The sequence below is a fragment of the Bradyrhizobium sp. USDA 3397 genome (assembly GCF_054060965.1).
Window position 1 is genome coordinate 4,850,703 of sequence record NZ_JBSSDS010000001.1, and the last position, 57,671, is coordinate 4,908,373.

Here is a 57,671-nt window from a genome sequence, read left to right on the forward strand (position 1 = left end):
CTGGCGCTGGTGGTCGACGAATATGGCGGCAGCGACGGGCTGGTCTCGATCGAGGACATCGTCGAGCAGATCGTCGGCGAGATCGACGACGAGCACGACAGCGACGAGCCGCCCTCGATCGTGCGCCTGCCCGACAACGCCTTCATTGCCGACGCCCGCGCCAGCCTCGACGACGTCCGCTCGGTGATCGGCGAGGATTTCGTCACCGGCGAGGCAGGCGAGGAGGTGGAGACGCTGGGCGGCTATCTCGTCAGCTTCGTCGGGCGCCTGCCGGTGCGCGGCGAGGTGATCTCGGGCCCCGGCAATTACGAGGTCGAGGTGCTCGATGCCGATCCGCGCCGCGTCAAGCGGCTGCGCATCGCGACGCGGAAGGAACGCCCGGCGCCCCGCACCCAGCGCGAGAGCCGGCGGCGTGAAGCCACGCCGGAGAGCGGACAAACGCCGGCCAGCGACACGCCGACATCGCCGCCGCGCGACGGGGCCGCCTCGCAGTGAGCCCATCGCAGCGCCTCCGGCAAATTGCGCTCGCCATCATCCTCACCTGGGGATGGCAGCGCGCAGTCGTCGCCATGGCGGCCGGAGCCTTGTCGGTGCTGGCGCTGGCGCCGTTCAACCTCTTTCCGGTGCTGTTCGTCACCTTCCCGGTGCTGGTCTGGCTGATCGACGGCGCCGGGGGCGGCCGCTATGGCGGCGTGCCCGCCGCCGCCTTGACCGGCTACTGGTTCGGGCTCGGCTATTTCGTGCCCGGCCTTTACTGGATCGGCTACGCCTTCTTCGTCGAAGCCGACACATTCGCCTGGCTGACGCCGTTCGCGGTGCTGGGCCTGCCGGCCTATCTTTCGATCTTCACGGCGATCGGCTTTGCGCTGGCGCGCCTGCTCTGGAGCAAGAACGCCACGCGCGTGCTGGCGCTCGCAGCGAGCCTCACCATCAGCGAATGGCTGCGCGGCCATGCGCTGACCGGCTTCCCCTGGAACACGTTCGGCTATGCGCTGTCCGAGCCATTGCCGCTGGCGCAGACGGCCTCGCTGATCGGCCTGTGGGGCATGACGTTCCTGACGATTGCGATCTTCGCGAGCCCGGCGACGCTGATCGACCGCACGCCGGATCGGCGCCTGCAACGGCGGGTGCCGGCCGCGGCCGTCGCGCTCCTGCTTGTCATGAGCATCTTTGGCGCAATCCGCCTGTCGCTGCATCCGACCACGATCGTATCCGGCCCCAAGCTGCGCCTGATGCAGCCCAACCTGCAGCAGGACGAGAAATTCAACTATGCCGCCAAGCCGGAGGTGATGAAGAAGTACCTTGCGCTGTCGGACCGCGCCTCCGGCCCGCAATCGACCGGCGTGCGCGATGCCACCATCCTGATCTGGCCGGAATCCGCCTTTCCGTTCTTCCTGACCCGCGAAGCCGACGCGATGGCGCAAATCGCCGATCTGTTGCCGAAGGGCACGGTGCTGATCACGGGATCGGTCCGCGCGCCCGATGTGCCGCGGGGCACGCCGATCACGCGCGCCTACAACTCGATCTACGTGATCGATCACGACGGCAGCGTGCTCGCCGTCTACGACAAGCTGCATCTGGTACCGTTCGGAGAATTTCTTCCGTACCAGTCGTTGATGGAGAAGCTCGGTTTCGAGCAACTGACGCGTGTGCGCGGCGGCTTCATTCCAGGCACCGTGCGGCATGCGCTCCCCGTTGCCGGCGCGCCGCCCGCGTTGCCGCTGATCTGCTACGAGGCGATCTTTCCCGACGAAGTGGCTGTGCGCAACGAACGTCCGGGCTGGATCGTGAACCTGACCAATGACGGCTGGTTCGGCATCTCGACCGGTCCCTACCAGCACCTGGAGCAGTCGCGAATGCGCGCGATCGAGCTCGGATTGCCGCTGGTCCGCTCGGCCAATACCGGCATCTCCGCAGTGATCGATCCGGTCGGCCGCACCGTCGCGAGCCTAGGACTCGGCCTCGAAGGCATTTTGGACGCAAACCTGCCGGCCGCGATCCCACCGACCGTTTATGCACGGGTGGGTGATGTGCCCGCAATCATGCTCGTCGCGGTGGCCGTGCTGCTGGCGGTCCGCCGACGAATAGGCAAACGCCAGCCCTGATCGCACCGCCGCCGCAGCGGCCGGAATCCTTTGACAACCGTAGTCCCACGGTTGACAGACTGCACGCGGGCTCCCCATTCTGCACCGGCTGCGAAAGATGGCGGTGCATTGCTAAATTTCTCCGCAATGTTTCCCAATAACAGGGTTTGATTTTGACGGTGCTGCACCCGAGGCATGCTTGATCATTGCGCCGAAGGTGGTGTTTGGAGGGCTGAGGAAATGTCGAAAGCGCCCAACCCTGTTGACAAATATGTCGGCAGTCGCGTGCGCATGCGCCGCATCATGTTGGGCATGAGCCAGGAGAAGCTCGGTGAAGCTTTGGGCCTGACTTTCCAGCAGATTCAGAAGTACGAGAAGGGCACCAACCGGGTTGGCGCAAGCCGCATCCAGCAGATCGCGGAGATTCTGCAGGTGCCGGTGTCCTTCCTGTTCGAGGGCGGCCCGAGCGGCGTGCCGGGTCCGGATGGCTTCAGCGAAGGCGCCTCGCCCTCTTACGTCTCGGACTTTCTCGCCACCTCCGAAGGGCTCGCTTTGACCAAGGCGTTCACGCGAATCACTGATTCGAAGATGCGCCGCTCGATCGTCGATCTCGTCGAGCAGATTGCGGCCCGCGAAGGTCCGGACAAGCGTTAAAGCTCATGCCCCCCGCGATTTGAGACTGCATCAAATCTGGCCTATGTCGTCATTTACGACCGCGCTTTGATGCGCGTCCGCTTCGATGATGCGATTCAAAGGCACAGATGCGTCCATGACCGGCTCCAATTGGTTCGATTCACAAACTATTCTCGATGGCATCCGCCGCTGGGTGGAGATCGAGACGCCGACGGAAGCACCTGAACAGGTCAACAAGCTGGTCTCCGTGGTCGCGGAGCAATACGGCGACCTGCCCGTCACGCTCGAGCGCATCGCGGGCGTGGACGGCTGCGGCGATCATCTCGTGGCGCGCACGAATTGGGGGCAGGATCGACCGGGCATCCTGGTGCTGAGCCATCTCGATACCGTCCATCCCATCGGCTTCATCGAGCGCCTGCCGTTCAAGGTCGAAGGCGACGTCGCGTTCGGTCCGGGCATCTACGACATGAAGGGCGGCGCCTACATTGCCCACCACGCCTTCCGCGCGCTTTGCGCGACGGGCGATCGCTCGCCGCTCGGCATCACGCATCTGTTCACGTCCGACGAGGAGATCGGCAGCCCGACCTCGCGTGCGCTGATCGAGCAGGAAGGACGCAAGGCCAAATACGTGCTGGTGACCGAGCCGGCGCGCGACGGCGGCAAGATCGTCACCGGGCGCAAGGGCGTCGGACGCTTCCGGGTATTCATCAAGGGCGTGCCCGCGCATGCCGGCTCGCGGCCCGAAGACGGCCGCAGCGCCGTCCGCGAACTCGGCAACGTCATCCTGGCGCTGGAAGGAATGAACGATCTTGCGCGCGGCGTGACCGTCAATGTCGGCGTGGTGCGCGGCGGCACGCGCCCCAACGTCACGCCCGAGGAGGCCTATGCCGAAGTCGATCTGCGCGTCGTGAGCCTGAAGGACGCGGACGAGTTCGTCGGCAAGATTCTCTCTTTGACCTCGAAGACCGATGGCGTCACCGTCACGGTCACCGGCGAGCTCAACCGTCCGCCTTACGAGAAGAGCAATGCAGGCGCCGCGCTGTACGAGCATGCCAGGACGATCGCCGGCGAGATCGGCTTCGAGCTGATCGACACCCACACCGGCGGCGGCTCGGACGGCAATTTCACCGCCCCGCACACCGCAACCCTCGACGGGCTCGGCGTCGACGGCAAGGGCGCACACACCCATTATGAGCAGCTCTATGTCTCCTCGCTCGCACCGCGCGCGCGGCTGCTCCATCGGCTTTATCAGACGCTGCGATGAGCGAACGTAAATCAAGCCCCGACCGCGACGACAGCGAGCGCGCCTTCTTCGGGCGCCGCAAGGGTCACAAGCTGAGGCAACACCAGGCCGGCTTGATCGAGCAACTGCTGCCGCATCTTGCCCTCGATATCGACGGTCAGGCGCCGGCGGACGCGCGCGACATCTTCGATCCCGCAGCCGACGACGTCAGGCTCGAGATCGGCTTCGGCGGCGGCGAGCATCTCGCGGCCGAGGCGCAGAACTTCCCCGCCACCGGCTTCATCGGCTGCGAGCCCTATGTCAACGGCATGGCCAAGATCCTCGCGCAGATCGAGGCGGCCAACATCGGCAACATCCGCCTGTTCGCGGGCGATGCCGCCGAGCTCTTGGCCTGGCTTCCCAAGGAGTCGCTGTCGCGCATCGACCTGATCCATCCCGATCCCTGGCCGAAGCGACGACACTGGAAGCGGCGCTTCGTCCAGGACCGCACCATTGCGGTGATGGCGCGCGTGCTCAAGCCGAACGGCGAATTCCGCTTCGTCTGCGACATCGACGATTACTGCGCCTGGACACTGTCGCATCTTGCGCGCTCGCAGGACTTCGTCTGGCTTGCCGAACGCGCCGACGATTTCCGTCTTCCATGGCCGGGCTACACGATGACGCGCTACGGCCGAAAGGCCGCGCGCGAGGGACGCAAGGCGGCCTATCTGCGGTTCAGGCGGGTGGGTTAGCCGTCATTGCGAGGAGCCCGCGACAAATTGCAAGGCAATTTGCGCTGGCGACGAAGCAATCCAGAGCGTTTTCGCGGAACGAGTTCTGGATTGCTTCGGTTCGCTCGCAATGACGGAGTGGGACGCTAGATCGTCTGCCGGTTGCGCCAGAAATTCACGACGCGTTCGGCGGTCGTCGGCATCAGGCGCGTGAAATTCACGCGGGCGGCCTCGATGTCGGCATCGGCCGGCGTGCGGTTCGAACCGTACCAGAGCAGGATCAGCGCGCGCACCGTGGGCCAGCCGAGGTTCAGCACGCGGCCCAGGATCAGCAGCGGATCGTAGCGGTCGCCCGCGATCAGGCGGTCGAGGACCTGGAGGCGAACGCCCGACATCGCCGATAGCGCGGCGACCGATTCCTCGTATTTGTTCGCCTTGGCGAAACCGAGCAGCGCGCTCTCGCCGAGATGGCCTCCGCGGTGCAAGGTCAGCACGGTGTGCTGTGCCGCGGAGAAATCGCGGCGCGGGCCCGGCGGCAGCGCCGCCTCCTCGATCGCCGCCATCGCGCGCTTGATCTCGGCCTGGCGCGCGGGATTGACCACGGTGGAGAGGCGACGGCGGATGACGTCGAGCGTCCCGTCGAGCAGATGCTTCAGGTGCTCCCCGGAAAGGTCGTTGCGCTGGCCGATCCTCAGCGTCAGCACCCCGTCCTGCGCCGCGCGCTTGATCAGCTCGGAATAGCTCCCGGGCGAGAACACTGCACCGGCATTGGCTGCGGCACGGCGCACCACGTCGCGATCGCCGCGCTCAACCAGCACGTCGGTGACGACGGGCGACAAAGCGGGACGCTCGGTCATCGCCAGCAGATGACCCTGGCCCTTCAAGCGCGCGATCTCGACCAGAGCCGCGTCGTCGAGCACGGGTGAGCGGCGCAGCACGGGGCCGGCGACCGCGATCTCGTTTTCGCGCGCGAGCTGATTGACGAGGTGCGGCGGCGCGTTGTTCAGGCGCGAGAAGCGCTCGGACAGATCGACGCGCGATGCCAGTTCGGCATGGGGCACGAGATCGATCAGGAGATTGTCGAACAGATCGATCAACTCGGGGCGGAGCTTGTCCGCATCCCGGAAGAACAATTGGGAGATGGCACGCGCGATCTCGCCGCGGCGGCGCGGATCGCCGCGCTTGACGATATCGTCCAGTCCAGGAATGAGCGACGTGGCAACGGTCATGAAAACGCTACTCGAACGGGGCACGCCGCGGGTGCGCCCTTGGTCCAAGCCGCCCCACAATCGGGGAATCTAGGCCTGCTTGATGAAGGAAGCGTTGCGCAGGGTCCGACGGGCGCAAAAAGGCCCCGTTCCCGCTGCAATGGGCCTTGTCCGGGGGTTAAGAAAGCGCTATATCAGCGCCAATTCATCTTCTCATACGATCCGCGTAGTGAGAGTGGGCCCGCAAGGACCCGCTCTTTTTTATTACCTGAACGCGGCTCGGCGGGAGATGCGCCCGACGCGTCGTCGGGAAAGTTCCGAAGCGGGCTTTGAAATCGTAACCAAGCCTTAACCATCGAGCGCTCTGACCCTGGACATGACCGAACCGAACCCTGGTTCCACGGATGCCGAATTGCTGGCCGAGCCGCGGCTCGTGGTCGAGCCCGGGGTCGCGGCACGGGTGTCCGCGGTGGCAGCTCCCGTGCTCCAGGGCATGGGCTACCGCCTGGTCCGGATCCGCATTTCCGGCGAGGCCGGCTGCACCGTGCAGATCATGGCCGAGCGGCCGGACGGCTCGATGCAGATCGAGGATTGCGAGGCGATCTCGCGGGCCCTGTCGCCCGTGCTCGACGTCGCCGATCCCATCGACCGCGCCTATCGCCTCGAGATCTCCTCGCCGGGAATCGACCGCCCGCTGGTGCGCCGCTCCGATTTCGAGCGCTATTCCGGGCACCTGGTGAAGATCGAGATGGCGGTCGCGCATGAGGGGCGCAAGCGCTTCCGCGGCACGCTCGGCGCCGTCGAGGGCGACCGCGTGCATCTGCATCGCGACGATGCCAAGGCCGGCGACGATGCCGACGTTCTCCTGACCATGGAGGATATCGGCGATGCCCGGCTGGTGCTGACCGACGAGCTGATCGCCGAATCCATGCGCCGCGGCAAGGCCGAGGCGCGCGAGATGCGGCGCAATCTCGGTCTCGAGCCGCCGCAGGCGCCGCACGCCAGAATCAGCGAGAAGATCACCAAGAACACCAAGCCGAAGAAGAAGCCGGCCCCGACCAACACGAAGAAACATCGCCTTGCCGCCGAACGCGCGCGGCGCGGCGAGATCGAGCCTGACCAAGGAGACTAGCCATGGCAGTCAGCGCCAACCGACTCGAATTGCTTCAGATCGCCGACGCCGTCGCACGCGAGAAGTCGATCGACCGCGGCATCGTCATCGCGGCGATGGAGGACGCCATCGCCAAGGCGGCGCGCGCCCGTTACGGCAGCGAGACTGACGTTCATGCCGAGATCGACCCGAAGAAGGGCGAGCTGCGGCTGTCGCGCCACATGCTGGTGGTCGACAAGGTCGAGAATCATTCCAACCAGATCTCGCTGGTGGACGCGCAGCGCGCCAATCCCGGCGCCCAGGTCGGCGACACCATCGCCGACACCCTGCCGCCGCTGGAATATGGCCGCATCGCCGCGCAATCGGCCAAGCAGGTCATCGTGCAGAAGGTGCGCGAGGCCGAGCGCGACCGGCAGTACCAGGAATTCAAGGACCGCATCGGCGACATCGTCAACGGCGTCGTCAAGCGCGTCGAATATGGCAGCGTGATCGTCGATCTCGGCCGCGGCGAAGCCATCATCCGCCGCGACGAGATGCTGCCGCGCGAAGTATTCCGCAATGGCGACCGCGTTCGTGCCTACATCTTCGACGTCCGCCGCGAGACGAGAGGCCCGCAGATCTTCCTCTCCCGCACCCATCCCCAGTTCATGGCGAAGCTGTTCGCGCAGGAAGTGCCGGAGATCTATGACGGCATCGTCGAGATCAAGGCGGTGGCCCGCGATCCGGGCTCGCGTGCGAAAATCGGCGTGATTTCCCGCGATTCCTCGGTCGATCCGGTCGGCGCCTGCGTCGGCATGCGCGGCTCGCGCGTGCAGGCGGTGGTCAACGAGCTGCAGGGCGAGAAGATCGACATCATTCCATGGTCGCCCGACATCGCGACCTTCGTGGTCAACGCGCTGGCGCCGGCGGAAGTCTCCAAGGTCGTGATCGACGAGGACCGCGAGCGCATCGAGGTCGTGGTGCCCGACACCAACAACCAGCTCTCGCTCGCGATCGGCCGCCGCGGCCAGAACGTGCGCCTGGCCTCGCAGCTCACCGGCTGGGATATCGACATCCTGACCGAGCAGGAGGAATCGGAGCGCCGCCAGGCCGACTTCGAGAACTCGACCCGCGTCTTCATGGAATCGCTCAACGTCGACGAAGTGGTCGGCCAGCTGCTGGCGTCCGAGGGCTTCACCTCGGTCGAGGAGCTCGCGATGGTGGACGTCAAGGAGCTCGCCGGCATCGAGGGCTTCGACGAGGAGACCGCGCAGGAGCTGCAGAATCGCGCCCGCGAATATCTGGAGCAGCAGGAAGCCGAGCTCGAGGCGAGGCGCAAGGAGCTCGGCGTCGAGGACGCGCTCAAGGACGTGCCCGGCGTGACCTCGAAGATGCTGGTGAAGTTCGGCGAGAACGACATCAAGAGCGTCGAGGACCTCGCCGGCTGCGCCACCGACGATCTGGTCGGCTGGACCGAGCGCAAGGAAGGCAGCGAGCCGACCAAGCACGCCGGTGCGCTCGACGGCATCGACATCTCCCGTGACGACGCCGAAGCGATGATCATGCAGGCCCGCGTCAAGGCCGGCTGGATCACCGAAGCCGATCTCGCCAAGCCCACCGAGGAGGCCGAGGCGACCGAAGATCAGCCGGCTTAAGGGCAAAGGAGAATGTCGCCCGGATGCTTGCAGATTCCGACCTCGAACTTGACCATGGGCCGCGGACCGAAAGGTCCGCGACCATGCGCATGTGCGCGGTCAGCCGCGAGGTCCGGCCGATTGACGAGCTGATCCGCTTCGTCGCATCGCCTGACGGACAAATAGTTCCCGATATCAAGCGCAAGCTGCCCGGACGCGGGATGTGGCTCACCGCCTCCCGCAAGACGGTTGCGGAAGCGGTGCGGCGTCACCAATTTAGCAAGGCCTTCAAGCGCGAGCTGCGCATCCCTCAGACGCTTCCCACCGACATCGAGGCGCTCCTGGTCCGGAGCGTGACCGAAGCCCTTGGGATCGCCGCCAAGGCGGGCCAGGTCGTGGCCGGTTTCGGCAAGGTCGAAAGCGCCCTTCGGGAAGGCACGGTCGAGGTCCTGATCCATGCCAGCGACGGGGCCGCGGACGGAATCCGCAAATTGGACATGCTGGCGCGTCAGAATGCCGGGAATCGCGGTGCTAAGGCGCAGATTCCCGTCGTCACCGCTCTGAAATCGGTAGAATTGGATTTGGCACTGACCCGGTCAAATGTGATACATGCTGCCCTGCTCGCGGGCCCGGCGAGCAAGTCATTCCTGTCACGTAGCCAGATCCTGGTCCGATACCGGATGGCGGACGACGACAAGACTGCCGAAAAACCCGGCCAGGATTTCTGAGAGACAACGACGACCCGATTGGATGGTGCGGCAACGCACAACACTGATAAATCAGGATTAGGACTGCTGAATGGTTGATACCAAGACCCCTGGCGACAAGAAGCTGAGCGTTCCGAGCAAGACGCTATCGCTCAAGCCGCGCGTCGAAACGGGCACCGTGCGCCAGAGCTTCAGCCATGGCCGCAGCAAGCAGGTCGTGGTCGAGAAGCGCGGCAAGCGCCGCATTGGCGACGGACCCGAGCCGCACGCGCCCGAGGTGACGGCAAAGCCCGCGCCGGCCGCACCCGCCGCGCCGCCGCGTCCGGCTCCGCCCCCGCCGCGCAACGCCGGTTCCGGCGTGGTGCTTCGCACGCTGACCGAAGATGAGCGTTCGGCCCGTGCCAGCGCGCTGGCCGACGCCAAGCTGCGCGAAGTCGAGGAGCGCCGCCAGGCCGAGGAAGAGGCTCAGCGCCGCGCCGCCCGTGAGGCTGCCGAGCGCGCCGAGCGCGAAGCCGCCGAATCCCGCCGCAAGGCCGAGGAAGAGCGCCACCGTCACGAGGACGAAGCCAAGCGCAAGGCCGAGACCGAGGCCAAGAAGCGTTTCGGCGAGGGTGAGCAGCCGACATCCGCCGCGCGCTCCGCGACCGCAACACCCGCCGCTTCCGCACCGCGCCCCGGTGCGCCTGCGTCCCGGCCTGGAACCACTACCACAGCGCGCCCGGGAACCACGACGGCGCGTCCTGCAACCACGACCGCGCAGCGTCCGGGTGGACCGGCTGGCCGTGGCCCCGCCGTTGCGGCCGAAGCTGACGACGACGAGGCGCCGCGCCAGATCCGTCGCGGTCCCGGCGGCGCCGCGCGTCCCGTGGTAGCCCCCAAGCCCACCCACAAGCCCGGCCCGCAGAAGGAGCGCGGCCGCCTGACCGTCGTCACCGCGCTCAATGCCGATGAGGTGCGCGAGCGCTCGATCGCCTCGTTCCGCCGCCGCACCCAGCGCCTGAAGGGGCACGCCTCGAATGAGCCCAAGGAAAAGCTCATCCGCGAAGTGGTCATTCCGGAAGCGATCACCATCCAGGAACTCGCCAACCGCATGTCCGAGCGCGCGGTCGACGTCATCCGCATGTTGATGAAGCAGGGCGCGATGCACAAGATCACCGACGTGATCGACGCCGACACCGCGCAGCTGATTGCCGAAGAGCTCGGCCACACCGTCAAGCGCGTTGCCGCCTCCGACGTTGAAGAAGGTCTGTTCGACGCTACCGACGATTCGACCGACACCGAGACCCGTTCGCCCGTGGTGACCGTCATGGGCCACGTCGACCACGGCAAGACTTCGCTGCTCGACGCGCTCCGTCACGCCAACGTGGTCTCCGGCGAAGCCGGCGGCATCACCCAGCACATCGGCGCCTATCAGGTGACATCGCCTGAAACCGGCAAGAAGATCACCTTCATCGACACGCCCGGCCACGCCGCGTTCACCGCGATGCGCGCCCGCGGCGCCAAGGTGACTGACATCGTCGTGCTGGTGGTCGCGGCCGATGACGGCGTGATGCCGCAGACGGTCGAAGCCATCAATCACGCCAAGGCGGCCGGCGTGCCGATCATCGTTGCCATCAACAAGATCGACAAGCCCGATGCCAAGCCCGAGCGCGTGCGCACCGAGCTGCTCCAGCACGAGGTGCAGGTGGAATCTTTCGGCGGCGAAGTCGTCGACGTCGAGGTGTCCGCCAAGAACAAGACCAATCTCGACAAGCTGCTCGAGATGATCGCGCTGCAGGCCGAAATCCTCGACCTCAAGACCAATTCGGAGCGTCCGGCCGAAGGCACCGTGATCGAGGCCAAGCTCGATCGCGGCCGTGGTCCGGTCGCGACCGTGCTGGTGCAGCGCGGCACGCTTCGCGTCGGCGACATCATCGTCGCCGGTGCCGAAATGGGCCGCGTCCGCGCGCTGATCTCCGATCAGGGCGAGACCGTGCAGGAGGCCGGCCCCTCGGTGCCGGTCGAGGTGCTCGGCTTCAACGGCCCGCCCGAGGCTGGCGATCGTCTCGCGGTGGTCGAGAACGAAGCCCGCGCCCGCCAGGTCACCAGTTACCGCGCGCACCAGAAGCGCGAGAACGCGGCAGCCTCGATCTCCGGCATGCGCGGCTCGCTCGAGCAGATGATGTCGCAATTGAAGACGGCGGGCCGCAAGGAATTCCCGCTGATCGTCAAGGCCGACGTGCAGGGTTCGCTGGAAGCCATCCTCGGCTCGCTGGAGAAGCTCGGCACCGACGAGGTCGCCGCCCGCATCCTGCATGCCGGCGTTGGCGGCATCTCGGAATCCGACGTGACGCTGGCCGAAGGCTTCAACGCCGCGATCATCGGCTTCTCGGTTCGCGCCAACAAGGAGGCCGCTGCGGCCGCCAAGCGCAATGGCATCGAGATCCGCTACTACAACATCATCTACGACCTCGTGGACGACGTGAAGAAGGCGATGAGCGGTCTGCTCGCGCCGACCTTGCGCGAAACCATGCTGGGCAATGCCGAGATCCTGGAGATCTTCAACATCTCCAAGGTCGGCAAGGTCGCCGGCTGCCGCGTCACCGACGGCACCGTGGAACGCGGCGCCAATGTGCGCCTGATCCGCGACAACGTCGTCGTGCACGAAGGCAAGCTGTCGACGCTGAAGCGCTTCAAGGACGAAGTGAAGGAAGTCCAGTCCGGCCAGGAATGCGGCATGGCCTTCGAGAACTACCACGACATGCGTGCCGGTGACGTGATCGAGTGTTATCGCGTGGAGACGATCCAGCGCTCCCTGTAAGTCCAAATCTTACCGAAGCGTTCGGATCTTTTTGAACTGAGATTGCGGGAGTGCGATGGCCGGATTTTTCCGGCCATCCACCCCTCTTCGTTTCAACAGGACAAATGACAATGCCCGTGTCCCAGATGCGGGCATGACGAGGTGATATTCGAATAATGCCACGGCATCATCAGAAGAAGAGTTCCGCGCCCGGCGGCTCGCAGCGTCAGTTGCGCGTCGGCGAGCAGGTTCGCCACGCGATGGCCGATATTCTGGCGCAAGGCAATGTGCATGATGCCGACCTCGAAGGTCACATCATCACCGTGCCGGAGGTACGGATGTCGCCCGACCTGAAGCTCGCGACGGTCTACGTGATGCCGCTCGGTGGCCGCGACACCGAGATCGTCATCGCTGCGCTCGAGCGCAACAAGAAGTTCTTGCGCGGCGAGGTCGCGCGGCGCGTTAACCTGAAATTTGCACCTGACATTCGCTTCCGCGTCGACGAACGATTCGACGAAGCGGAACGGATCGAGAAGCTTTTGCGAACGCCTGCGGTGCAGAAGGATTTGGAACAGGATCCGGATTCGGATCGGGAAGAAGAGCAATGACCATGGACCCCGCTCACGGCACGATCGGCGGCAACGACACCGATCAGCGCGACGCGCAGACCAACGATTTCGCGGAGATGGGCGGCAATTCGCAGCCGCATCAGGAGCCGCGCCGCGTCAACAACGATCCGCGGGCCAAGCAGCAGAAGGGCAACCAGGTCCGCCGCGACCGCCGCGACGTCCATGGCTGGGTGGTGCTCGACAAGCCGATCGGCATGACCTCGACGCAGGCGGTCGCCGTGCTCAAGCGCCTGTTCAACGCCAAGCGCGCCGGACACGCCGGCACGCTCGATCCGCTCGCCTCGGGCGGCTTGCCGATCGCACTCGGGGAAGCCACCAAGACCGTCCCCTTCGTGATGGACGGCCGCAAGCGCTACCGCTTCACGGTCTGCTGGGGCGAGGAGCGCGACACCGACGACATCGAGGGCCGGGTGACCGCGACCTCGGACCAGCGCCCGAGCCGGGAGGCGATCCTGGCGCTGCTGCCCCGCTTCACCGGGGTGATCGAGCAGATCCCGCCGCGCTATTCGGCGATCAAGGTCCAGGGCGAGCGCGCCTATGATCTCGCCCGCGACGGCGAAGTCGTGGAACTGGCCCCCCGCCCGGTCGAGATTCACCATTTAACCCTTGTCGATCAACCAGATAACGACCGGGCCGTGTTCGAGGCCGAATGCGGCAAGGGCACCTATGTCCGGGCGCTCGCCCGCGATATGGGCCGGATTCTCGGCACTTACGGCCATATTTGCGCGCTGCGGCGGACCCTGGTCGGCCCATTTGGCGAAAACGACATGATTCCGCTGGATCAGTTGGAGGCTTTGTGCGATAGAGCCGCGTCCGGCGAGGGCAGCCTCGCCGACGCGCTTTTGCCCGTTGAGACCGCGCTGGACGACATCCCGGCACTGGCCGTCACTCGGGCTGATGCGGCAAGGCTCCATCGGGGCCAGGCCGTTTTGTTGCGCGGACGGGATGCGCCCACTTGTAGCGGCACAGTCTATGTCACGGTGGCAGGCCGTCTTTTGGCGCTTGCCGAAGTTGGCAATGGCGAAATCATCCCCAAGCGTGTGTTCAACCTGACCGGCCTGACTGCCAGCCCCGGTCGCAACGAGAGAAATTGACGATGTCGATTGCCGCAGAACGCAAAGCGGAAGTCATCAAGACGAATGCCACCAAGGCCGGCGACACCGGCTCGCCCGAGGTTCAGGTCGCGATCCTGTCGGAACGCATCAACAACCTCACCAACCATTTCAAGACCCACGTGAAGGACAACCATTCGCGTCGCGGCCTCTTGAAGCTGGTCTCGACCCGCCGCTCGCTCCTCGACTATCTCAAGAAGAAGGACGAGGCGCGGTACAAGGCGCTGCTCGAGAAGCACAATATTCGTCGTTAAGAGTTCTTTGCGCGCGCCACCGGCGCGCGTTTTCGCGCGTGGTTTCGAACGAAAGCGCTTGTTTTAAGCTTTTTGATCGAGGTTGCGCGCACGTCGGATGCAGGTCGTTGGCGGCCGGCATCCGAGCATGAACGGCGAAGACCGCGGTTCGGTGTTCGCATTCGTGCCGACTGACAGTCCAGCAGCAATCCGGCGGCTGGGCACAACGGGCAAGGCGCCCGTATGACCCGAAAGGATGGACGCCATCCGACATCCAAAAACCATGGCAGGATCGCAGGACGCTGATCATCCGCTCCGATCAGCGTCCCGCAATCTTGCGCATGGTTTTTGTTTTTCGAGAGCCGTCCCTTCTTTCGAGAACCCATGAAAGAAGACCTCTATGTTCAATAAGCATTCAGTCGAAATCGACTGGGGCGGACGCCCACTCAAGCTCGAAACCGGCAAGATCGCCCGCCAGGCCGACGGCGCCGTCGTCGCCACCTATGGCGAGACCGTGGTGCTCGCCACCGTCGTCGCGGCGAAGGCGCCGCGCGAAGGCGTCGACTTCCTGCCGCTGACGGTCGATTACCAGGAAAAGGCCTACGCTGCGGGCCGCATTCCCGGCGGCTATTTCAAGCGCGAGGGCCGTCCGACCGAGAAGGAGACGCTGGTCTCCCGCCTGATCGACCGACCGATACGCCCGCTATTCGTCGACGGTTGGCGCAACGAGACCCAGGTGATCGTCACCGTGCTGTCGCACGACATGGAGAACGATCCCGACGTCGTGGCGATGGTCGCGGCCTCCGCGGCGCTGACGCTGTCCGGCGTGCCGTTCAAGGGCCCGATCGGCGCGGCCCGCGTCGGCTTCGCCAATGACGAGTTCATTCTCAACCCGACGCTCGACGAGATGGTCGACACCCAGCTCGACCTCGTCGTCGCCGGCACTGCCGACGCCGTGCTGATGGTGGAATCGGAAGCCAAGGAACTGAACGAAGACATCATGCTCGGCGCGGTGATGTTCGGTCACCGCCACTTCCAGCCGGTCATCAACGCGATCATCGAGCTCGCCGAGAAGGCCGCCAAGGAGCCGCGCGAAGTCACCGTCATCGACAACGCCGCGCTCGAGAAGGAGATGCTCGGCCTGGTCGAGCAGGAGCTGCGCGCCGCCTACGCGATTCCGATCAAGCAGGAGCGTTATGCCGCCGTCGGTGTCGCCAAGGAAAAGGTGATGGCCCACTACTTCCCGGAGGGCCAGGAGCCGAAATACGACAAGCTCCGTGTCGCCGGCGTGTTCAAGGAGCTCGAGGCCAAGATCGTTCGCTGGAACATCCTCGACACTGGCAAGCGCATCGACGGCCGCGACAGCAAGACGGTGCGCAACATCGTCGCCGAAGTCGGCGTGCTGCCCCGCGCCCACGGCTCGGCGTTGTTCACCCGCGGCGAGACCCAGGCGATGGTCGTGACCACGCTCGGCACCGGCGAGGACGAGCAGTACATCGACGCGCTGTCCGGAACCTACAAGGAAACGTTCCTGCTGCACTACAACTTCCCGCCCTATTCGGTCGGCGAGACCGGCCGCCTCGGCGGCACCAAGCGCCGCGAGATCGGCCACGGCAAGCTGGCCTGGCGCGCGATTCGTCCGGTGCTGCCGCCGCACCATGAATTCCCCTACACCACGCGCGTGGTGTCGGAGATCACCGAGTCCAACGGCTCGTCCTCGATGGCTTCGGTCTGCGGCGCCTCGCTGGCGCTGATGGATGCGGGCGTGCCGCTGAAGCGGCCGACCGCGGGCATCGCGATGGGCCTGATCCTCGAAGACAAGCGCTTTGCGGTTCTCTCGGACATCCTCGGCGACGAGGACCATCTCGGCGACATGGACTTCAAGGTCGCCGGCACGGAAGCGGGCATCACCTCGCTCCAGATGGACATCAAGATCGAGGGCATCACCGAAGAGATCATGAAGGTCGCGCTGGCTCAGGCCAAGGACGGCCGGATCCATATCCTCGGCGAGATGGCAAAGGCCCTCACAGCGGCCCGCGCCGAGCTCGGCGAATACGCGCCGCGCATCGAGACCTTCAAGATCGCCACCGACAAGATCCGCGAAGTGATCGGTACCGGCGGCAAGGTGATCCGCGAGATCGTCGAGAAGACCGGCGCCAAGGTCAACATCGAGGATGACGGCACCGTGAAGGTCGCCTCCAGCGACGGCGAGGCGATGAAGGCGGCGATCAAGTGGATCAAGTCGATCGCGTCCGATCCGGAAGTCGGCCAGATCTATGACGGCACTGTCGTCAAGGTGATGGAGTTCGGCGCCTTCGTGAACTTCTTCGGTTCCAAGGATGGTCTCGTCCACATCAGCCAGCTCGCGGCCAACCGCGTGCAGAAGACCTCCGACGTCGTCAAGGAAGGCGACAAGGTCAAGGTCAAGCTGCTCGGCTTCGACGACCGCGGCAAGACCCGCCTGTCGATGAAGGTGGTCGACCAGACCACGGGCGAAGACCTCGAAGGCAAGGACAAGGGCGGCGAGGGCGAGAAGGCCCCGCGCGAAGCCGCCGGCGAGTAAGGCCTCGCGACAGTCCGGAAACGCGAAGGGCGGCCGAGAGGCCGCCCTTTTTCTTTGCCGTGCCGCCTGCATCATCGCAGGCCATGCGCGCTTCCGCCGCAGCGTCGGAGTGACCGCGTTCGAAACCCGGAATGGCTGGTGTTGCGTAACTATCGTACCGCCGTACGCTTCATCAGCGGATCGTCCCAAGACAGGAGAACCAAATGACGTCCATATCCCGGCGCCGCCTCATGTTCACTGCAACCGGCCTCGTCGCGGCTGCCGCTGCCCCGCGCATGGCGTTTGCGCAAGCCGCCGCGGCGTCCGCAGGGCCGTTCAAGCTCGATCCTTTGGCCTATCCGGCGAATGCGCTGGAACCGCATATCGATGCCCAGACGATGGAGATTCATCACGGCCGCCATCACCAGGCGTTCATTACCAACCTGAACAATTTCGCGAAGGACAATCCCCAGATCGCTGGAAAGCCGGTCGGCGAGGTGCTCGGCAATCTCGGCGCCGTACCCGACGCGATCCGCACCGGCGTCCGCAACAACATGGGAGGCCACGCCAACCACACGATGTTCTGGCAGATCATGGGACCGAACGGCGGCAAGCCGGAAGGCGCCCTGCTCGCCGCGATCGACAGCGATCTCGGTGGCATGGAGAAATTGCAAACCGACTTCAACGCTGCCGGCGGACGGGTCTTCGGCTCGGGCTGGGTGTTCGTGACTGTCAGCAAGGATGGCAAGCTCGCCATCGAAACGCGACCCAACCAGGACAATCCGATGATGGACGGCAAGCGGGCGCTGCTCGGCAATGACGTCTGGGAGCACGCCTACTATCTGAACTACCAGAACCGGCGCGCCGACTATCTCAAGGCATGGTGGAACACGGTGAACTGGAAGGCGGTGGGCGAGCGCTACGCTGCCGCGAAGGCCGGCACACTCGACGTGTGAGCACAATCGGAAACCATAAAAAGGGCGGCCTCTCGGCCGCCCTTTCTCGTGACTACTGCGCTCTCTCTCGCAAGCGGGAGAGGTGTCATCCTCACGCCGCGAGGTCGTAGCGGTCGAGGTTCATCACCTTGGTCCAGGCCTTGGCGAAATCCTTGACGAACTTCTCCTTGGAGTCCGAGGTGGCATAGACCTCGGCGAAGGCGCGAAGCTGGGAGTGTGCGCCGAAGATGAGATCGACGCGGGTGCCGGTCCACTTCACCGCATTGGTCTTGCGATCGCGTGCCTCATAGGTGCCATCGGCAGCGGCCGTCCACTGCGCGCTCATGTCGAGCAGGTTGACGAAGAAGTCGTTGCTCAGCGTTCCCACCTTGGTGGTGAGCACGCCGTGCTTCGAACCGTTCGCGTTGGCGCCGAGCACACGCAGGCCGCCGACCAGAACCGTCATCTCGGGACCTGTGAGTCTGAGCAGCTGCGCGCGATCGACCAGAGCTTCCTCCTGCTGCATGAACTGATGCCGCTTGCCGATGTAGTTGCGGAAGCCATCGGCGCGCGGCTCCAGCGGTGCGAACGAGGCCGCGTCCGTCTGCTCCTGCGAGGCGTCCATGCGGCCCGGCGTGAAGCCGACCTTGACCTCGACGCCGGCGTCCTTGGCGGCCTTCTCGACCGCGGCGGTGCCGCCGAGCACGATCAGGTCGGCGAGCGAGACCTTCTTCGCGCCGGATGACGCGTTGAAGTCCTTCTGGATCGCTTCGAGCTTGCCGAGCACCTTGGCGAGCTGAGCCGGCTCGTTGACCTCCCAATCCTTCTGCGGGGCAAGCCGGATGCGCGCGCCGTTGGCGCCGCCGCGCTTGTCCGAGCCGCGGAACGTCGAGGCCGAGGCCCAGGCCGTTGAGACCAGTTCCGGCACCGTCAGGCCCGAAGCCAGGATCTTGGTCTTCAGCGAGGCGATGTCCTGCTCGCCGACCACCTCGTGGTTCACGGCCGGAATCGGATCCTGCCAGATCAGCGTCTCCTTCGGCACCAGCGGGCCGAGATAGCGCTGGATCGGACCCATGTCGCGATGGGTGAGCTTGAACCAAGCGCGGGCGAAGGCGTCCGCGAACTGATCCGGGTTCTCCAGGAAGCGACGCGAGATCTTCTCGTAGGCGGGATCGAAGCGCAGCGAGAGGTCCGTCGTCAGCATGGTCGGCCGATGCTTCTTCGACTTGTCGAAAGCATCGGGGATGATCGCCTCCGCGTTCTTGGCCACCCACTGGTTGGCGCCGCCCGGGCTCTTGGTCAGCTCCCATTCGAAGTTGAACAGGTTCTCGAAGAAGTTGTTGCTCCACTTCGTCGGCGTCTTCGTCCACGTGACCTCGAGACCGCTGGTGATCGCATCACCCGAGTGGCCCGTGGCGTGCTTGCTCTTCCAGCCGAGGCCCTGATCTTCCAGCGCGCCGGCTTCCGGCTCCGGACCGACCAGCGAGGGATCGCCGGCGCCATGGGTCTTGCCGAAGCTGTGGCCGCCGGCGATCAGCGCGACGGTCTCTTCGTCATTCATCGCCATGCGGGCGAAGGTCTCGCGAATGTCCTTGGCTGCGGCGACCGGGTCCGGCTTGCCGTTCGGACCTTCCGGATTGACGTAGATGAGGCCCATCTGCACGGCGCCGAGCGGCTCGGCGAGCTGGCGTTCGCCGCTGTAGCGCTCATCGCCGAGCCAGGTGCCTTCGGGACCCCAATAGAGTTCTTCCGGCTCCCAGACGTCGACGCGGCCGCCCGCAAAGCCGAACGTCTTGAAGCCCATCGATTCCAGCGCGACGTTGCCGGCGAGCACCATCAGATCGGCCCAGGAAATCTTGCGGCCGTATTTCTGCTTGATCGGCCACAGCAGACGGCGTGCCTTGTCGAGGTTGGCGTTGTCGGGCCAGCTGTTGAGCGGGGCGAAACGCTGCTGACCGGCGCCGGCGCCACCGCGGCCGTCGGTGGTGCGGTAGGTGCCCGCGCTGTGCCAGGCCATGCGGATCATGAGACCGCCATAGTGGCCGAAGTCGGCGGGCCACCATTCCTGCGAGTCCGTCATCAGGGCGGTCAGGTCCTTGATGACCGCATTCAGGTCGAGTGACTTGAACTCCTTGGCATAATCGAAGTCCTTGTCCATCGGATCGGACTTGTCCGAATTCTTGTGCAGCACCTCGATGTTGAGCTGCGTCGGCCACCAATCGCGGTTTGTGCGCGTGGGTTTTCCGCCCGAAAACGGGCACTTCGAAGTGTCGTCCATGAATACCTCCTCTGGCGGCGTCGAACTCGCGCCCTTGACCAGGTAGAACCACTCTAAGCGCAGCGTCCTATCAGGGGAAGTTGACTTTAGTGATCGCTGCGATAGGATTTTCTGATGATAAATCTGACGCTGCGCCAGCTCCGGTATTTCGACGCGCTGGCCCGTCACGGCCATTTCGGCCGCGCGGCCGAGTCCTGCTCGATCTCGCAGCCGGCCCTGTCAATGCAGATCAAGGAGCTGGAGGAGGCGCTGGGCGGCCTGCTGCTGGAGCGCAGCGCCCGCCAGGTCGCGCTGACCCGGTTCGGCGAGGAGCTGGCGCAACGGGTCCGCGACATCCTGCGCTCGGTCGACGAGCTCGGCGATTTTGCGCGCGCTTCGCAAGACCGCTTCGCCGGCCGCCTGCGCATCGGCATGATCCCGACCATCGCACCCTACCTGCTGCCCAAGATCACCAAGAATCTCACGCGCATGCATCCGGAGCTCGACATCCGCGTGCGCGAGACCATGACGCCGCGGCTGATCCAGGAACTGGTGGAAGGACGGCTCGACACCGCCATCGTGGCGCTGCCGGTGTCGGAGCCCTCGCTCACCGAGGTCGCGCTGTTCGAGGAGAAATTTCTGCTGGTGCGGCCGGGCGCCGATGAAGGCACACCGGTGCCGTCACGCGAGATGATGCGCGAGATGCGGCTTCTGCTGCTCGAGGAGGGGCACTGTTTCCGCGACCAGGCGCTGTCGTTCTGCAACATGCAGGCCGCGCCGCCGCGCGAGATGCTGGATGCGAACTCGCTGTCGACGCTGGTGCAGATGGTCAGCGCCGGCATCGGCGTCACCCTGATCCCGGAGATGGCGGTGCCGGTGGAGACGCGGTCCGCCTCGGTCTCGCTGGCGCGCTTCCGCGACCCCGAGCCGTCGCGCACCATCGGCATGGTCTGGCGCAAGACCAGCCCGTTGGCGCGGCAGCTGCTGCAGATTTCCGAGGTGGTGTGCCTGTCGGCCGGCAAGGTGCGCGCGCGGCAATCCCTGCGCAGCCAGAAGGCTTGATCGGCGGATGTCGCATCCGGTCATCCGCCCCGCCCGCGCGGATGAGTACGACGAGATCGGGCGCGTCTGGATGGAGAGCTGGGTCTCGACCGGGCTCGCCGAAGCCAGCGACTTCCTGCTGGCGAACCTGCGGGCGCGCATACGGCGCGAGATCGAGAACGGCTGGAGCCTGTTCGTCGCCGACGATCGCGGCACGATCGCCGCGATGCTGGCGCTGCATCTGCCAAAGCTCTATCTCGACATGCTGTTCGTCGCGCCCGCCTATCAGGGGGCAATCCCTCGGGCGGAAGCTGCTCGCCTTCACGCGCACGCAAATGCCCGACGAGATGTATCTGCGCTGCGTCCGCGAGAACGAAAAGGCCTGGCGCTGGTACGAACGCGAAGGCTTTGTGCTCGAGAAGGAAGAGATCGAGCCGTCGAACGGGTTCGTGATGAAGTGTTACCGGTGGAACCGGCCACGGCCAGGCGGCGGGTAGGACGAGCGGGTCTTCACCTTGCGGTTGCAATCGGCCCGCACTAGTAGATGTCTCTCGTCGACGAGAATATACCGGAAGCCGCAACCCGCATCAGCCGTCCCATGTTTCGCATCTGCTTGACTACGATCTTTCTGTTCGGGCTCATCGCAGGCGCGGCGGCCCAATCCGCTCCATCACCGGCTCGGCCAGCCAAGAGCGCCACGCCGAAAGCCCCCTCGAGCTCCAAACAGCCTGCCGCTGCGGATGCAGGACCGTGCGGGATTGGCCTTATTTCCGTCGTCGGCAACCGGTTCGGTGTTCAGCAGGTTGGCTTCACCATGTTTGGCAACGAGTACGCGCCCGTCGCGATCGATGGTTGGAGACTTGATGACATCGTCATGTCGCGGGTTCGCGCGGCCGCGTCCGGCAAATCCGTCAAGCGCCTCGCTTATTCGCCGAGCGCCTGGGCGCAGGCCGGTGGATCCGGATCGCCGATGCTGAGACGAAACCAGGAGCGACAGGAATTCGTTCAGCAGAGCGCGGCAGGCACCAAATGTCAGCTCTATGTCCTGGTCGAGAGATTCCAGAACGGCTTCAGCAACACGAACCAATCTGTCGAGGGATTTGGCATCGTGAAGTGGGGCAATCCCATCAAGCGACGCACGTTCCTGTTCGCGCTGACCTATATCACCGTGTACGACGGACAGTCGTTCGAGGTCGTCAAGAAAGGCGCGGCGTCAACGGATGCCGAACCCATGATGTCACGCTTGATCGGGATCAACCCGATCAGCGGCCCCAACAAGGAATTGGATGAGACGGCCTTTCCGGCGTCTGCCAACGAGGTGGCGGGCAACCACGCGCTGCGCGATGGTGTCCGCACGCTGCTGACGACGAGTCTCGACAAGACGCTACCTCAGCTGCTCCAGCAATGAAGGTTCCCCGCCATGATCAAGCTCTATTGGTCGCCCCGCTCGCGCTCGTTCACGACGCTCTGGCTGATGGAGGAGAGCGGCCTGCCCTATGAGCGCGTGCTGACCGACATCTCGACCGGCGCGCAGAAGGCGCCGGACTATCTGAAGATCAGCCCGATGGGCAAGGTGCCGGCGCTGACCGACGGCGATGCCGCGCTCGCCGAAGCCGCGGCGATCTGCGCCTACATCGCAGACCGCTATCCCGAGACCAAGCTCGCACCCGCCGTGACCGACCCGCGCCGCGCGCGCTACTTGCAATGGCTGTTCTTCTCTCCGGGCTGCATCGAGCCGGCCATCACCCAGATCTTCACCAAGATCGAGATCCCGACCTCGACGGCGGCCTGGGGCAGCGCCACGCAGGTGTTCGACGTGCTGGAAGCCGCGCTCGAAAAGGGTCCGTGGATTCTCGGCGAGGAATTTTCCGCCGCCGACGTCGTGATCGGCGCCGGCCTGAATTTCGCGATACGCCTGTTCAAGATGGTGCCGTCGCGCCCCGCGTTCGATGCTTACCTCGCGCGCTGCACGGCGCGGCCGGCGTTCCAGCGCGCGGAGAAGATCGCGGCGGGATAGACAAGCTCAGGATTTGTAGGGTGGGCAAAGCGAAGCGTGCCCACCACCTTGCGTCGCGATCCTTGAGAGCTCGTGGGCACGGCGCGAAGGGCGCGCCTTTGCCCACCCTACAAGAGCTACGAAAGCATCCTATTCCGACTTCAAATCATCCGGCCGCGGCATCAGGATGACGTTGTAGCCCGAATCCACATAATGGATCTCGCCGGTCACGCCGCCGGACAGATCCGACAGCAGATACAGCGCCGAGCCGCCGAGCTCGTCGAGCGTGACGCCGCGGCGGAGCGGCGCGTGCTTCTGCATGAAGGCGAACATTGCGCGCGCCTCACCGATACCGGAGCCGGCGAGGGTGCGGATGGGGCCGGCGGAGATCGCATTGACGCGGATGCCGCGCGGTCCGAAATCAGCGGCGAGATAGCGCACGGAAGCCTCCAGCGCCGCCTTGGCCACGCCCATCACGTTGTAGTTCGGCATCGCGCGCTCCGAGGCGCCGAAGGTCAGCGTGATCATGCTGCCGCCTTCCGTCATCAGCTCGGCGGCGCGCTTTGCGACCTCCGTGAACGAGAAACAGGAGATCACCATGGTGCGCGAAAAATTCTCGCGGCTGGTGTCGGCGTAGCGGCCCTTCAGCTCGTTCTTGTCGGCAAAGCCGATCGCATGGATCACGAAGTCGAGCCCGCCCCACTTTTCGCGGAGCACCGCGAAGGTGGCATCGACGCTGGCGATGTCCTCGACGTCGCAAGGCAGCACCAGATCGACGCCGAGCTGCTCTGCCAGCGGCTTGACGCGCTTGCCGAGCGCCTCGCCCTGGAAGGTGAAGGCAAGCTCGGCGCCGTGGGCATGCAGCGTCCTCGCCATGCCCCAGGCGATGGAATGATCATTGGCAATGCCCATGATCAAACCGCGCTTGCCTTTCATCAGACCTTCCATTGCCTCGCGGCTCCTTATCATTCCGACGTCATCGCCCGCGCAGGCGGGCGATCCAGTATTCCGAGACAGTCGTGGTAGTCGTGAGGGCACGGCGTACTGGATGCCCCGCCTTCGCGGGGCACGACAGCGTCGCTGAAATCACGCATCCAGCCGGCTGAACACCAGGGTCGCGTTGGTGCCGCCGAAGCCGAACGAGTTCGACAGCACCGTGCCGATCTTGGCGTTGTCGATGCGCTTGCGCACGATCGGCATGTCGGCGAACACGGGATCGAGCTCCTGGATGTGCGCGCTCTCGCAGATGAAACCGTTGTTCATCATCAGCAGCGAATAGATCGCTTCCTGCACGCCGGTGGCGCCGAGGGAGTGGCCGGTCAGTGCCTTGGTCGCCGAGATCGGCGGGCACTTCTCGCCGACGCCGAACACTTTTCGGATCGCCTCGATCTCCGGCGGGTCGCCGGCCGGCGTCGAGGTCGCGTGCGGGTTGATGTAGTCGACCTTGGTTTTCACCGTCGACATCGCCATGCGCATGCAGCGCTCGGCGCCTTCTCCCGACGGCGCCACCATGTCGTGGCCATCAGAGGTCGCGCCATAGCCGACGACCTCGCCATAGATGCGCGCGCCGCGCGCCTTGGCATGCTCGAGCTCTTCCAGCACCAGCACGCCGGCGCCGCCGGCGATGACGAAACCGTCGCGATTGAGATCGTAGGGACGCGAGGCCGTCGCCGGCGTGTCGTTGTACTTCGAGGACATCGCGCCCATGGCGTCGAACAGCACCGACAGCGACCAGTCCAGCTCCTCGCAGCCGCCGGCGAAGATGACGTCCTGCTTGCCGATCTGGATGGTCTCATAGGCATTGCCGACGCAATGGTTCGAGGTCGCGCAGGCCGAGGAGATCGAATAGTTCACGCCCTTGATCTTGAACCAGGTCGCGAGCGTCGCGGACGCCGTGGAGGACATCGCCTTCGGCACCGCAAACGGGCCGACGCGCTTCGGTCCCTTGGAGCGGGTGATGTCGGCGGCTTCGACGATGGTGCGCGCCGACGGACCGCCGGAGCCCATGATGATGCCGGTCCGGATGTTGGAGACTTCGTCGGGCGTCAGGCCGGAATCCTGGATCGCCTGCTCCATGGCGATGTGATTCCACGCCGCGCCCTGGCCGAGGAAGCGCATCGCGCGGCGGTCGACGACCGTCGAGGGATCGAGCGACGGCTCGCCTTGAACCTGCGAACGGAAGCCGAGCTCGGCATATTTCTCAGCCCGCGAAATGCCCGACTTCGCCTCGTGAAGGCTCGCAAGCACTTCCTGGGTGTTGTTTCCGATGGACGAGACGATGCCCATTCCGGTGACCACAACCCGCCTCATGACAGCCTCGCCTCAATCGTTGTCTTCGTGGTGATGCGCTCAGCCCAGGCTCGTGCCCTGCTTGAACAGGCCGACCTTCAGATCCTTGGCGCGATAGATAATCTGGTCATCGACCGAAAGCCACCCGTCGGCGATACCGAGCACGAGCTTTGCCCGCATCACCCGCTTGATGTCGACGTTGTACACAACCTTGCGGGCCTCGGTCAGCACCTGGCCGCTGAATTTCAGCTCGTTCAAACCGAGCGCGCGACCGCGGCCTTCGCCCCCGCTCCAGCCGAGGTAGAAGCCGACCATCTGCCACAGCGCATCGAGTCCGAGGCAGCCGGGCATGACCGGATCGTTCTTGAAATGGCAGCCGAAGAACCAGAGGTCGGGTTTCACGTCGAGCTCGGCGCGCACCAGACCCTTGCCGAACTCACCGCCATTGTCGTTGATGTCAGTGATGCGGTCGAACATCAGCATCGGCGGCAGCGGCAGCTGGGCGTTGCCTGGGCCGAACATCTCGCCGCGGGCACAGGCCAGCAGATCTTCGTAGTCGTAACCGTTGCGCCTGTTCAGCATTCACGAGCCTCTGTTCAAATCCCGATTGAGCGGCGTTCCTGGCGAAAATGGGCCCGTCTGATCGGACCGCCAATCGCCACCGCCGGCCGCGACTTGCGCAAGCTTCGCATGGATTGCCGACCGGGCCTCCATGCCCGGCTGCGCCAAAATCGGCTAAGCGGAACCGCGCGCTCTCTAACACACGCCATTTCGGGTGGCAAAGCGCAGAGATGAAGGTAAAATGACGCGCTCCCCAACCGGTTCCGAGCCTGATTAGAACGTCTCTAGTTGCGAGAAACTTGCATCTGCATCTTTCTCTTCTTATGTTACAGGGAGATATTGTTCACGCGTGCCCGAAATCTTGGAAATGAACGAGAATACCGCGTCCCAACACGACGACGACCATGCCGCGGCCCTCCTGTCCGGCCGCCAGCCGGCCCTGACCGGGTGTCCCTGGCACGACGTCAACGAAATGCTGCAGTCCGCGGGGTTGCGGCCGACGCGCCAGCGCATGGCGCTGGGCTGGCTGCTGTTCGGCAAGGGCGCACGCCACCTCACGGCTGAAATGCTCTACGAGGAAGCCACACTCGCCAAGGTCCCGGTGTCGCTGGCGACCGTCTACAACACGCTGAACCAGCTCACCGATGCCGGCCTGCTGCGCCAGGTCAGCGTCGACGGCACCAAGACCTATTTCGACACCAACGTCACCACCCACCACCACTATTATCTCGAGAACAGCCACGAGCTGGTCGACATCGAGGATCCGCATCTGGCGCTGTCCAAGATGCCGGAGGTGCCCGAGGGCTACGAGATCTCCCGCATCGACATGGTCGTGCGCCTGCGCAAGAAGCGCTGAGATCGATTCAAACTGCCGAGTTTGCCGTCATGGCCGGGCTTGTCCCGGCCATCCACGTTTTTGGACTGGGCGTGAAGGACGTGGATGCCCGGGACAAGCCCGGGCATGACGTTGGAGCGGCGAGCGCGCCCTCCGCCTATTGTCCTCAATTCACCTGCTCGTCGGCGTAGACGCCCCAGAGGCGCTCCTGCTGAATCCAGCCGTCGAAGCCGTTGCCGATGACGCGGCACCAGCCTGCGGCGCATTTCTTGACCTGGGTGACGACGCCGGCCTGGAGCTTGGCCGCAACCGCGCTGTCGGGATCGGGCCGGTCATAGATCGGAGCGAGATCGTCCTTGTGCTTCATGGTGACGACCGCGGTGCGGCGGCCCGACAGCAGCGAGTGATAGACCCAGCCCTCGGCGCCTTCGGAATCGCGCACCCGGCGCCAGTTCTCGAACTCGGCGGTAATTTCGACCGGCAGGCCGGCGCGGGTGTAGACCCAGGCGACGTCGTTGTCCTTGGTCGGGCCGGCGCGGACGTTCACGTGATCCGATTTGAGGCTGACATAGCGCGGCACCGGCAAGCCGCTGCTGGCCTGCGGGGTATTGTCCTTCGAATGCGAGGGGTCGACCGAGGCGCTCAACCACATGCAAACGAGCGCCATCACCGAACAAAAACGCCCCAACGCCATCAACCCGTCTCCTTCAAGGACCCGGCAGACCGGACCTTCACCCCAACTTCAAACCCTGCCGCACCCGCTCCCTCTCCCGCCCCACGCGGGTTCCAAGCCTTGAGCCGTGGTTCTTGTCTTGGCCCGGCCTTCTGCTAGAGAGAACGGGCACTTGAGCAACCAATTGGCCCCGATTTTCCGGCCGGAAATGTCGGGTGAGCTTGGAGGAAACGCCGGGGACGGACACGGCAAGGGCAGTGTCGAACAACCGGGTTAATGAGGCCTCAACGACCGGCCTTTGGCGACAGAGGCGGCCTGCGATGCCTCATGAGAGCAGGACATGTCGGTGAAGAAAAAGCCCCTCGTCGTGGTGACGCGCAAGCTGCCGGATTCGATCGAGACGCGGATGCGCGAGCTGTTCGACGCGCGGATCAATCTCGACGACACGCCGATGTCGCCCGAGCAGATCGCGGAAGCCGCCCGCACCGCCGACGTCCTGGTTCCGACCGTGACCGATCACATCAGCGCCGAGGTCGTGAACCAGCCCGACTGCAAGCTCCGCCTGATCGCCAATTTCGGCAATGGCGTCGACAATATCGACGTCGCAGCCGCCCATGCCCGCGGCATCACCGTCACCAACACGCCGAAGGTCCTGACCGAAGACACTGCCGACATGACCATGGCGCTGATCCTGGCGGTGCCCAGGCGCATGATCGAAGGCGCCTCGATCTTGACCGAAGGCAAGCCCTGGGCCGGCTGGTCGCCGACCTGGATGCTCGGCCACCGCATCGGGGGCAAACGCCTCGGCATCATCGGCATGGGCCGCATCGGCCAGGCGGTGGCGCGCCGCGCCCGCGCCTTCGGCCTGCAGATCCACTATCACAACCGCCGTCCCGTCGCCCCAATGATCGCCGAGGAGTTAGGCGCGACCTATTGGGAAAGCCTCGACCAGATGCTGGCGCGGATGGACATCATCTCGGTGAATTGTCCGCACACACCGGCGACCTATCACCTGCTCTCGGCGCGGCGGCTGAAGCTGATCCGCAAGGACGCCTACATCGTCAACACTGCGCGCGGCGAGGTCACCGACGAGGACACGCTGATCAAGCTGATCGAAGGCGGCGAGATCGGCGGCGCCGGCCTCGACGTCTACGAGCACGAGCCCGCGGTCAACCCGAAGCTGGTGCGGCTCGCCAGGGCCGGCAAGGTGACGCTGCTGCCGCATATGGGCTCGGCCACGATCGAAGGCCGCGTCGAGATGGGCGAGAAGGTGATCATCAACATCCGCACCTTCCTCGACGCCCACAAACCGCCGGACCGCGTGCTGCCGAGCATGCTTTGAGGTTTACTTCCCGCGCCCTTCGCGCTTGCGCCAATCCGCAACGAAATCGATGAACGCGCGCAGCGCCGGCGGCGTCTGGCGCCGGCTCGGATAATACAGGAACGGGCCCGGAAACGGCTCACACCATTCTTCCATCAGGCTGATCAGATCGCCGGACTTCACGGCATCGCCGACATAGCCGTCGAGCGTGGCCCAGATGCCGACGCCGTCGAGCGCAGCGCGCATCGCAAGATTCATATTGGTCGAGATCAGCTTCGCCGGCGGATCGACCTTCACCACCTGCCCGGCTCTCTCGAATTCCAGATCGTGCATGACGCCGCTCGAATAGCGCGCGCGGATGCAATCATGGTCGAGCAGGTCCTTCGGATGAAGCGGCCTGCCGCGCCGCGCGATGTAACCGGGCGAAGCGACCACGACATAGCGCTGCGGGCCGCTCAGCGGGATCGCCACCATGTCCTGCGCGAGATGCTCGCCATAGCGCACGCCGGCGTCATAGCCCCTGCTCACGATATCGACGAAGCCGCTTTCGCTGACGATGTCGAGATCGACCTGCGGATGAGCGCTCAGGAACGGCCCGGCCAGCGGCGCCAGCACCAGATCGACCGCGGGCGGAGGCGCATTGATGCGCAGGCGGCCGGAGGCGACCCCGCGCAGGCCCCGCACCTGCTCCAGGGCATCGCCGACATCGCGGAGCGCCGGCGCGACGCGCGACAGCAGCAGCTCGCCCGCCTCGGTCAGCGCGACGCTGCGGGTGGTGCGGTTCATCAGGCGCACGCCGAGGCGTTCCTCCAGGTCCCGCAGCCGCTGGCTAAGGCTCGATACGGACACGCGAATTTCGACCGCGGCCCGCCGGAAATTGCGGGTGCGGGCAACCGCCACGAAGACATCGAGATCGCGCAGATCGGGCTCGGCCATTGTTCACTAATCTGAACAAGGCGTTCTGGATTGTCCAGCTTATCGGCGCAATCGCTCCGGCTCATATCTGGCCTCGTGACGCGGCCCAGCCGCCTTCTCGAGGAGAAAAATCATGGAACAGCGCACACTCGGTTCAACCGGCCCGACCGTCTCCACATTCGGCCTCGGCTGCATGGGCATGTCGGAGGTCTACGGCGCCGCCGATCGCGGCGAGGCCATCGCCACGGTGCACGCGGCGCTCGATGGCGGCATCACCCTGCTCGACACCGGCGATTTCTACGCCATGGGGCAAAACGAGACGTTGTTGCGGGAAGCCCTGAAGGAGGTGCCGCGCGAAAAGGTGCAGCTCAGCGTCAAGTACGGCGCGCTGCGCGGGCCGGCCGGCGAATTCGCGGGAATGGACACGAGGCCGGCGGCGACAAAGAACTTCCTCGCCTATTCGCTGCAGCGCCTCGGCACCGACTATGTCGACATCTACCGTCCCGCGCGTCTCGATCCCAATGTGCCGATCGAGGAGACCATCGGCGGTCTCGCCGATCTCGTGAAGGCCGGCTATGTCAGGCATATCGGCCTGTCCGAGGTCGGCTCCGACACCATCCGCCGCGCGCATGCGGTGCATCCGATCGCCGATCTCCAGATCGAATATTCGCTGATCGAGCGCGGCATCGAACGCGGTATCCTGAAGACCTGCCGCGAGCTCGGCATTGGCATCACCGCTTACGGCGTGCTCGCGCGCGGCCTGATCAGCGGCCACTGGTCGAAGGACTCAGGCAAGGCCGGCCGTGACTACCGGCTGATGACGCCGCGCTTCCAGGGTGCGAACCTCGACACCAATCTCGCGCTGGTGGAGCAGCTGCGCGCAATCGCAAACGAGATCGGCGCAACGCCGGCACAGGTTGCGATCGCCTGGGTCGCGGCACAGGACAACGCGATCGTGCCGCTGGTTGGCGCCCGCACCCGCAACCGCCTCAGCGAAGCGCTTGGCGCAACGAAGGTGACGCTGACGCCGGCGCATCTCGAGGCGCTGGCCAAGGCGTTTCCGCCCAATATCGCGGCCGGCACGCGCTACCCGGCCGAGCATATGGCGCATCTCGACAGCGAGAAGCCGGCGGCGGCGTGACCGTAGCAATCAGCTGCGATGGACGCTGAGATCCTCGAACACGGGCCCGTCGCCGTTGAGCGGATTGGCGGGATCGCGGCCATAGCGCAGCGTCTCGAAGCGCATCGCGCGCGCATCGATCATCAGGAGGCGGCCGACGAGGCCGTCGCCGAAGCCGACGATCTCGCGGATCGCCTCCAGCGCCATCATCGAGCCGAGCACGCCCGCGAGTGCGCCCATGACGCCGGCCTCCGCACAGGCCGGCACGGTGCCGGGCGGCGGCGCTTCCGGAAACAGGCAGCGGTAGGTCGGATTGAATTCGCCCTGCTCGTTCGTCTCATGCGCGCGGATGGTGGTCAGCGAGCCGTCGAAGGTGCCGAGCGCCGCTGATATCAGCGGCCGCTTGGCGAAGAAGCAGGCGTCGGAAACGAGATAGCGCGTCGAGAAGTTGTCGGAGCCGTCGAGCACAAGGTCGTAATCGCCGATCAGGCTGAGCGCGTTATCCGCGTTGAGCCAGGTGGCGTGACCGATGAAGCGGACATGTGGGTTGAGCGCCGCGATCCGCTCGGCGGCACTCTCGACCTTGTGCCGGCCGATATCGGGCGTCGTATGGATCACCTGGCGCTGCAGATTGGACAGCGACACCACGTCGTCGTCGACCACGCCGAGCGTGCCAACGCCGGCGGCGGCCAGATACATCAGCGCGGGCGCGCCGAGCCCGCCGGCGCCGATCACCAGCACCGAGGCCCGCTTCAGCGCCGCCTGGCCGGGGCCGCCGACGTCGCGCAACACGATGTGGCGGGCATAGCGTTCGAGTTCGTCCGGGCTCAGCATCGTCTTACGCCTCTCCTACCAAGCCATCGCTTTCACACCTCATGGTGAGGAGCGCGGAACGCGCATCTCGAACCATGCAGGCCCGGATCTCACCCGGGGCCATCCTTCGAGACGCGGCCTTCGGCCGCTCCTCAGGATGAGGACCTGTGTACACGGCCCGACCTTAGGCCTGAACCACCGCAACATTGTTCGCGACCAACGAGATGTGCTTCAATCGCATGCTTTTCAATGTTTTGGCGTTCAACGGGCTGGCTGGATTTGTCATGAGATCGATGCTTGCGGCAACACTGATGTTGGCGGCTGCCACGAGCGCGCACGCCCAGATGACGACGCCCCAAGTGCCAGGCGCCACCCCGAAGACGGTCCAGACCGTTCCGGTCAAGCCCCCTGCGATGCAGACGCCGTCCGCGACGGCCGATGCCATGGCCAAAGCCGAGCGGCTGGCCCTGCAGTCCGACCTCGCCTGGGTCGGACAATATAACGGCGCCATCACCGGCGACGTCAGCGAGCGCATGGTCAACGCCATCAAGGAGTACCAGAAGGCCAAGGGCGGCAAGCCGACCGGCGTGCTCAATCCGCAGGAGCGCACCGCGCTCACTGAGGCGGCACGCAAGAAGCAGGAGAGCGTCGGCTGGAAGATCGTGACGGAGCCGACCAGCGGCGCCCGGCTCGGCATTCCCGGCAAGCTGGTGCCGCAGCAGGCAAGCGACGCCAACGGCTCGAAATGGACCTCGCCGACAGGGACGGTGCAGGTGGTTCTCAGCCGCCGCAAGGAGACGAACCCGACCTCGGCCAAGCTCGCCGATCTCGAGAAGGAGCCGTCCGGCCGCAAGGTCGATTACACCGTGGTGAAGCCGGATTTCTTCGTGCTGTCGGGCTTGCAGGGCGAGAAGAAGTTCTACGTCCGCGGCACCTTCAAGGGCGACGAGGTCCGCACCATGACGATCATCTACGACCAGGCGACAGAGAATACTGTCGAGCCGGTCGTGATCGCGATGTCGAGCGCGTTCAACGCGTTTCCGTCGGGACCGCTGGCCGGGCCGCCGCCGCGCAAGACCGTCGAATACGGCACCGGCGTCGTCGTCAGCGAGGACGGCGCGATCGTCACCGACCGCCTCGTCACGGATGGCTGCCTTGCGATCACGATCGCCGGCCATGGCAGCGCCGACCGTCTCGCCGAGGACAAGGAGCACGATCTCGCGCTGCTGCGCATCTACGGCGCGCGCGACCTGAGGCCGCTCAGCCTCGCCGGAGGGGCCGCGAAGACCAATGTCGATGTCGTCGGCATCGCCGATCCGCAAAGCCAGGGCGGCGCGGCCGCCGTGTCGAACCTCAAGGCCGCGCTGACGCCGGCGACGAGCAGCAATTCCGCGCTCTCGCCGCCGCCGCCGGTCGGCTTCTCCGGCAGCCCGGCCGTCGACGGCGACGGCAAGTTCGCCGGCATCGCGCTGCTGAAGCCGGCGGTGGTCGCGGGACCCGCGACGTCGGCATCACAGGCGATGATGGTCTCTGCCGAGGCGGTGCGCGGGTTTCTCAAGGCGAAGGGCGTCAGCCCGAATGGCACGTCGACAGACGCCAAAGCCGCCGTCGTGCGCGTGATCTGCGTGCGGAAATAAGGCGCTGCCGGCATCTCAATCCTCGTGTCCCGGACGCGGTGCGGCATGAAATGCCGCTCCGCTGAGCCGGGACCCATATTTCAACAGTCGCGCTTGTGGCTTCTGGGCCCCGGCTCTGCAGCCCACCGCTATCGCGTTGCGCTTTGTCCGGGGCACGGACCGCCTCACGTACGATTACGGAGCCGGTAATGGTACGGATTCGCTGGCATTCGCGATTCCGCCATCATCGTTACCGTTGATTCGGACCTCCGCGATCCCCTTTGGATCGGGCCGGCACGTCCTGAGCGAGAAGCGCTCAGCATCCAGAAGCGATGCACGTTCGCGTGGCGTATCCCTGACCCAGCACTCCAAAGGATTGACCTTCAATGCACACGATCGTACTGGCCACCCAAAAGGGCGGCAGCGGCAAGAGCACGCTTGCCATCGGCCTCGCTCTGGCCGCCAAGCAGGCCGGCTTCACCGTCCGCCTGATCGAGACCGACCCGCAGGGCACCCTCTCCAACTGGCAGCGCCGCCGCTCTACCGACGATCTCTTCGTCGAGCCGATCTATCACGCCGCCGATATCGAGCCGCGTCTCAAGATGCTCGCCGGGAGCGGCCTCCAGCTCGCGATCGTCGACACTGCCGCCGGCCTCAGCGCCGCCACCACCGCCGCGATCCGCCATTCCGACCTCTGCCTGATCCCGGCCCGTCCCAGCGTCGCCGACATCGAGGCGACCGTCTCGACGCTCAGCGTCGCCCGTGCCTGGAAGCGGCCTTACAGCTTCGTGCTCAACCAGACGCCGATCCGCGGCCAGCGCATCGACAACGCCGCGACCGCGCTCGCCGAGGAAGCCGCGCTCGATCTTGCCGAGGTGCTCGCGCGTCCGCTGATCGTGATGCGCAACGATCACCAGGACGCGCTTGCGAGCGGCCTTGCCGTGAGCGAATTCGCGCCGAACGGCAAATCGGCGGACGAGATCCGCGGCCTCTGGCGCTGGATCGAGACCCGGCTCGAGCTCGAAGCCACCACCAATGTCCTGATCGACCAGGTCATCTCGGCTACGCACGGCATGCTGCAGATCGCTGCAGGCAAGGCGTCGGACGAGACCACGACACTGGCGTCCTGAGCGGGGCGATCGCTCGGACGACAGTCGGGCTCTTCGCCATCCGGTGAAAGAGCCCAAGCGACGAAGCAGTCCGGCCACCAGCCCGGCCGGATTGCTTCGCCTCGCGCGTTGTAGCGAGGGCTCCCGTAGCCTGGATGAAGCGAAGCGCAATCCAGGAAGGTCTCTCCGCGGAGAGGCCGGCCCCGGATTACGCTGCGCTCCATCCGGGCTACGACGCTGCGGCAATCCCGATGGTCACTTCTGACATTTCGGGCACCAGAAGGTCGAACGACCGTTCTGCACGAACCGCTTGATCGTGCCGCCGCAGCGCGGCGTCGTGCATTTTTCGCCTTCGCGGTCATAGACCCTGAACGAATGCTGGAAATAGCCGAGCTCGCCCGAGGTCTGGCGGTGATCGCGCAAGCTGGAGCCGCCGGCCTGGATGGCGTCGTTCAGCACGGTGTGGATCGCGCCGACCAAGCGCTTGGCATGATCCGTCGGCTCGCCCTTCCTGGTGGATAGGGTCGCTGCAATGCGCCGCGGCGACAGATGCGAGCGGTGCAGCGCCTCGCAGACATAGATGTTGCCGAGCCCGGCCACCACGCGCTGGTCGAGCAGCGCGGCCTTCAGGCTCGTGGTCTTGCCTTGGCAGGAGCGCGCCAGCATCGCCGCGTCGAATTCATTGCCGAGCGGCTCGGGGCCGAGCCCGCGCAGCAGCGGATCGTCTTCGAGCGCGCCACGCGCAATCACTTTCATGTATCCGAAGCGGCGCGGATCGTTGAAGACGATGTCGGCGCCCGAGGACATCCGAAACAGCACGTGGTCGTGCGCGGAGTCTTTGGCCTTCGGATAGTGAAACTCGCCGGGCTGAGCCTCGTTGTCCGGCTTGATGACGCGGAACGAGCCCGACATGCCCAGATGCATCAAGAGCACGTCGCCGGAGGCGAGATCGGCCATGAGATATTTTGCACGGCGCCCCAGCCCCGTGACGACCTGCCCCTTGAGCCGGGCCACGAAGTCGGGCTGGAACGGAAAGCGCAAATCTGGCCGGCGGGCCTCCGCGTCGAGGATTTTCGCACCCTCCATCACGGGCTGAAGGCCGCGGCGGACGGTCTCGACTTCGGGCAATTCAGGCATGGTCGGGCATTCACCTTATGAGGGCGGTGTGATAGCGCCATTGCGGCGGGCGGGCTATGGTCCGTCGAGTGGAGTAGAGTAATGGATCGGCCGGGCGAAACCACGCATTTTGGCTTCAGGGACGTTCCCCTCGGGGACAAGCAGACGCTGGTGAACGATGTGTTTCGCAGCGTGGCGTCGCGCTATGACCTGATGAACGATTTGATGTCCGGCGGCCTGCACCGGGTCTGGAAGGACATCATGATCACCGCGCTGGATCCGCCGAGGGGCGACCGGCCGTTCGCGCTGCTTGACGTCGCCGGCGGCACCGGCGACATCTCGTTCCGCGCCGCCAAGGCAGCCGGCCCCGGCTTCCACGCCACGGTGTGCGACATCAATGCGGACATGCTGGCCGTGGGGCGCGAACGCGCCGCCAAGCGTCATCTGGACACCCAGGTCGATTTCGTCGAAGGCAATGCCGAATCGCTCGGCTTCGCCGATCGCAGCTTCGATGCCTATACGATCGCTTTCGGCATCCGCAACGTGCCCCGGATCGACCTTGCGCTGCGCGAGGCCTATCGCGTGCTGAGACCCGGCAGCCGCTTCCTGTGTTTGGAATTCTCCACCGTCGAGATGCCCGGCCTCGACAAGCTCTATGATCTGTTCTCGTTCAAGGTGATCCCGCCGCTTGGGCGCATGGTCACGGGCGACTCCGAATCCTACCAATATCTCGTCGAGTCCATTCGCAAATTTCCAAAGCCGGCCGCCTTCGCCGACATGATCCGCGAGGCCGGCTTTGCCCGCGTCAGCTGGCAGACACTCTCCGGCGGCATCGTCGCACTGCACTCGGGCTGGCGTTTGTGATCTCTGCCGTCACCCACATTGCGCGCCTGATCCGCGCCGCGTTCGTGTTTGCGCACGAAGGCGTGTTCGGCGCGGTCGATCCGAGCCTGGTGCCGCCGCCGGGACAGCTCGCGCTGAAGCTGGCGCGCATCATTGAGCGCCGTGGCGCCAAGCAGGGACCGCGGATCTCGCGCGCGCTGACGCGGATGGGCCCGGCCTATCTCAAGCTCGGCCAGTTCCTGGCCACGCGCCCCGACGTGGTCGGCGTCATCATGGCGCGCGATCTCGAAAGCCTGCAGGACCGCCTGCCGCCGTTTCCGCAGCAGGAAGCCGAGGCCACGATCGCGACCTCGCTGGAGCGGCCGCTGAGGGACATCTTCGTGAGCTTCGGCCCGCCGGTTGCGGCGGCCTCGATCGCGCAGGTGCATCGCGGCGAGGTGGTGCGCGACGGCATCCGCAAGTCCGTCGCGATCAAGGTGCTGAGACCCAACGTCGCCGCGCGCTTCCGCCGCGATCTCTCCGATTTCTTCTACGTCGCGCACAAGGCTGAGGCCTATTCGGCCGAGGCGCGGCGCCTGCGCCTGATCGAGGTCATCAACACCATGTCGCGCTCGGTCGCGATGGAGATGGACCTGCGGTTAGAGGCTGCCGCGCTGTCGGAGATGGCGGAGAACACGCGCGACGATCCCGATTTCCGCGTGCCCGCCGTCGACTGGGACCGCACCACGCACAACGTGCTGACGATGGAGTGGATCGACGGCATCGCGCTGAACGATCACAAGCGCCTCGCCGAGGCGCGGGTCGACCTGCCCGATCTCGGCCGCAAGGTGATCCAGAGCTTCCTGCGCCACGCGCTGCGCGACGGCTTCTTCCATGCCGACATGCATCCGGGCAATCTGTTCCTGGATGACGCCGGCCGCCTCGTGGCGGTCGATTTCGGCATCATGGGCCGGCTCGGCATGAAGGAGCGGCGCTTCCTCGCCGAGATCCTGCTCGGCTTCATCACCCGCGATTATCGCCGCGTGGCCGAGGTGCATTTCGAGGCCGGCTATGTGCCCGCGCATCATTCGGTCGAGAATTTCGCGCAAGCCATCCGCGCCATCGGCGAGCCGATCCACAACCGCACGGCTGAAGAGATCTCGATGGCGCGGCTGCTCACGCTGCTGCTCGAGGTCACCGGCCTGTTCGACATGACGACGCGGCCCGAGCTGATCCTGCTGCAGAAGACCATGGTGGTGGTCGAGGGCGTGGCGCGCGGCTTCGATCCCAAGCTCGACATCTGGCGGATCGCCGACCCCGTGGTGCGCGAATGGATCGAGCGCAACCTCGGACCCATCGGCCGCATCGAGGGCGCGCTCGCGGGGACCGGGGACATCGCGCGGGTCTTGATGCGCCTGCCTGAGATCGCCGAGCGGTCCGTGAAGGTGCTTGAGCAGCTCGAGACCATGACGCGGGAGGGCATCAGGCTGTCGCCGGAGAGCATCGCCGCCATGGGACGCAGCGAGGGCCGCAAGAACCGCTGGCGCACCGTGGCGCTCTGGATCATCGCCGCGACCTTCATCGGGATTCTGATCGCCGTCCGGAATCTGTGATTGCACTGCAATCACGCTGGTGATAGCATTGCTATCATTCCGTTCCAGAGGGCGTCATGGCAAGCCTGACCATCCGCAAGCTCGACGACGCCGTCAAAACCTATCTGCGGCTGCGCTCGGCCAAGAACCACAGGTCGGTCGAAGAGGAAGTCCGGGTCATCCTGCGGGAGCTGATCGAGGGCCGCGAGGAGCCGCTGACGCCGTTTGCGGTGCCCTCCGCCGCCCCGACGCCGCAGCGCAGCGGCGCCGTTCCCGAGGCCAGCGTCACCCTGATCATCGGCGGCGGGATTGCGGCCTATAAGTCGCTCGACCTGATCCGCAGGCTGAAGGAGCGCCGCATCGAGGTCCGCTGCGTGCTGACCAAGGCGGCGCAGCAATTCGTGACGCCGCTGGCCGCGAGCGCCCTGTCGCATGAGCGCGTCTATACCGACCTGTTCGACCCGCAGAGCGAGTTCGATGCCGGCCATATACGCCTCGCGCGCGACTGCGACCTGATCGTGGTGGCGCCGGCCACCGCCGACCTGATGGCGAAGATGGCGAACGGTCATGCCGACGATCTCGCCAGCGCCATCCTGCTCGCGACCAACCGCAAGGTGCTGCTGGCGCCGGCGATGAATCCGCTGATGTGGAGCAACGCGGCGACGCGCCGCAACGTCGCCCAGCTCCAGCGCGACGGCGTGGTGCTGATCGGCCCGAATGCGGGCGAGATGGCCGAGGCCGGCGAAGCCGGAACGGGCCGCATGTCGGAAGCCATCGAGATCGCCAATGCCGCCGAGCGCCTGCTGCGGCCGCCGACGCCGAAGCCGCTCGCGGGCACGCGCATGCTGATCACCGCCGGTCCCACCCATGAGGCGATCGACCCGGTGCGCTATATCGCCAACCGTTCCTCCGGCAAGCAGGGCTTTGCCATTGCCGCCGCTGCGCAGGCCGCGGGCGCCGAGGTTACTCTGGTGAGCGGTCCGGTCGACCTCGACGATCCCCCGGGCGTGACGGTGAAGCATGTCGAATCGGCGCGGCAGATGCTGGAGCAGGTCAAGGCCGCGCTTCCCACCGACGTCGCGATCTTCGCCGCCGCAGTCGCCGACTGGCGCGTCGCCAATGAAGGCGAGCAGAAGCTGAAGAAAACCGCGGCCGGCATGCCGCCGCTGCAATTGGTCGAGAACCCCGACATTCTCGCCACCATCTCCAAGCTCGCCGACAAGCGCCCGAGGCTCGTGATCGGCTTTGCCGCCGAGACCGAGCACCTCATCGACAACGCCAAAGCAAAATTCGCGCGCAAGGGCTGCGACTGGATCGTCGCCAACGACGTCTCGCCCGCCACCGGCGTGATGGGCGGCGACCGCAACACGGTCCACCTGCTCAGCCGCAAGACCGGTGCGCCGGACGGCGAGATTGCAGTTGATTCCTGGCCGGCGATGACCAAGGAACAGGTCGCCATCGAACTGGTCGCGCATATCGCGAAGAGCGTGACCGGCAAATCCCTGGAGTCCACATCTTGAGCACGAAGGTTACCGTCGAGCTGCAACGCCTCGCCCACGCTGAGGGCCTGCCGCTGCCGGCCTATCAGACCAGCGAGGCCGCCGGCCTCGATCTGATGGCGGCGGTGCCGGACAACGAGCCCATGACGCTCGCACCAGGCCAATACGCGCTGGTGCCGACGGGCCTTGTCATCGCCTTGCCGCCCGGACACGAGGCGCAGGTGCGGCCGCGTTCGGGGCTGGCGGCCAAGCACGGCGTCACCGTGCTGAATTCGCCGGGCACGATCGATGCGGACTACCGCGGCGAGATCAAGGTGATCCTGATCAATCACGGCACCGCGCCTTTCGTGATCAAGCGCGGCGAGCGCATCGCCCAGATGGTGATCGCGCCGGTGCTGCAGGCCGCGCTGGTTCCCGTCGTCACCTTGTCGGCGACCGGTCGCGGCGCCGGCGGTTTTGGCTCGACGGGGCGGTAGCTTTCTTGCCTCTCCCGCTTGCGGGAGAGGCCGTCGCGCTCGCAGAGCGCGGCGGGTGAGGGTTCTCTCCTCTGGAGACCGCCATCGTGGCAGGCGATCCGCCCGACGGGCTAACGCACGGCAATCCCAGCCGAATCATCCGCAGAATCACGCGCCTTGGAACCGCGCGGCCCGCATTTTTTTGGGGCCGCCTTTGCGTTCACGATCTGGACTCTTACCGGCGGAGTCGCGGTGAGGGTATTGTCTTTTGATTCGCGCGCGACGGGGGTCGCCGCGCGCAGATTCGTGCGGTCTTGAATTTCCGCGTCTTGGGGCAACTATGTCAGGCGTGATCGTGTCGATGCGTCGGACGCTGTTGTCGTGCACATCGCTGGCGCGCAACGGCTTGGTGGGAGGCGCTCTCGCAGCGCTGCTGCCGGCTGCGCCGGCCAAGGCCGCCGACCTCGTCGACACCCTCGCCCTTGTGATGGATCTCAACCGGCAGGAACTCGCGGTGCTCGCCACCGCGCTGGCCCTGCTCGGCTTCTCGGTGATGGCCGCGATCCTGTTGATGCGCACGCGGGTGCGCACGGCGAAGAACGAGGCGCGGCTGCGCGCGCGGATCGGGGAACTTCAGCTCCAGGCCGACCGCTTCGGCGCGCTGTTGTTCGCCGAGCCGCAGATCCTGATCTCATGGCCGGCGGGCGACAACCGCGCGCAGATCTCCGGCGATATCGCGTTGGTGCTGCCGCGCGATTCCTCGCCGCAGCGTGTGCTGGCGTTCGGAACCTGGCTGCCGCCGGAACCGGCGCTGCTGATGGACCATGCGGTCGATGCGCTGCGCGAGCGCGGCGACGGGTTCCAGCTGACGCTGACCACCGCGCACGGCCATATGCTGGAAGCGATCGGGCGCGCCATCGGCGGCCAAGCCATCGTCCGCATTCGCGAGCTCTCGGGCCTCCGCCGCGATCTGGCCGAGACCAATCTGCGCTACAAGGCGCTCTCCGACGAGACCGAGATGCTTCGCGGCTTTGCCGCGGCCGCACCGTGGCCGATCTGGGCGAAGGGCGAAAACGGCACGCTGACCTACGCCAACCCGGCCTATGTGCGCGCTACCGAGGCGACCAGCGCCATCGATGCCCAGGAGCGCAAGCTCGAGCTGCTCGACAGCGACGACCGCAATGCGATGGAGCGGGGGCTCAAGGACGCCGCCAATTTCACCTCGCGGCTGCCGATCGTGGTCGGCGGCGAACGGCGCATCTACGACGTGCGCGCCGTCAATGTCGGCAGCGGCAGCGTCGGCGTCGCCATCGATGCCAGCGAGGCGGATGCGCTGAGCTCGGCGCTGGTGCGCATGGCGGAGGCGCACCGCCGCACGCTCGACCAGCTCTCCTCCGGCGTTGCCGTGTTCGACGGCCAGCGGCGCCTTGCCTTCTACAACGATTCCTATCGCCGGCTGTGGGATCTCGATCGCAACTTCCTCGACGCCCATCCGGATGATTCCAGCGTGCTCGACCAGCTCCGCGCCGCGCGCAAATTACCGGAGCAGTCGGATTTCCGCGCCTGGAAGGCCAAGCTGCACGAGGCCTATCGCGCGGTCGAGACCGCCAAGGACACCTGGTTCCTGCCTGACGGCCGCGCGCTCTCGGTCGTGACCACGCCGAATCCCGAGGGCGGCGTCACCTATCTGTTCGACGACGTCACCGAAAGCCTCGACCTCGCCCGCCGCTTCGACGGCCTGATCCGCGTGCAGCGCGAGACGCTGGACAGCCTCGCCGAGGGCGTCGCGGTGTTCGGCAGCAACGGCAAGGCGCAGCTGTTCAATCCGGCCTTCGTGCGGATGTGGAAGCTGTCGAGCGATGCCATGCGCGACGAGCCGCATATCCAGACGGTGGAAGGCTGGTGCCATCAGCTGTTCGACGATCCGCAAGTCTGGCGCCAGATCCGCGAGGCCATCACTTCGATCGAGAACCGCGCCGACCTGCCGCTGAAGCTGGAGCGCAAGGACGGCAGCGTGCTCGACGGCATGATCCGGCCGCTGCCGGACGGCGCCACCATGCTGACGTTCCAGGACATCACCGACACCGAGAATGTCGAGCGCGCACTGCGCGAGCGCAACGAGGCGCTGGAGGCGGCCGACCAGATGAAGGTGGATTTCGTCCACCACGTCTCCTACGAGCTGCGCTCGCCGCTCACCACCATCATCGGTTTCGCGCACTTCCTCAGCGATCCCTCGACCGGACCGCTGACGCCGAAGCAGGCCGAATATCTTGACTACGTCACCAAATCGACCAACGCGCTGCTCGCGCTCACCAACAACATCCTGGATCTCGCCACCATCGACGCCGGCGCCATGAAGCTGGAACTCGGGCAGGTCGACGTCAGCAAGGCCATCGAGCTTGCCGCCGAGGGCATCCAGGACCGGCTCGCCACCGACCGCATCCGCCTCAAGGTCGAGATCGCGCCCGACGTCGGCAGCTTCGTCGGCGACGAGAAGCGCGTGGTGCAGGTGCTCTATAACCTCCTCGCCAACGCCGTCGGATTTTCTCCACAGGATTCTACCGTCGGCATCAGCGCGCGGCGCACCGAACGCAGCGTGGTCTTCACCGTGACAGATTCCGGCCCTGGAATACCTGCCGACATGAAGGACAAGGTGTTCAACTGGTTCGAAAGCCGCTCGCAGGGCTCGCGTCACCGCGGCGCCGGGCTCGGCCTGTCGCTGGTGCGCTCCTTCGTCGAGCTGCATGGCGGCAAGGTGCGGGTGGATTCGATCGTCGGCCGCGGCACGGTCGTGATTTGCGATTTCCCGACCGACCAGGCGGCGCATCGCGACGCCGCCGAATGACGGAAACAACCACATTCTCCGTCGCGCTTCACAACGAGACGGCCACGGCGCAATTGATGGCCGACCTCGCGCTGCTGGTCGGCCCCGGGGACGTCATCACCCTCACCGGCGATCTCGGCGCCGGCAAGACCGCGGCGGCGCGCAGCCTGATCCGCTATCTCGCCGGTGACGATGCGCTGGAAGTGCCGAGCCCGACCTTCACGCTGGTGCAGGGCTACGAGCTGCCACCCTTCCCGGTGCTGCATGCCGATCTCTACCGCGTCGAGGACGAGAGCGAGCTCGAGGAGATCGGGCTGTCGCCGCTGCCCGATGCCACGCTGGTGCTGATCGAATGGCCGGAGCGCGCTCCGTCGGCGATGCCCGAGGACCGCATCGACATCGCGCTGACGCACCGGCCGGCGCTGGGCTCGAACGCGCGTGCCGCCGACATCACAGGCCATGGCAAGAGCGCAGCTACAGTTGCGCGGCTGAAGGCGCTGCGCGAATTCCTCGACGCATCCGGTTACATCGATGCGACGCGCAAACGCATGCCGGGCGACGCCTCGACACGCTCCTACGCGCGGCTCGTGCGCGATGAGGAGATCGTCATCCTCATGAACTTCCCGCAGCGGCCCGACGGCGCGGCGCTCTACAACGGAAAATCCTACAGCGCCGCGGTGCATCTGGCCGAGAACATCAGGCCTTTCGTTGCCATGGACGAAGGCTTGCGCGTGGTGGGGATCTCGGCGCCCGCGATCCACCATTACGATCTCGACCACGGCTTCCTGATCTCAGAGGATTTCGGCAGTGAAGGCGTGATCGAAGGTGACCCGCCGCGCCCGATCGGCGAACGTTACGAAGCTGCGACAGACGTGCTGGCCGTGCTGCACAGAAGGACGTTGCCGGAGACGCTGCAGCTGCCGGATCAGACCTACACCATTCCTGCCTTCGACACCGAGGCGCTACTGATCGAGATCGGGTTGATGCCGGAATGGTATCTGCCCGATCGCAACGCGCCGCTGAGCGATGCGAAGCGCGCAGAGTTCTTCGCGATGTGGCGCGAGTTGCTGAAAAAGCCGTTGGCCGGGCCGAGGACGTGGGTCATCCGCGATTATCACTCGCCGAACTTGATCTGGCTCGCTGACCGCGACGCCATCAAACGCGTCGGCGTGATCGACTTCCAGGACACCGTGCTCGGGCCGCACTCTTATGACGTGGTATCGCTGCTGCAGGATGCTCGTCTCGACGTCCCTGAAACTCTCGAGCTGACGCTGCTGTCGCGCTACATCAAGGCGCGGCGGGCGCAGGATTCGAGCTTCGACGCCGCCGGCTTCGCCGAGAGCTACGCGATCATGTCGGCGCAGCGGAACACGCGCCTGCTCGGCACCTTCGCCCGGCTCAACCGCCGCGACGGCAAGCCGCATTATCTGCGCCACCAGCCGCGGATCTGGACCTATCTCCAGCGCTCGCTGGCGCATCCCACGCTCGCCCATCTGCGCGACTGGTATCTCGCCAACGTCCCGCCGCCGGGCTGATACAGGACCGATTTACCGGCCGTTAGCCAAGATGTCGCTATTCTGGCGCCGAGGGAGCCGGAAGATTGCGGGGCTGGAGCGGGGCAGATGGCAGCGAAAGCGGATCAGCGCGGAAATAGCCGGGTTATTTTCGAGCGCGGGTTTTCGGCCCAGATGATGGGAATCGACGGCACCTGGCGGCGCGACTGCACCATGGAGGACGTCTCCGAGACCGGCGCCAAGCTGACCATAGACGGCTCGGTCGAAGGCCTGCATCTGAAGGAATTCTTTCTCCTGCTGTCCTCCACGGGGCTCGCCTACCGGCGTTGCGAGCTGGCCTGGGTCAATGGCGACCAGATCGGCGTCAATTTCCTGAAAGTCGGCGACAAGAAGAAAAAGGTACGTTCCACAGCCGTTGGGGCGTGACGGCAACACCCGTCGTACAACCGTCACGGCGGGTGGTTAAGGCGGTCGAGATGCGGTGCGGCAATTCGAGCCTCGTGTTAGGATTGCGAACGCGAAAGGTCTGAGAAAGCGAAGGATGTCCGTCAAACCGACCAAAGCCATGGTGCTCGCCGCAGGGTTTGGCCTGCGCATGCGCCCCCTGACGGACAAGATGCCGAAGCCGATGGTGCCGGTCGCAGGCCAGCCGTTGCTCGACCACGTGCTCGACAAGCTCGGCCAGGCCGGCGTGACGGAGGCGGTGGTCAACGTGCACTATTTGCCGGACCAGATCATCGACCACGTCGCATCACGCCAGCTTCCGCGCGTGACGATCTCCGACGAGCGCAACCAGGTGCTCGGCACCGGCGGCGGCGTCGTCAAGGCGCTGCCGCTGCTCGGCGATGCGCCGTTCTTCCATGTCAATTCCGACACGCTGTGGATCGACGGCGTGCGCTCGAACCTGACGCGGCTCGCCGAAAACTTCGATCCCGATCGCATGGACATCCTGCTGCTGATGGCGCCGACCGCGACCAGCATCGGCTATGGCGGCCGCGGCGATTACGGCATGCTGCCCGACGGCGCCTTGCGCAAGCGCAAGGAGAAGGAGGTCGTTCCGTTCGTCTATGCCGGCGCCGCGATCATGTCGCCCGCGATCTTCGCGGACGCACCCAAGGGCGAATTCTCGCTGACCAAAATGTTCGACCGCGCCAACGAGCAGGAACGGCTGTTCGGCCTGCGCCTCGACGGCGTCTGGATGCATGTCGGCACGCCCGACGCCGTGCGCGCCGCGGAAGAGGCGTTTCTGGAGAGCGTGGCTTAGGGGCTGCCTCGAAGACGGTGCCGTAGGGTGGGCAAAGGCGCCCTTGCGCCGTGCCCACCATCTCTCTCCAAAAAATACGTGGGCACGCTTCGCTTTGCCCACCCTACGAGACCTGTTTCGGTCCGGCGAACAGCGGGGACTACTCGCCCGCACCCATGACCAATTGACCCCGTCTCCCTATATTGCCTGATCCTTCGAATCAGGCAGCTCATGCGCGTCTTCAGCGTTCCCATCTCAGTTCCGTTCCTGCGCACGGTCGTCACGGCCCTGCTCGATGGGCGGCTGGTGGAGGGATTCGAGGCGCGCAAGGAACCGGCGCGGCTGGCGGACGCCACGCTGTATCTGCCGACGCGGCGCGCCATGCGGATCGTGCGCGAGATCTTCCTCGACGAGATGAAGGCGGATGCCGTCGTGCTGCCGCGCATCGTTGCGCTCGGCGACATCGACGAGGACGAGCTCGCTTTCGCGGGCGAGAGCGAGCAGTTTTCCGGGACCGCGCCGCTCGACATTCCGCCGCGGCTGGGCGAGCTCGAACGGCGGCTGACGCTGGCGCAGCTCGTCGCCGCCTGGGCCAAGGGTCCGGTGCTGGCGCCGCTGGTCGTCGGCGGCCCCGCCTCGACGCTGGCGCTGGCGTCCGATCTCGCGCGCCTGATCGACGACATGGTGACGCGCGGCGTCGACTGGAGCGCCCTTGATGGGCTCGTGCCTGATAACCTCGACCGCTACTGGCAGCACTCGCTCGAATTCCTGCGCATCGCCCGCATCGCCTGGCCCAATCATCTCGCCGAGATCAACCGAATCGAGCCAGCCGCGCGACGCGACCAACTGATCGAAGCGGAAGCCAAACGGCTGATCGCGGATCCGCATGGCCCCGTCATCGCGGCCGGCTCGACCGGCTCGATGCCGGCCACCGCAAAATTCCTGCGCGCGGTCGCTTCGCTCCCGCATGGCGCGGTGGTGTTACCGGGCCTAGACACCGATCTCGACGACGACGCCTGGCGCAGCATCGGCGGCGTGCGCGATGCGCTCGGCAAGTTCGCGGAGCATCCGGCCTCGAACCATCCGCAATACGCCATGAATGCGCTGCTGCAACGCTTCGGCATCAAGCGCAGCGACGTCGAGATTTTGCAGCCGCCAGCGGAAGACGGCCGCGACCTGCTCGCGTCGGAATCGATGCGGCCGTCCGCCAAGACCGAGGTCTGGCACGACCGGCTGAAGCAGCCCGATGTCGCCGCGAAGATCGCGGGCGGCATGAAGAACCTCGCGGTGGTCGAAGCGCCCAATCCTGAAATGGAAGCGCTCGCCATCGCTATCGCCATGCGCGAGGCGCGCCATCTCGACAAGTCGGCTGCCCTGGTCACGCCCGACCGCGCGCTGGCGCGGCGGGTGATGGCGGCGCTGACCCGATGGGATCTCGCCTTCGATGATTCCGGCGGCGACGTCTTGATGGAAACCTCCGCTGGCACGTTTGCGCGCCTTGCGGCAGAGGCGGCAACCAAGGGCCTGGAGCCGCCGACGCTGCTGGCGATGCTGAAGCATCCGCTGTGCCGGCTCGGCCGCGCGCCGGGCGCATGGAAGATGGCGATCGAGAGCCTGGAGCTTGCGGTGCTGCGCGGCACGCGCCCACCGGCAGGCACGGCCGGCCTCCTCCGCGAATTCAACCGCTTCCGCGAGGAGCTGGCAACGCTGTGGCGCAGCGAGGTCTCCGCACTGCATCGCGCCGAGCCGCGGGCGCGTCTCAAGGCCGAGGATCTCGATCGCATCCAGGCTCTGATCGACGCCCTGCAAAAAGCATTGGCGCCGATCGAGAGCCTGCCGTCGTCGAAGCCGTATGATTTCGCCGAGCTCGCGCATCGGCATCGCGAGATCATGATCGAGCTGTCGCGCGACGAGCAGGGTATTCCGCTCGCCTTCGAGGATCGCGATGGTCTCGCGCTCGCCGGCGCGTTCGACGATCTCCTGCGTGGCGGCACGACCAGCGGATTGCCGGTAGCGCTGACCGACTATGCGGACGTCTTCCAGACCGCCTTCGGCGATCGCGCGGTGCGGCGGCGCGACAAGCCGGGCGCGCGCTTGCAGATCTACGGCCCGCTGGAGTCACGCCTGATGCAGGCCGACCGCATCATCATCGGCGGCCTGATCGAAGGCGTCTGGCCGCCGGCGCCGCGCATCGACCCCTGGCTGAGCCGGCCGATGCGGCACGAGCTTGGGCTCGATCTGCCGGAACGCCGCATTGGCCTGTCCGCCCATGACTTCGCGCAATTGCTCGGCGGCGATGAGGTCATTCTCACTCATTCCGCCAAGGCCGGCGGCGCGCCGGCGGTGGCCTCGCGCTTCCTGCATCGGCTGGAGGCAGTGGCCGGCGACGAGCTCTGGACGGCGGCCATTCGCGCCGGCGAGACATACGTGCAGTTCGCTGCGGCACTCGACCAGCCCGACGCGGTCAAGCCGATCAAGCAGCCGGAACCGCGACCGCCCCGCGCGACACGGCCGCTCAGGATGTCCGTCACCGAGATCGAGGACTGGCTACGCGATCCCTACACGATCTACGCCAAACGCATCTTGCGGCTCGATGCGCTCGACCCCGTCGACATGCCGCTCTCGGCCGCCGACCGCGGATCGGCGATTCACGATGCCATCGGCGAATTCACGGAAAGCTATGCGGCGCGTCTGCCCGACGATCCCGCGCGGGTGCTGCGCGCGATCGGCGAGAAGCACTTTGCACCGCTGATGGAGCGGCCCGAAGCACGGGCGCTGTGGTGGCCGCGCTTCCAGCGTATCGCGCGCTGGTTCGGCGAATGGGAGACGGCACGGCGCGAGGCGATCGCGGCGATCGTCGCGGAGACCCGTGGCGAGATCTCGATCATGCTCGATCCTCAGCGCAGCTTCCGCCTTTCCGCGCGCGCCGACCGCATCGAACGCCGCCAGGGCGGCGGCTACGCCATCCTCGACTACAAGACCGGTCAGCCGCCGACCGGCAAGCAGGTCCGCATGGGCCTGTCGCCGCAGCTGACGTTGGAAGCCGCGATCCTGCGCGAGGGCGGCTTTCCCGGTATCGACGCCGGCGCCTCCGTGAGCCAGCTCGTCTATGTCCGCCTCAGCGGCAACAATCCGCCCGGCGAGGAGCGTATCCTCGAGCTCAAGTTCAAGCCGGGCGACGAGCCGCAGCCGCCGGACACCGCGGCGGCCGAGGCAAGAGCCAAGCTGGAAGCGCTGATCCGCGCCTTCGAGGACGAAAATCAGGCCTATACATCGCTGAACCTGCCGATGTGGGCGAATCGCTACGGCACCTATGACGACCTTGCCCGGATCAAGGAATGGTCCGCGGCCGGCGGATTGGGGATCGAGGAATGGTGAAGGCGCCGCGCCCCATCCCCGACGAGGTGCGCGCGCGGCAGGCGCGCGCCTCCGATCCGACTGCATCGGCCTTCGTCTCGGCCAATGCCGGCTCGGGCAAGACGCATGTGCTGGTGCAGCGCGTGATCCGCCTGCTGCTCTCGGGCGTGCCGCCGGAGAAAATCCTGTGCATCACCTTCACAAAAGCTGCCGCCGCCAACATGGCCGAGCGCGTGTTCACCACGCTCGGCCATTGGGTGACGCTGGACGATAATGCGCTCGACGCGGCGATCCGCGCGGTCGGCATCCCGCATCCCGGCGCAAAGCTGCGCCGCGATGCGCGAAAGCTGTTCGCCTGCGCGTTGGAGACGCCAGGCGGGCTGAAGGTGCAGACCATCCACGCGCTGTGCACCCGCCTGCTCCAGCAATTTCCGTTCGAGGCCAATGTTCCCGCGCGCTTCGCCGTGATCGACGAGCGCGACCAGACCGACATGATGGAACGCGCCAATCTGAAGGTGCTGCTGGAAGCCGCGCGCGATCCGGAGAGCGTGACCGGCCGCGCGCTGCTGACGGCGATGGCGAGCGCCGCCGATGTCACCTTCAAGGAGGTCGTGCGCGAGGCGTGCCTCAGCCGCGATCATTTCATGGCCTGGACCGACGAGGCCGGCAACGCGGAAGCCGCAGCGGCGCAGATGGCTGCGGTGCTGGGCGTTGACATCGGCGACCGTATCGAAGCCGTCGAGACGGAAATTCTCGACGGCCCGTTCCTGCCGCGCGCGCGCTGGGACGACATTGCCTTCGCGTTGGAGGACGGCAGCAAATCCGACAATGACCAGGCCGGGCGGCTGCGCGCGGCAAAGGTGTTTTCCGGCAGCGATCAGGTCGACGCCTATCTGTCCGTCTTCCTCACCGACGACAAGCTGCCGCGCAAGGCAGTGCTGACCAAGAAGTTCTGCGATCACAATCCGTCCGTGGCCCGCCTGTTCGAAGCCGAGGCGCAGCGCCTTGCAGGGCTGATCGAAAAGCGCCGCGCCGTGACGGTTCGGGACCGCACCGCGGCCCTGCTGCATATCGCGACAGCGGCCGCCGCGAATTACCGCCGCGAGAAGCAGGAACGCGGGCTGCTCGACTACGACGACCTCATCGACAAGACGCTGGCGATGCTGGACCGCATCGCCTCGGGCTGGGTGCATTACAAGCTCGACCGTGGCGTCGATCACGTGCTGATCGACGAGGCGCAGGATACCAGCCCGCGGCAATGGGACATCATCGCGCACATCATCTCCGAGTTCACGGCCGGCGAAGGTGCGCGCGAGGGGCTGAACCGCACCATCTTCGCCGTCGGCGACGAGAAGCAGTCGATCTTCTCGTTCCAGGGCGCGGCGCCCCACGAGTTCGACGCGCGGAGGCGCGAGCTGCACCGCAAGTTCACCGCCGCCGGGCTGAAATTCGATCCGGTCGCCTTCACCTATTCGTTCCGTTCGGGCGCGACGATCCTGCATTCGGTCGACCACGTCTTCCGCGATCCCGCGATCTACAAGAGCATCCATTCGGTCGAGATCGGCCATCCCCTGCACAACGCGCTCAGCGATGCCGGCCCGAGCGTGATCGAGCTGTGGGATCTCGCCGAGGCCGACGATCGGCAGGACATCGAGGGCTGGCGTGCGCCGTTCGACGGCGTCGCCGTGACCAGCCCCGAGGTCAAGCTTGCGCGACGCATCCAGGCCGAGATCAAGCGGCTGGTCGAGAGCGGCACGCTGACCGGGCACGAGGGCGAGCGTCGTCCCTTGCGCTATGGCGACATGCTGATCCTGGTGCGCCGGCGCGGCAACGCATTCGACGCCGTGATCCAGGCGCTGAAGCACGCCGGCGTTCCGGTCGCCGGCGCCGACCGCCTCAAGCTGACCGAGCACATCGCCATCATCGACCTGATGAACCTGGCCGACGCGCTGCTGCTGCCGCAGGACGATCTTGCGCTCGCAGTGGCGCTGAAGAGCCCGCTGTTCGGGCTCGATGACGACGATTTGTTCACGCTCGCCCATGATCGCAAGGGATCGCTGCGCCGCGCGCTCGGCGAGCACGCGGCCACAAGCGAGAAATTCGCCATGGCATTGCGGCGTCTTGAAGCTTGCGAAAGTCGTGCGCGCGAGGAGACGCCGTTCGCGTTCTATGCCTGGCTGCTGGGCGGCGACGGCGGGCGTGCGCGCATCCTGCGCCGGCTCGGCCATGAGGCCAACGACGCGCTCGACGAATTCCTGGAGCTCGCGCTGAACTACGAGCGCAAGGCGCCGGCCTCGCTGCAGGGCTTCATGGCCTGGCTCCGCTCGGCCGACACCGAGGTGAAGCGCGACATGGAGATCTCGCGCGACGAGGTGCGGGTAATGACCGTGCACGGCGCCAAGGGCCTGGAGGCCTCGGTCGTGTTCATGGTCGACACCACGTCTTCGCCCGCGGACTCGCAGCGGCTGCGGCTGATCCAGGTGCCCCGCGGCAATGGCGGCGAGGTTGTGGTCTGGGCCGGCCGCAAGGCCGACGATCCCAGGCCTGTCGCCGAGGCGCGCAAGGCGATGCTGGAGGAGACCGAGGACGAATATCGCCGCCTGCTCTACGTCGCGATGACGCGCGCGGCCGACCGGCTGATCGTCGGCGGCTGCATGCCCGGCAACATGAAGACGGTGCGCAAGCTGAGCTGGTACGACCTCGTCGACACCGGCCTTGCCGGCTCGGGCCTCGACAAGCAGGTGATCGAAACGCCGCTCGGCAAGGTGACGCGGTTCGCCCGTCCCGAGGACGTCGCGGCGCTGGGCGCGCCGGCGGCCTCCATGCACCAGACCATCGCGCTGCCGGACTGGCTGCGGACACCGGCCCCGCGCGAGACCATCGACGACGATCCCGTGCGCCCCTCAGGCCAGTCTGCCGAGGAGGGCCGCAGCGTCCGATCGGGCGAATCGGTGCAGTCGCGCGCGCTGGCGTTGCAACGCGGCACGCTGGTGCATCGGCTGTTGCAATCGCTGCCCGAGATCGCCGGCGAGCGCCGGCGCGAGGCCGCGCTCGGCTTCATGGCGCGCAACGCCGCGGACTGGCCGGAGGCCGATCGCATCGCACTGGCCGACAAGGTGCTCGCCCTGATCACGGAGCCGCGTTTCGCGCCCGTCTTTGCCGCCGGCAGCCGGGCAGAGGTCGCGATCGCCGGCCGGCTGGAGCGGCCGGGCCGCACGCCGGCCCTGGTGTCGGGGCAGATCGACCGGCTGGTCGTGCGCCCCGAGGAGGTCCTGATCGTCGACTTCAAGACCAACCAGGCAGCGCCCAAAAGCGCGGCCGAGGCGCCGGCGACCTATGTCCGCCAGCTTGCGCTGTACCGGGCGGTGCTGTCGCGGCTTTATCCCCAAAAGCCGGTCAGGGCCGTCCTGCTCTGGACCGAGGCCCTTGAATACATGGAGATTTCGCCCCCCGCGCTGGACGCGGCGCTGGCATCCCTTCATCTCGGTGTGAGCGTCCTTGACCCGGCAGGGGGCCGTTCATAGGTTGACCGCATGATCCCGGGCGCGATTCCAGGTCGCGCCGATTCTCTTTCAACCGAGTGAGGTACTCCCAATGGCCGTTAGCAAGGTTTCCGACGCCGATTTCGAAGCCGAAGTGCTCAAGGCGAACGGCCCCGTGGTCGTCGATTTCTGGGCCGAATGGTGCGGCCCCTGCCGCATGATCGCACCCGCTCTCGACGAGATCGCCGGCGCGATGGGCGACAAGGTCAAGATCGTGAAGCTCAATGTCGACGAGAGCCCGAAGACCGCCTCGAAGTATGGCGTGATGTCGATCCCGACCCTGATGATCTTCAAGGGCGGCGAGATGGCCTCGCGCCAGGTCGGCGCCGCGCCGAAGGCGAAGCTGCAGCAGTGGATCACCTCCGCGGTCTGATCCAGCTCGCGCAAGATTATTTTCGACAACGGCCGGCGAAAGCCGGCCGTTTGGCGTTGATGGGACGTGTTCAGCGTATGACGAGTCCCGCCCTTGCCTGCTCCTCCGCGAAAGCGCGACCGCAAGCCCACCTCTCTCGCCGCAATGGAGGCGCGGTCGGTCGACGCGATCCCGCGCGGCGGTGAATGGCAATATGAACCCAAGTGGGACGGCTTCCGCTGCCTGCTGGCGCGCAACGGCAGCGACGTCGACCTGCGCTCCAAATCCGGCGAAGACCTCGCGCGCTATTTCCCGGAAGTCGTCACTGCGGCCTTGGCGCTGAAGGCCGACCGCTTCACGCTCGACGGCGAAATCGTCGTGCCGCACGGCAAGAGCTTTTCCTTCGACGCGCTGCTGCAACGAATCCATCCGGCGGCCAGCCGCGTGAAGAAGCTCTCGGTGGAGACACCGGCGCTCTACCTCGTCTTCGATCTGCTCGCGACATCCGGACAGAAGGGCCTGGCTGAGAAGTCGCTGCGCGAGCGCCGGCCGGCGCTGGAAGCCTTCGCGAAAGCCAACCTCAAGAACAGCCTCTTCCGCCTCTCACCGGCGACGACGAGCTACGCCACAGCAAAAAAGTGGCTGGCGCAATCCGGCGGCGGCTCGGACGGCGTCATCGCCAAGCGCATCGACCTGCCCTACCAGGCGGGCAATCGCGACGGCATGCAGAAGATCAAGAAATTCCGCAGCGCCGATTGCGTGGTCGGCGGCTTCCGCTATGCCAGCAACAAGATCGCCGGCCGGAACGTCGTCGGCTCGCTGCTGCTCGGGCTCTACGACGATGACGGCCTGCTGCACCATGTCGGCTTCACCTCGGCGATCAAGGCGGATGAGAAGCCAGCGTTGACCGATCGGCTCGAAGCACTGATCGGTGAGCCCGGCTTCACCGGCAACGCGCCGGGCGGGCCGAGCCGCTGGTCGACCGAGCGCTCCGCAAAGTGGTGTCCGCTGAAGCCGAAGCTGGTGATCGAGGTCTGCTACGACCATTTCAGCGGCGAACGCTTCCGCCACGGCACCTCGATCCTGCGCTGGCGCCCGGACAAGGCGCCGCGTCAATGCACGTTCGAGCAGTTGAAGCAGAAGGCGGCCGATCCGATGAAGCTGTTGAAGTGATGCGGTCTCGTGCCCCGGACGCAGCGCGAAGCGCTGCAGAGCCGGGGCCCAGAACCACGAGCTGGGTCCCGGCTCTGCGGCTCATCGCTTGAGCGATGCGCCTTGTCCGGGACACGACATGTTCTAGCTGATCCACCCCGTTGCCAGCGCGTTGGCAAGCTCCGGCTGACCGTTGCGGCGCGCCAGCGCGGCCATGGCCTCGTGATCGTAGGCAACGTGGCGGAACGTCACCTGCCAGGCAGCCTCGACGCGTTCGAGGATCGCATAGCGCGCGTGCGGCGTGCCGGCCTCGACCACATGCGGGTACGGATGCTTGTCGCGATAGCCGGGGCTGCCGACGCTGCCGGGATTGACGATCAGCCGGCCGTCGCGCAGGCGCACCGCGCGTGCGAGATGGGTGTGGGCGCACAGGATCAGCGATTGCGTGATTCCTTGGGCGAGTTGCTCGATGTGGTCGAGCGCGGACAGCGCCACCGTGCCGTCGGGATGCACGCTGTCGAGCCAGTACACCTCGTCATTATCTGGCGTCGCGTGGCACAGGAACACCTGCTCACGGAAGACACGCGTCATCGGCTGCGCGCGCAGCCAGTCGAGGTGGGCGGCGTCGAGCTGTTCGTAGGCAGGACGATCCCACGAACCCATTTTCTCCGGCGGACGGTCGAGCAAATAACGGTCGTGATTGCCAAGCACGTGCACGGCGTCGAGCGGCATCAGGATCTCGATGGTGCGGCGCGCATCGAGCGGGCCACTCAGCATGTCGCCGAGATTGACGATGTCGGCAATACCGAGCGCGCGGATGTCGGCGAGTACGGCCTCCAGCGCGAAATAGTTTCCGTGGATGTCGGCAATCGCGGCGAAGCGCATGGCATTTCCTGTAGCCCGGATGGAGCGCAGCGTAATCCGGGACCTTCCTTGCTTGTGGCACGATCCCGGATTGCCTTCGCTCCATCCGGGCTACGGCAACCTCTATGCAGGCGGCGTGCCGTTGATTGCCAGCACGTGGCCGGCGAGATACAGCGAGCCGGTGATCAGGATCCGCGGCGGCAACTCGTAGGCGAGCTGCGCCAGCGCGCGCAGGGCCGCCTCGACGCCGGGGGCGGGCTCGACGCGCATGCCGAGGCTGCGTGCGGCATCGGCGAGACGGTCGACCGGCATCGCATTCTCCGTGTCGGGAATCGGCACTGCGATGATGTGGCGGGTGAGGCCGGCAAAATTGGCGAGAAAGCCTAGCGCATCCTTGTTGGCCATCATGCCGGCGATGATCACCAGCGGCCGTGACACGCGCTCCTCGAGATCGCCGAGCGCGGCCGCCGCCACGCGGCCGCCCTCGGCATTGTGGCCGCCGTCGAGCCAGATTTCCGAGCCCTGCGGACCCCAGGACAGCAACTCGCCCGAGGTGAGGCGCTGCATCCGCGCCGGCCAGTCGGCACCGACGATGCCGGCCTCGAACGCGGCGTGGTTGACCTTGATGGTCGGCAGCGCGCGCAGCGTCGCGATCGCGAGCCCTGCATTGGCGAATTGGTGGCGCCCGAACAGACGCGGCGCCGGCAGGTCCATCAAGCCGCGATCGTCGGAATAGACCAGGCGCCCGCGCTCGACACTGACGTGCCAGCTCTCGCCTGCGGCGAACAGCGGCGCATGCATGCGTCTCGCCTGCGCGTCGATCACGGCCATCGCTTCCGGCATCTGCTCGGCGCAAATCACGGGCACCCCGCGCTTGATGATCGCGGCCTTTTCGCCGGCAATCGACGCCAGCGTATCGCCGAGGAACTCCATGTGATCCATGCTGACGGGCGTGATCACAGAGGCCGCCGGCGCATCGACCACATTGGTCGAATCCAGCCGGCCGCCGAGGCCGACTTCGAGCAGCACGATGTCGGCCGGGTTCTGCGCGAACAGCAGGAAGGCAGCCGCCGTCTTCAGCTCGAACAATGTCGAGGCCTCGCCGGCATTGACGCGCTCGACCTCTTCCAACGCCGCGCGCAGCTCGTCGTCGCCAACGAGCACGCCGCCACTGAGGCGGCCGAGCCGGAAGCATTCGTTGATGCGGACGAGATAGGGCGAGGTGTAGGCGTGGACGCGAAGACCTGATGCCTCCAGCGTCGCGCGCAGATAAGCGAGCGTCGAGCCCTTGCCATTGGTGCCGGCGATGTGGATCACCGGCGGCAGCTTGCGTTCGGGGTGGCCGAGCCGTTCGAGCAGGCGGTGCATCCGCTCCAGCCCGAGATCGATGCGCTTCTGATGCAGAGCCGACAGCCGCCCGATCACTTCGTCGAGCGGCGTCTTTGCACTGTCAGGGGAGACGTTCACGCGTGCGGCGCTGCCGGCGCCGTCTCGGCGGCGGATACGATCTGCGCCGGGCTCGCCACCGGCTGCGCCGGCTTCGATGCACCTTCCTGCGCCGGCGCCTTGGTCAAGAGGCGGCAGAGCCGCGCCAGCGTCGGCCGCAGCTCGTGGCGATGCACGACCATGTCGACCATGCCGTGCTCCTTGAGGTACTCGGCGCGCTGGAAACCTTCAGGCAGCTTCTCGCGGATGGTCTGCTCGATCACGCGCGCGCCGGCAAAGCCGATCAGCGCGCCGGGCTCGGCGATCTGGACGTCGCCGAGCATCGCGTAGGACGCGGTGACGCCGCCGGTGGTGGGATTCGTCAGCACGACGATGTAGGGCAGCTTTGCCTCGCGCAGCATCTGCACCGCAACGGTGGTGCGCGGCATCTGCATCAGGGACAAAATGCCTTCCTGCATGCGGGCGCCGCCGCTGGCCGCGAACACGATGAACGGCGACTTCTTCTCGACCGCGAGCTCCATCCCGCGCACGATCGCCTCGCCCGCAGCCATGCCGAGCGAACCGCCCATGAAGTCAAAGTCCTGCACGGCGACGACGACGGCGGCGCCTTCGAGCTTGCCGTAGCCGACCTTGACAGCGTCGTTCAGATTGGTCCGCGCCCGCGCGTCCTTGACGCGGTCGACGTATTTCTTCTCATCACGGAACTTGAGCGGGTCAGGCGTGACCTCGGGCAGCGCCACGTCGAACCAGGTCTCGTTGTCGAAGATCGACTTGAGACGCGCCACCGCGCCCATGCGCATGTGGTAGTTCGAGCCGGGGATGACGAACTGGTTGGCCTCGACGTCCTTGTAGAACACGAGCTGTCCGGAATCCGGGCACTTGATCCACAGATTCTCCGGCGTCTCCCGCCGCAGCATGTTGCGGATCTTCGGCCGGACCACATTGGTAAGCCAGTTCATGGTTTGCTCCGATGTGCGATCCCGCTGGGAATCGCCTGAAGGATATATGGCGGCCGGACATCTGCCCGGCAAGCCGCCGTGTCGCCCGCGTTGAGCATGATCCGGAAAGTGTGAAGCGGTTTTCCGACCGGATCATGCTCAAGAGCTACAGCGGAATTATGGCCTATTCCGCCGCCTGCTGCGCGCCCTTGACGCCCTGGGCCAGAGCGGCCGTCAATTCGGCGACTGCGTTAACGGTTTTGGCGGTCGCCCGTCCCTCGGCGTCGAGGCTGTTCTTGAGGGCGTCGACCAGCGCGGTGCCAACCACCGAACCATCGGCCCTCTCGGCAATGGCGCGCGCCGCCTCCGGCGTGCGGATGCCGAAACCGACACAGATCGGCAGCCTGGTATGCCGCTTGATGCGCGCGACAGCTTCGCCGACGGCATTGGCGTCCGCCGCCGCTGCACCGGTAATGCCGGCGATCGAGACGTAATAGACGAAGCCTGATGTGTTCGCGAGCACCGCAGGCAGGCGCTTGTCGTCGGTGGTCGGCGTCGCCAGGCGAATGAAGTTGAGCCCCGCCTTCAGCGCGGGAATGCAGAGCTCGTCGTCTTCCTCCGGTGGCAAATCGACGATGATCAGGCCGTCGACGCCTGATGTCTTGGCATCAGCCAAGAACTTGTCGACGCCGTAGATGTAGATCGGATTGTAATAGCCCATCAGCACCAGCGGCGTGACATTGTCGTCCTTGCGGAAGTCGCGCACCAGCTCCAGCGTCTTCTTCAAGGTCATGCCGATCTTGAGCGCACGCAGGCCTGCAGCCTGAATCGAGGGACCATCCGCCATCGGATCGGTGAAAGGAATGCCGA

At 65.9% G+C, this 57,671-nt stretch carries 47 protein-coding genes and 1 pseudogene (2 of these 48 cut by a window edge); 35 read left to right on the forward strand and 13 right to left on the reverse strand.

The window, feature by feature from the left end; translation table 11 throughout:
- The 5 genes from ACVWYQ_RS22385 to trmB all read left to right on the forward strand — a co-directional run.
- Positions 1–495 carry the end of a hemolysin family protein gene (locus ACVWYQ_RS22385; protein WP_404544797.1) on the forward strand. It extends 624 nt beyond the left edge of the window, so only the last 495 of its 1,119 coding nucleotides appear in the window; the start codon falls outside the window, past its left edge; its stop codon occupies positions 493–495.
- On the forward strand, positions 492–2,105 hold the full coding sequence (gene lnt, locus ACVWYQ_RS22390; protein ID WP_404544798.1) for an apolipoprotein N-acyltransferase: 1,614 nt from the start codon (positions 492–494) through the stop codon (positions 2,103–2,105). The genes ACVWYQ_RS22385 and lnt overlap by 4 nt, the downstream gene beginning before the upstream one ends.
- 219 nt (positions 2,106–2,324) lie before the next feature.
- Complete coding sequence (locus ACVWYQ_RS22395; RefSeq protein ID WP_018319423.1) at positions 2,325–2,738, forward strand: helix-turn-helix domain-containing protein; 414 nt, start codon at positions 2,325–2,327, stop codon at positions 2,736–2,738.
- An 85-nt stretch (positions 2,739–2,823) separates the two neighbouring features.
- Positions 2,824–3,981: a M20 family metallopeptidase gene (locus tag ACVWYQ_RS22400; RefSeq protein ID WP_404544801.1), complete on the forward strand. Its 1,158-nt coding sequence runs from the start codon at positions 2,824–2,826 to the stop codon at positions 3,979–3,981.
- Positions 3,978–4,691, forward strand: a complete 714-nt coding sequence (trmB, locus tag ACVWYQ_RS22405) for a tRNA (guanosine(46)-N7)-methyltransferase TrmB (protein ID WP_275500524.1) — start codon at positions 3,978–3,980, stop codon at positions 4,689–4,691. Before ACVWYQ_RS22400 ends, trmB begins: the two co-directional genes overlap by 4 nt.
- A gap of 125 nt (positions 4,692–4,816) precedes the next feature.
- Here the strand turns inward: trmB and ACVWYQ_RS22410 are convergent, their stop codons facing one another.
- On the reverse strand, positions 4,817–5,899 hold the full coding sequence (locus tag ACVWYQ_RS22410) for a DUF2336 domain-containing protein (protein WP_404544802.1): 1,083 nt from the start codon (positions 5,897–5,899) through the stop codon (positions 4,817–4,819).
- Positions 5,900–6,254: 355 nt separating this feature from the next.
- Here ACVWYQ_RS22410 and rimP point away from each other — a divergent pair, with 355 nt between their 5' ends.
- The 9 genes from rimP to ACVWYQ_RS22455 all read left to right on the forward strand — a co-directional run bounded on the left by rimP (position 6,255) and on the right by ACVWYQ_RS22455 (position 17,560).
- A complete protein-coding gene (gene rimP / locus ACVWYQ_RS22415) occupies positions 6,255–7,010 on the forward strand; it encodes a ribosome maturation factor RimP (RefSeq protein WP_157285960.1) in 756 nt (251 codons plus the stop codon).
- A gap of 2 nt (positions 7,011–7,012) precedes the next feature.
- Positions 7,013–8,623, forward strand: coding sequence for a transcription termination factor NusA (gene nusA, locus ACVWYQ_RS22420; RefSeq protein ID WP_036024506.1), 1,611 nt, complete (start codon positions 7,013–7,015; stop codon positions 8,621–8,623).
- Between the two features lie 23 nt (positions 8,624–8,646).
- Entirely contained in the window at positions 8,647–9,330 is a 684-nt protein-coding gene (locus ACVWYQ_RS22425; RefSeq protein ID WP_404544806.1) for an RNA-binding protein, read from the forward strand.
- A gap of 70 nt (positions 9,331–9,400) precedes the next feature.
- Positions 9,401–12,109: a translation initiation factor IF-2 gene (infB, locus tag ACVWYQ_RS22430; RefSeq protein ID WP_157285962.1), complete on the forward strand. Its 2,709-nt coding sequence runs from the start codon at positions 9,401–9,403 to the stop codon at positions 12,107–12,109.
- A 155-nt stretch (positions 12,110–12,264) separates the two neighbouring features.
- Positions 12,265–12,696, forward strand: coding sequence for a 30S ribosome-binding factor RbfA (rbfA, locus tag ACVWYQ_RS22435; RefSeq protein WP_271510559.1), 432 nt, complete (start codon positions 12,265–12,267; stop codon positions 12,694–12,696).
- A complete protein-coding gene (gene truB / locus ACVWYQ_RS22440) occupies positions 12,693–13,811 on the forward strand; it encodes a tRNA pseudouridine(55) synthase TruB (protein WP_036009001.1) in 1,119 nt (372 codons plus the stop codon). Before rbfA ends, truB begins: the two co-directional genes overlap by 4 nt.
- A 2-nt stretch (positions 13,812–13,813) precedes the next feature.
- A complete protein-coding gene (rpsO, locus tag ACVWYQ_RS22445; protein WP_008540131.1) occupies positions 13,814–14,083 on the forward strand; it encodes a 30S ribosomal protein S15 in 270 nt (89 codons plus the stop codon).
- Positions 14,084–14,462: 379 nt separating this feature from the next.
- Positions 14,463–16,625 carry a polyribonucleotide nucleotidyltransferase gene (pnp, locus tag ACVWYQ_RS22450; protein ID WP_036024490.1) on the forward strand — a complete coding sequence of 721 codons (2,163 nt, stop codon included), beginning with the start codon at positions 14,463–14,465 and terminating at the stop codon, positions 16,623–16,625.
- Between the two features lie 203 nt (positions 16,626–16,828).
- A complete protein-coding gene (locus ACVWYQ_RS22455; protein ID WP_456726395.1) occupies positions 16,829–17,560 on the forward strand; it encodes a superoxide dismutase in 732 nt (243 codons plus the stop codon).
- 91 nt (positions 17,561–17,651) lie between these two features.
- On the opposite strand, the gene katG is transcribed toward ACVWYQ_RS22455, so the two are convergent.
- Entirely contained in the window at positions 17,652–19,817 is a 2,166-nt protein-coding gene (gene katG, locus ACVWYQ_RS22460) for a catalase/peroxidase HPI (protein WP_404544812.1), read from the reverse strand.
- A 114-nt stretch (positions 19,818–19,931) separates the two neighbouring features.
- Between katG and ACVWYQ_RS22465 the strand changes: the two genes are divergently transcribed.
- The 4 genes and pseudogenes from ACVWYQ_RS22465 (at position 19,932) to ACVWYQ_RS22480 (ending at position 22,854) form a co-directional block, all read left to right on the forward strand.
- Entirely contained in the window at positions 19,932–20,858 is a 927-nt protein-coding gene (locus ACVWYQ_RS22465; RefSeq protein ID WP_271543488.1) for a hydrogen peroxide-inducible genes activator, read from the forward strand.
- A gap of 7 nt (positions 20,859–20,865) precedes the next feature.
- Positions 20,866–21,334: pseudogene (locus tag ACVWYQ_RS22470) on the forward strand (GNAT family N-acetyltransferase).
- Positions 21,335–21,381: 47 nt separating this feature from the next.
- A complete protein-coding gene (locus ACVWYQ_RS22475) occupies positions 21,382–22,245 on the forward strand; it encodes a hypothetical protein (RefSeq protein WP_404544814.1) in 864 nt (287 codons plus the stop codon).
- 12 nt (positions 22,246–22,257) lie between these two features.
- Positions 22,258–22,854: a glutathione S-transferase family protein gene (locus ACVWYQ_RS22480; RefSeq protein WP_404544816.1), complete on the forward strand. Its 597-nt coding sequence runs from the start codon at positions 22,258–22,260 to the stop codon at positions 22,852–22,854.
- Positions 22,855–22,983: 129 nt separating this feature from the next.
- Here the strand turns inward: ACVWYQ_RS22480 and fabI are convergent, their stop codons facing one another.
- The 3 genes from fabI to fabA all read right to left on the reverse strand — a co-directional run bounded on the left by fabI (position 22,984) and on the right by fabA (position 25,704).
- Entirely contained in the window at positions 22,984–23,781 is a 798-nt protein-coding gene (gene fabI, locus ACVWYQ_RS22485) for an enoyl-ACP reductase FabI (RefSeq protein ID WP_271543481.1), read from the reverse strand.
- Positions 23,782–23,919: 138 nt separating this feature from the next.
- On the reverse strand, positions 23,920–25,143 hold the full coding sequence (fabB, locus tag ACVWYQ_RS22490) for a beta-ketoacyl-ACP synthase I (protein WP_128265148.1): 1,224 nt from the start codon (positions 25,141–25,143) through the stop codon (positions 23,920–23,922).
- A gap of 39 nt (positions 25,144–25,182) precedes the next feature.
- Entirely contained in the window at positions 25,183–25,704 is a 522-nt protein-coding gene (gene fabA, locus ACVWYQ_RS22495) for a bifunctional 3-hydroxydecanoyl-ACP dehydratase/trans-2-decenoyl-ACP isomerase (protein ID WP_157285969.1), read from the reverse strand.
- A 346-nt stretch (positions 25,705–26,050) separates the two neighbouring features.
- Between fabA and irrA the strand changes: the two genes are divergently transcribed.
- Positions 26,051–26,539 carry an iron response transcriptional regulator IrrA gene (irrA, locus tag ACVWYQ_RS22500; RefSeq protein ID WP_036009037.1) on the forward strand — a complete coding sequence of 163 codons (489 nt, stop codon included), beginning with the start codon at positions 26,051–26,053 and terminating at the stop codon, positions 26,537–26,539.
- Positions 26,540–26,684: 145 nt separating this feature from the next.
- Here irrA and ACVWYQ_RS22505 read toward each other — a convergent pair whose 3' ends face one another.
- On the reverse strand, positions 26,685–27,212 hold the full coding sequence (locus tag ACVWYQ_RS22505) for an SH3 domain-containing protein (RefSeq protein WP_157285970.1): 528 nt from the start codon (positions 27,210–27,212) through the stop codon (positions 26,685–26,687).
- 319 nt (positions 27,213–27,531) lie between these two features.
- Here ACVWYQ_RS22505 and ACVWYQ_RS22510 point away from each other — a divergent pair, with 319 nt between their 5' ends.
- Positions 27,532–28,533, forward strand: a complete 1,002-nt coding sequence (locus ACVWYQ_RS22510; protein ID WP_404544819.1) for a 2-hydroxyacid dehydrogenase — start codon at positions 27,532–27,534, stop codon at positions 28,531–28,533.
- A gap of 3 nt (positions 28,534–28,536) precedes the next feature.
- Here the strand turns inward: ACVWYQ_RS22510 and ACVWYQ_RS22515 are convergent, their stop codons facing one another.
- Entirely contained in the window at positions 28,537–29,448 is a 912-nt protein-coding gene (locus ACVWYQ_RS22515; RefSeq protein WP_404544821.1) for a LysR family transcriptional regulator, read from the reverse strand.
- Between the two features lie 112 nt (positions 29,449–29,560).
- Between ACVWYQ_RS22515 and ACVWYQ_RS22520 the strand changes: the two genes are divergently transcribed.
- A complete protein-coding gene (locus tag ACVWYQ_RS22520) occupies positions 29,561–30,568 on the forward strand; it encodes an aldo/keto reductase (RefSeq protein WP_404544823.1) in 1,008 nt (335 codons plus the stop codon).
- A gap of 9 nt (positions 30,569–30,577) precedes the next feature.
- Here ACVWYQ_RS22520 and ACVWYQ_RS22525 read toward each other — a convergent pair whose 3' ends face one another.
- Positions 30,578–31,381 (reverse strand): HesA/MoeB/ThiF family protein, encoded by an 804-nt coding sequence (locus tag ACVWYQ_RS22525; protein ID WP_275500511.1) that lies wholly within the window; start codon positions 31,379–31,381, stop codon positions 30,578–30,580.
- 263 nt (positions 31,382–31,644) lie between these two features.
- Here ACVWYQ_RS22525 and ACVWYQ_RS22530 point away from each other — a divergent pair, with 263 nt between their 5' ends.
- Both ACVWYQ_RS22530 and ACVWYQ_RS22535 read left to right on the forward strand, forming a co-directional pair.
- Positions 31,645–32,997, forward strand: coding sequence for a serine protease (locus ACVWYQ_RS22530; RefSeq protein ID WP_456726396.1), 1,353 nt, complete (start codon positions 31,645–31,647; stop codon positions 32,995–32,997).
- Between the two features lie 365 nt (positions 32,998–33,362).
- Entirely contained in the window at positions 33,363–34,106 is a 744-nt protein-coding gene (locus ACVWYQ_RS22535) for a nucleotide-binding protein (RefSeq protein WP_404544828.1), read from the forward strand.
- 234 nt (positions 34,107–34,340) lie between these two features.
- On the opposite strand, the gene mutM is transcribed toward ACVWYQ_RS22535, so the two are convergent.
- The gene (gene mutM, locus ACVWYQ_RS22540; RefSeq protein WP_456726397.1) at positions 34,341–35,222 is read right to left on the reverse strand and encodes a bifunctional DNA-formamidopyrimidine glycosylase/DNA-(apurinic or apyrimidinic site) lyase; all 882 of its coding nucleotides are present in this window, start codon (positions 35,220–35,222) and stop codon (positions 34,341–34,343) included.
- A gap of 81 nt (positions 35,223–35,303) precedes the next feature.
- Between mutM and ubiE the strand changes: the two genes are divergently transcribed.
- The 12 genes from ubiE (at position 35,304) to ACVWYQ_RS22600 (ending at position 53,574) form a co-directional block, all read left to right on the forward strand.
- Positions 35,304–36,065 (forward strand): bifunctional demethylmenaquinone methyltransferase/2-methoxy-6-polyprenyl-1,4-benzoquinol methylase UbiE, encoded by a 762-nt coding sequence (gene ubiE / locus ACVWYQ_RS22545; RefSeq protein ID WP_404544832.1) that lies wholly within the window; start codon positions 35,304–35,306, stop codon positions 36,063–36,065.
- Entirely contained in the window at positions 36,062–37,636 is a 1,575-nt protein-coding gene (ubiB, locus tag ACVWYQ_RS22550) for a 2-polyprenylphenol 6-hydroxylase (RefSeq protein WP_275500504.1), read from the forward strand. Before ubiE ends, ubiB begins: the two co-directional genes overlap by 4 nt.
- A 56-nt stretch (positions 37,637–37,692) precedes the next feature.
- Entirely contained in the window at positions 37,693–39,135 is a 1,443-nt protein-coding gene (coaBC, locus tag ACVWYQ_RS22555) for a bifunctional phosphopantothenoylcysteine decarboxylase/phosphopantothenate--cysteine ligase CoaBC (RefSeq protein ID WP_404544834.1), read from the forward strand.
- A complete protein-coding gene (gene dut / locus ACVWYQ_RS22560) occupies positions 39,132–39,590 on the forward strand; it encodes a dUTP diphosphatase (RefSeq protein WP_404544837.1) in 459 nt (152 codons plus the stop codon). Before coaBC ends, dut begins: the two co-directional genes overlap by 4 nt.
- A gap of 319 nt (positions 39,591–39,909) precedes the next feature.
- On the forward strand, positions 39,910–42,414 hold the full coding sequence (locus ACVWYQ_RS22565; RefSeq protein WP_275500498.1) for a sensor histidine kinase: 2,505 nt from the start codon (positions 39,910–39,912) through the stop codon (positions 42,412–42,414).
- Complete coding sequence (gene tsaE, locus ACVWYQ_RS22570; RefSeq protein ID WP_404544839.1) at positions 42,411–43,928, forward strand: tRNA (adenosine(37)-N6)-threonylcarbamoyltransferase complex ATPase subunit type 1 TsaE; 1,518 nt, start codon at positions 42,411–42,413, stop codon at positions 43,926–43,928. Before ACVWYQ_RS22565 ends, tsaE begins: the two co-directional genes overlap by 4 nt.
- An 87-nt stretch (positions 43,929–44,015) precedes the next feature.
- The gene (locus tag ACVWYQ_RS22575; RefSeq protein WP_036009083.1) at positions 44,016–44,333 is read left to right on the forward strand and encodes a PilZ domain-containing protein; all 318 of its coding nucleotides are present in this window, start codon (positions 44,016–44,018) and stop codon (positions 44,331–44,333) included.
- A gap of 115 nt (positions 44,334–44,448) precedes the next feature.
- Positions 44,449–45,171: a nucleotidyltransferase family protein gene (locus ACVWYQ_RS22580; protein ID WP_271543448.1), complete on the forward strand. Its 723-nt coding sequence runs from the start codon at positions 44,449–44,451 to the stop codon at positions 45,169–45,171.
- Positions 45,172–45,381: 210 nt separating this feature from the next.
- Complete coding sequence (gene addB / locus ACVWYQ_RS22585; protein ID WP_404544842.1) at positions 45,382–48,528, forward strand: double-strand break repair protein AddB; 3,147 nt, start codon at positions 45,382–45,384, stop codon at positions 48,526–48,528.
- A complete protein-coding gene (addA, locus tag ACVWYQ_RS22590) occupies positions 48,522–52,031 on the forward strand; it encodes a double-strand break repair helicase AddA (protein ID WP_456726398.1) in 3,510 nt (1,169 codons plus the stop codon). Before addB ends, addA begins: the two co-directional genes overlap by 7 nt.
- 70 nt (positions 52,032–52,101) lie before the next feature.
- A complete protein-coding gene (gene trxA, locus ACVWYQ_RS22595; RefSeq protein ID WP_008540017.1) occupies positions 52,102–52,422 on the forward strand; it encodes a thioredoxin in 321 nt (106 codons plus the stop codon).
- Positions 52,423–52,566: 144 nt separating this feature from the next.
- Positions 52,567–53,574 (forward strand): ATP-dependent DNA ligase, encoded by a 1,008-nt coding sequence (locus ACVWYQ_RS22600; protein WP_404546401.1) that lies wholly within the window; start codon positions 52,567–52,569, stop codon positions 53,572–53,574.
- Positions 53,575–53,697: 123 nt separating this feature from the next.
- On the opposite strand, the gene ACVWYQ_RS22605 is transcribed toward ACVWYQ_RS22600, so the two are convergent.
- The 4 genes from ACVWYQ_RS22605 to trpA all read right to left on the reverse strand — a co-directional run.
- Entirely contained in the window at positions 53,698–54,438 is a 741-nt protein-coding gene (locus tag ACVWYQ_RS22605) for a metallophosphoesterase family protein (RefSeq protein WP_404544846.1), read from the reverse strand.
- Positions 54,439–54,540: 102 nt separating this feature from the next.
- Positions 54,541–55,884 (reverse strand): bifunctional folylpolyglutamate synthase/dihydrofolate synthase, encoded by a 1,344-nt coding sequence (locus ACVWYQ_RS22610; protein ID WP_404544848.1) that lies wholly within the window; start codon positions 55,882–55,884, stop codon positions 54,541–54,543.
- Complete coding sequence (gene accD, locus ACVWYQ_RS22615) at positions 55,881–56,822, reverse strand: acetyl-CoA carboxylase, carboxyltransferase subunit beta (RefSeq protein ID WP_157285988.1); 942 nt, start codon at positions 56,820–56,822, stop codon at positions 55,881–55,883. The genes ACVWYQ_RS22610 and accD overlap by 4 nt, the downstream gene beginning before the upstream one ends.
- A 163-nt stretch (positions 56,823–56,985) precedes the next feature.
- Positions 56,986–57,671 carry the 3' portion of a tryptophan synthase subunit alpha gene (gene trpA / locus ACVWYQ_RS22620; RefSeq protein WP_404654464.1) on the reverse strand. Its footprint extends 151 nt past the window's final position, so 686 of the gene's 837 nt are visible here — the last part of the coding sequence; the start codon falls outside the window, past its right edge; the stop codon is at positions 56,986–56,988.

Excerpts from the sequence above, each read along its gene's own strand:
- ACVWYQ_RS22395 (WP_018319423.1), top strand. The coding sequence starts at position 2,325 with ATGTCGAAAGCGCCCAACCCTGTTGACAAATATGTCGGCAGTCGCGTG.
- ACVWYQ_RS22400 (WP_404544801.1), top strand. The coding sequence starts at position 2,824 with ATGATGCGATTCAAAGGCACAGATGCGTCCATGACCGGCTCCAATTGG.
- trmB (WP_275500524.1), top strand. The coding sequence starts at position 3,978 with ATGAGCGAACGTAAATCAAGCCCCGACCGCGACGACAGCGAGCGCGCC.
- ACVWYQ_RS22410 (WP_404544802.1), bottom strand. The coding sequence starts at position 5,899 with ATGACCGTTGCCACGTCGCTCATTCCTGGACTGGACGATATCGTCAAG.
- rimP (WP_157285960.1), top strand. The coding sequence starts at position 6,255 with ATGACCGAACCGAACCCTGGTTCCACGGATGCCGAATTGCTGGCCGAG.
- nusA (WP_036024506.1), top strand. The coding sequence starts at position 7,013 with ATGGCAGTCAGCGCCAACCGACTCGAATTGCTTCAGATCGCCGACGCC.
- ACVWYQ_RS22425 (WP_404544806.1), top strand. The coding sequence starts at position 8,647 with ATGCTTGCAGATTCCGACCTCGAACTTGACCATGGGCCGCGGACCGAA.
- infB (WP_157285962.1), top strand. The coding sequence starts at position 9,401 with ATGGTTGATACCAAGACCCCTGGCGACAAGAAGCTGAGCGTTCCGAGC.
- rbfA (WP_271510559.1), top strand. The coding sequence starts at position 12,265 with ATGCCACGGCATCATCAGAAGAAGAGTTCCGCGCCCGGCGGCTCGCAG.
- truB (WP_036009001.1), top strand. The coding sequence starts at position 12,693 with ATGACCATGGACCCCGCTCACGGCACGATCGGCGGCAACGACACCGAT.
- rpsO (WP_008540131.1), top strand. The coding sequence starts at position 13,814 with ATGTCGATTGCCGCAGAACGCAAAGCGGAAGTCATCAAGACGAATGCC.
- pnp (WP_036024490.1), top strand. The coding sequence starts at position 14,463 with ATGTTCAATAAGCATTCAGTCGAAATCGACTGGGGCGGACGCCCACTC.
- ACVWYQ_RS22455 (WP_456726395.1), top strand. The coding sequence starts at position 16,829 with ATGACGTCCATATCCCGGCGCCGCCTCATGTTCACTGCAACCGGCCTC.
- katG (WP_404544812.1), bottom strand. The coding sequence starts at position 19,817 with ATGGACGACACTTCGAAGTGCCCGTTTTCGGGCGGAAAACCCACGCGC.
- ACVWYQ_RS22465 (WP_271543488.1), top strand. The coding sequence starts at position 19,932 with ATGATAAATCTGACGCTGCGCCAGCTCCGGTATTTCGACGCGCTGGCC.
- ACVWYQ_RS22475 (WP_404544814.1), top strand. The coding sequence starts at position 21,382 with ATGTCTCTCGTCGACGAGAATATACCGGAAGCCGCAACCCGCATCAGC.
- ACVWYQ_RS22480 (WP_404544816.1), top strand. The coding sequence starts at position 22,258 with ATGATCAAGCTCTATTGGTCGCCCCGCTCGCGCTCGTTCACGACGCTC.
- fabI (WP_271543481.1), bottom strand. The coding sequence starts at position 23,781 with ATGGAAGGTCTGATGAAAGGCAAGCGCGGTTTGATCATGGGCATTGCC.
- fabB (WP_128265148.1), bottom strand. The coding sequence starts at position 25,143 with ATGAGGCGGGTTGTGGTCACCGGAATGGGCATCGTCTCGTCCATCGGA.
- fabA (WP_157285969.1), bottom strand. The coding sequence starts at position 25,704 with ATGCTGAACAGGCGCAACGGTTACGACTACGAAGATCTGCTGGCCTGT.
- irrA (WP_036009037.1), top strand. The coding sequence starts at position 26,051 with ATGAACGAGAATACCGCGTCCCAACACGACGACGACCATGCCGCGGCC.
- ACVWYQ_RS22505 (WP_157285970.1), bottom strand. The coding sequence starts at position 27,212 with ATGGCGTTGGGGCGTTTTTGTTCGGTGATGGCGCTCGTTTGCATGTGG.
- ACVWYQ_RS22510 (WP_404544819.1), top strand. The coding sequence starts at position 27,532 with ATGTCGGTGAAGAAAAAGCCCCTCGTCGTGGTGACGCGCAAGCTGCCG.
- ACVWYQ_RS22515 (WP_404544821.1), bottom strand. The coding sequence starts at position 29,448 with ATGGCCGAGCCCGATCTGCGCGATCTCGATGTCTTCGTGGCGGTTGCC.
- ACVWYQ_RS22520 (WP_404544823.1), top strand. The coding sequence starts at position 29,561 with ATGGAACAGCGCACACTCGGTTCAACCGGCCCGACCGTCTCCACATTC.
- ACVWYQ_RS22525 (WP_275500511.1), bottom strand. The coding sequence starts at position 31,381 with ATGCTGAGCCCGGACGAACTCGAACGCTATGCCCGCCACATCGTGTTG.
- ACVWYQ_RS22530 (WP_456726396.1), top strand. The coding sequence starts at position 31,645 with ATGAGATCGATGCTTGCGGCAACACTGATGTTGGCGGCTGCCACGAGC.
- ACVWYQ_RS22535 (WP_404544828.1), top strand. The coding sequence starts at position 33,363 with ATGCACACGATCGTACTGGCCACCCAAAAGGGCGGCAGCGGCAAGAGC.
- mutM (WP_456726397.1), bottom strand. The coding sequence starts at position 35,222 with ATGCCTGAATTGCCCGAAGTCGAGACCGTCCGCCGCGGCCTTCAGCCC.
- ubiE (WP_404544832.1), top strand. The coding sequence starts at position 35,304 with ATGGATCGGCCGGGCGAAACCACGCATTTTGGCTTCAGGGACGTTCCC.
- coaBC (WP_404544834.1), top strand. The coding sequence starts at position 37,693 with ATGGCAAGCCTGACCATCCGCAAGCTCGACGACGCCGTCAAAACCTAT.
- ACVWYQ_RS22565 (WP_275500498.1), top strand. The coding sequence starts at position 39,910 with ATGTCAGGCGTGATCGTGTCGATGCGTCGGACGCTGTTGTCGTGCACA.
- tsaE (WP_404544839.1), top strand. The coding sequence starts at position 42,411 with ATGACGGAAACAACCACATTCTCCGTCGCGCTTCACAACGAGACGGCC.
- ACVWYQ_RS22575 (WP_036009083.1), top strand. The coding sequence starts at position 44,016 with ATGGCAGCGAAAGCGGATCAGCGCGGAAATAGCCGGGTTATTTTCGAG.
- ACVWYQ_RS22580 (WP_271543448.1), top strand. The coding sequence starts at position 44,449 with ATGTCCGTCAAACCGACCAAAGCCATGGTGCTCGCCGCAGGGTTTGGC.
- addB (WP_404544842.1), top strand. The coding sequence starts at position 45,382 with ATGCGCGTCTTCAGCGTTCCCATCTCAGTTCCGTTCCTGCGCACGGTC.
- addA (WP_456726398.1), top strand. The coding sequence starts at position 48,522 with ATGGTGAAGGCGCCGCGCCCCATCCCCGACGAGGTGCGCGCGCGGCAG.
- trxA (WP_008540017.1), top strand. The coding sequence starts at position 52,102 with ATGGCCGTTAGCAAGGTTTCCGACGCCGATTTCGAAGCCGAAGTGCTC.
- ACVWYQ_RS22600 (WP_404546401.1), top strand. The coding sequence starts at position 52,567 with ATGGAGGCGCGGTCGGTCGACGCGATCCCGCGCGGCGGTGAATGGCAA.
- ACVWYQ_RS22605 (WP_404544846.1), bottom strand. The coding sequence starts at position 54,438 with ATGCGCTTCGCCGCGATTGCCGACATCCACGGAAACTATTTCGCGCTG.
- accD (WP_157285988.1), bottom strand. The coding sequence starts at position 56,822 with ATGAACTGGCTTACCAATGTGGTCCGGCCGAAGATCCGCAACATGCTG.